Origin of the sequence: Klebsiella michiganensis, assembly GCF_002925905.1 — a bacterium.
Lineage (GTDB): Bacteria > Pseudomonadota > Gammaproteobacteria > Enterobacterales > Enterobacteriaceae > Klebsiella > Klebsiella michiganensis.
The window spans coordinates 1-55,284 of sequence record NZ_PRDB01000031.1; the positions used below are offsets into that span (position 1 = coordinate 1).

Here is a 55,284-nt window from a genome sequence, read left to right on the forward strand (position 1 = left end):
GGCCTGGTCCACAGATAACCTGACCGATGACGCAGGTGGGACCGTGGTCCCAGTCAGATAACCTGACCGACGACGCAGGTGGGACCGTGGTCCCAGACAGATAACCTGACCGATGACGCAGGTGAGACCGTGGTCCCAGGCAGATAACCTGACAGACGATGCAGGTGGGACCGTGGTCCCAGACAGATAAGCTGACCGATGACGCAGGTGGGACCGTGGTCCCAGACAGATAAGCTGACCGATGACGCAGGTGGGACCGTGGTCCCAGGCAGATAACCTGACCGACGACGCAGGTGGGACCGTGGTCCCAGTCAGATAACCTGACCGATGACGCAGGTGGGACCGTGGTCCCAGACAGATTACCTGACCGGCGATGCAGGTGGGACCGTGGTCCCAGGCAGATAAGCTGACCGACGATGCAGGTGGGACCGTGGTCCCAGGGAGATAACCTGACCGGCGATGCAGGTGGGACCGTGGTCCAAGGCAGATAAGCTGACAGATGACGCAGGTGGGACCGTGGTCCCAGAGAGAATATTCAGGCCAGTTATGTTTTCTGGCCTGTGAGAAAGGAAATGAAGTAAAGGGAGATCACCGTAGAATAATGCGTGTCCGCATCAGACTCCTGGTTTCTCAAGCTCCTTAAGAATGGCTTCTATTTTCTCTATACACTCCGCAGGAATGCGGGACTTATCCAGGTTAAGCACCATTTTATCGCCCTTATACAATGCTGTTGCCCCTGGAGCAAACTGATGACGTGAGCTCAGATTAACTCTTGATGCGGGAGATTGTTTCAGTACGGATGTTAAAAGACTAATGACCTCTTCAGCTTCAAAGATTAGTCCCGCTTTCTTCTGATCGTGGAGAGTCTCAGCCTGCTGCTTCAGTAATTCTTCTTTATCTGCAAAAGCCTTCTGAAGGGCTTCACCTGACCGGGCAGACAGTTCTCCAGGATGTGCAAACAGGGCAACAACGGATTTAGGCAGTTTGGCCGTATTAATACAGCGGGTAATGATCTTACGAGAAATGTTTTCCGCATCGGCAAGCGCAGAAATATTTCCTGCAAACTCATTCTGCAGCCGGCTTGTATAACGCAGGCCACGTTCATAAGCACTCGTCGGCCGATAATCGTTACCCAGTCGGGACAATGCAGCCATCTGCTCATCGTCCAGTTCACCAACCAGAACGCGATAATCACTTTCCGTCAGGATTGCGGCTTTACGGCGACGGCTGCCGTCTGCAATTTCTATGACATCAGAAACCCGGCGGCCGAAAGCTGGAGTCTGCTGACCGGTCAGTAAAAATGAAGGAATGAGATCATCCAGAGCATCTTCGGTAAGTAGTTCCTGATCGCGCTCATTGCCTGACCATACGCGTGAAGCGCTCTCAACAGAGTCTCCCCGGAGCACCTCAAGGGTAAATTTTACTTCCCGTCCACTTACCGGAAGAGAGATTGCATTACCGCGGGCCATAGCACCCACGCGCGCAATTAATGAATCCACCATCGGCGCGGCCGGCGCCGGTGATGAAGTATCTTCAGTCGATTGAGTATGTGTGGTATGTCTTGGAATGACAGGAGCACGCTTCATTATCTAATCTCCCAGCGTGGTTTAATCAGACGATCAAAAATCTCATTGCAAACAGGCTCCCAGATAGAGAGGGCATTACGCCAGGCACCGGTTGAAGAACGTTGATCAATAGCCTGTTCAAAAACGGTTCTCATACGGATCTGACCTTTGCCGACTTCATCCGTTTCGCGCACAACATTTTTAAGGACCATGCTTCCCCAGGCATCCCGAATTTGTTCTTCCATCCACGGGGACTGCGAGCCATTATTATTACTGTATTTGGTAAGCAGAATACGGACATCTGGCTCGAAGCCTTTAAGATCCACGTTCTTAAGCAGGTCACGAAGCATATCGAAAAACTGCAGTGCGGAGGTGTAGTCGAACAGCTCTGCCGGAGTAGGGACAATCAGAACATCAGCAGCGCATACAACATTTATCGTACCGATACCAAGGTTGGGTGCGCTGTCGATAACTATCACGTCATAATCATGAGCGACAGTTTCAATGGCCAGACGGAGCATCAGGTGCGGGTCAGCAGGTAATTTGCCTTCGTCAAATTTCCCCATCAGCTCGGTTTCAATGCGGTGCAGTGCCAGACAGGACGGGATGATATCAAGGCCAGGCCAGCAGGTGGGCTTTATAGCGTAGCTGGCGTCATCCTTTTCCCCAAGATAAAAGGGCAGGAGAGTGTCCTCAGCATGAATATGAAGATCGGGCACCCATCCGTGATACATAGAAGCAGTTCCCTGTGGGTCATTGCCTTCAACAAGCAGAACACGGAGTCCTTTCAGAGCAAGATCCTGAGCCAGGTGAACGGATACTGAGGTTTTGTAAACACCACCTTTGTGAGCTGCAACGCCAATCACCGGCGGAAACGCATCTTCAGCACGGCGCAGTCGTGTACCAAATACATCCCGCATGTGATTGATTTGTTCGATGGTATAACCAACGCGTTGCTCAACTCTCCCACGGGTTTCCATATCAGGGTGCGGCAGCCGGCCAGCTTTCTCGGCATCCCTGATAGCCTGAGATGACACGCCAACTAAATCTGCCGCTTCACCAATCCTCCAGCGCCGGGTTATTTTCCGGGCTTCCGGACTGTCATCATTAAACTGTGCAATGGCGATTGCTTTCGTCATTTCATGACCAGCACTTATGCACTGGTTGAGTGTATCCATGAGTCCCATACTGAACATCCTTTAATCATCACTTTGCATTATTTTATTAAATCTTGGAATTTATTGCAAAGCAACAATAAAATCGCAAAGTGCACGAAAAAGTGCAAAGTGAACCACATTGGGTAATGAAAGAACGCAGGGGATTACAAAAGAGTACATACCGCAGTCAATATTAATCACTGCCGCTCGCCGCAGTAAGCGATCTCACACAGTGAGAAAGCGGCGAGGAAGCGGAAAATCACAGAATTCACAGATTGCACGTACGTCGGGTTGCTAAAGATGGCTCGGGATCAGCCAGTTATAATGAAATTGACTGCGGTATGTAATATATTGACTATGGTATGATGCTTACCGCATCTGTGTCGAGGAAGAGGAAAGACGACTCAGCATACCGCAGTCAATGTTTCATTGTTGTACCTGTAGATCTCAATCTTCCAGAGCGTATTCAGGAAAATAAGGCCAGGGTTCTGGATATCTGGCGTGGCGCTTCCGGGCTTGTATCTGGGTTATTCATGGTCTCGATCCAATAATTGATCCCAAGGAGATCATAATGAGATCCAAAAGAGATCCCCGGATCGCTCCAGCATGCGCTGTAACTGGCTTTAACGTCTGTCTGGATCGACTGTGGAATGTAAAATGTTGACTGTTATATGCATAATCTAATACTGTGATATGCAACGGTATTTACTGAGGTATGTATATCCGTTGACTGCGATACGTATTACTACATCCTTTTGTGGATAACCGTTGAGGATCAAGATGACGAGCGAAAATAACAGCTTACTTCTGAACCTTCAGGAGGTTGATAAGACAACCGGTGAAGTTGTTAAGCTGGATGTCAACAGCACCAGTACCGTGCAGCCAGTAGCGCTCATGAGACTCGGTCTCTTCGTCCCAACTCTGAAATCAACAGGGAAGAGCAAGGCGAACCGGAAAAACGTTACAGACGCGACTGAGGAGCTTGTACAGCTGTCCATTGCCAAAAGCGAAGGATACACTGACGTTAAGATCACCGGTTCGCGTCTTGATATGGACACGGATTTTAAAGTCTGGCTGGGGATAATTCGCTCCATGTCGGAGTATGGGGTAAAAAGTGACACCCTGGAACTGTCGTTCGTCGAATTCGTTAAGATGTGCGGATTTGACTCCCGTCGTTCAAACAAAAAAATGCGCGATCGCATCAGTAATTCCCTGTTTAAACTCGCCTCGGTTACGCTGAAGTTCCAGAGCGAGACCAAAGGATGGACCACACATCTGGTGCAGTCAGCCTATTATGACATCAACGAGGATATCGTTGAGATCAAGGCTGAACCTAAGCTGTTTGAGCTTTACCACATGGACAGAAGGGTACTGCTGCGGCTGAAAGCCATTGACGCCCTGCAGCGCAAGGAATCAGCCCAGGCGCTTTATACCTACATCGAAAGTCTTCCCCAGAATCCTGCACCTATTTCCATGAAACGGATGCGTGACCGGCTGAATCTCACCTCAAATGTCTATACGCAGAACCACACGGTACGTAAGGCGATGGAGCAGCTGCGGGATATTGGTTATCTGGATTACACTGAGTTTAAACGTGGCCGAGCCACCTATTTCAGCGTGCATTATCGCAACCCCAAACTCATCAGTGGTCCTGTGAAGGTTCCGCGCAAAGAGGAAGAAGAGAAGGCGCCAGAGCAAAATTATGACGAAGTCATTAAGGCGCTGAAGGCTGCTGGCATCGATCCCCTTAAACTGGCCGAAGCTCTCTCAGCGATGAAGCCAGAAAATTGACTGCGATATGCATAACATGACTGCCGGATGCCGCTAAGGACATTCCATTGACTGTGATATGCATCACGCATACCGCAGTCAATATGTGTTCTCCATCATGTCTGCCATGATCGAACAATATTGACTGTCATATGTGATTTCAGGCCGTGATACGCAGATATTGACTACGGTATGCGGGTTTAACGGCGATATTCCCAGGTCTGTGCACTGCTCCACACGTGTTAACATGCCACAGTCAATTTTTCAGTAAAGCTCTATACCCCTTACGAAAATCTCAATCGGATGCTGAGACGGTCATGTTACCTGACGGTATCCGTTCCCCTGTGTATTGCAGGTTTAGCCCGGCAGGATGAGACTGCAGCTGTCTGTATAACCCGGCGCCAGCTTCACACTGCTAAATGCGAACAGGAGACCGATGGCAGAAGGGAGTGAGCCACAGGGGTGAATGACTTTCGCAATTAACGGGATGATTCACTGAGCTTTCAGGAAACAATACACTGTGGGATGTACGGCCTGTGTCCTGTCTTGTCTGCGGTATGTCGATGCCTGCAGGCTTGCAGGTCACCGTGCAAGACCACGGCTGTTCAGTCATCCGAATGATGTCCTGGTGTGCTGGAGCAGGGAGGGGCACTGAATGCGCTCTGCTCCTGTATTTCGTATTAGCGGAATACAGGACGTCATGCCAGGGCCGTCAATCTCAGCCGGCCGGGGGCAGGGAGCGAAGGATCTCCGCGGCATCTCGCCCATCACCGGTAAAGGGAACGGCCAGGGTGGCAGCCATGTCCAGCGCAAATACCCGGGTATAGACTTCCATCGAGCGCGGATCCTTATGCCCGGCCAGTGCCTGGATGACCTTCCTGGGCTGCCGGTGATAAAGCATGTGCATAATATAGCTGTGACGGAAAGTATGCGGCGTCACGGGGATCGAAAAATGCACGCCGTCAGCTTCAGCCCGCTTCACCGCCTGTTTCAGCCAGTTGCGCATTGTCTCATCCGTGACCGGCCATAACGGCTCACGCCGGCGGGGGCGGGTGGTGACCATCCAGCTTTCCATCTGACGCACAAAACTGGCATCCGTCAGCGGCACCAGTCGCACTTCATCTTTTGGTGGCCGCCCGCGCCGCGCGCGCACTTTCTCCGACAGCACCCTAACAAACGGGCGCAGACCATCCAGGTCGAACGATTCCGGGGTGAGCGTCCGGGCTTCACCGATACGGATCCCGGTATTCCACATGGTGGCGAACAACATGTGGTGACGCTGGTCAGGCATATACCAGAGGAGGGCGCTCACTTCCGGCGCCAGGAGGTAAGCCGGCGTGGCACCTGTTGAGGTGGCCATCCGCCGGAGTGCCACCGCGGTCGCAAAATCAACGCCCGGGGCGATCGGCAGCAGGGAGACGCGTTCTGGTGAATTCTGCAAGGAAATGATGCTGTTCATGAGTTATTTTTCACGTAGCGCACGCACTGTTTATGGATACAGGTATTTTGCACCTGACGGGCCGATCCTGCCATGACAATAAATCGCAGCGCGCGGATCCTTTTGTTGTCTTATCCCGCATTATTGCGGGTAAAACCAAATACGTAAAGGATCGTTTTTCTGCTCAGATCCTCCATGAAGCCAGTAATGACGCGGGTTCATGGCTGTTTTACGGTTTTTGGGAGAATTGGGGTAATGCCAGGACAAACAGGATCGAACAAAAAAAGGAAGGGAGCAGGGAAGGGGAGGATGCGCTACGTGAATTCTGACCTGGTACACCCCTGTAACCCTGTCAGTTTTCACGCAGCGCAATGTGGTTGCCGACTACTGCCCAGTTGAGATGACGGCCGGCATCCTGATGCTGACTTAATATACGGATAATAATAATTTCAGTATCAGTCTGCAGAAAATAAAGCATATGTCATTCAACGGGTAGTGCCAATATGTATTCCCCCAGTTCAGGACGGGGAGTACCGATATTATGAGCACTCCAAAACAAAAAAAAAGCGGAGAGCTGATTAATATATCTGTCGGCCCTCTCCTCACCGAAAATGGTGGTAGCCGTAATACCAGATATCCTCAAGATCCTGACTGGCTTTAGGTGTGAGTTTAACGTTTTTCACCGGCAGGCTTTGTGCCTGCTTTAACTTTTTTCAGGAACGTGTCCTTTTCCCACACCACAGGCTCGCCGCTGCTCAGGCCTTCTGCCAGTAAATTCCGCAGGGTCTGGAGACGTGATTCTGCCTGTTTCTCGCGAAGGAGACGAAGTGACTCGCGGATCACCTCACTCTGCGTACGATAATCACCTGATTCAATGAGATATTCTATGAAGTCACGGAGTTCGTGTCCGAGATCCACTGTTATTGTTCTGGCGATATACAAGCCTCACGATTGTAAGTTTAAATCTTACAATCAGTTTGAATGATACTCAAAGGTGCGTCCAGTACTGAATATTTGGGATAAATGGAGGAATGTCAGGATGTAAGTAACAGAAAAGAGGACGGCTCCTGCTGTCATCCGTCCATCTTCAAAGTAAAGTTTCTTAGTGTGTGTGGGAATAATCCTTGTTTCTGGCAAAAAATGTTATAAACCAAAAGATAATATAATTAAGAACACTCAATATCTTCCTCATCATCGCGTTCATAGCGATTTCCAGTAATTATTCTTATATCTAGAGCTGAATGGAGCATCTTATGAATTTTCATCAGACTGGCACGTTTGATTTCATTTTTTGTTGTTGGTGTACTGTCTCTGAATGCCCATTTGTAAGGTGTCAGGCTACTAATCTTGAAACCTACAATTCCAACTGTATAAAGACAAAGCATTATTTCATTAATGACATCCTGTTCTCTTGATTCTCCTTCTAAAAATTTGTTTGCTGTAATAGCACATGGATCAGTAGTATTTTGAATGGATAATTCACTTAATACCGCGTCTATAGTGTTTTTTGACATAGATGTTCTACTAAATTTATCAGGAAGATTTCTCAGTATTTCAATTGTTTCCTCAAAGGAAGGGTATATATCCCCCCATTCTTCTTTTAGAGATCTCAGGCGCTTTAAGGAATAGACTGCCTCCGCTTTATGAATTGAATCCCATGATATTCTTTCTCTGTTAAGTGCCACATTAAAACACTCATTCACGTATTGTAAAACGTCTCTTGGTCGAAATAATGTTCTTTCAATTATATATTCAATAGGGGTGATGCCTAAATGCCCCCCCTTTGCTTTTGGAAATATATCTTTAATAGTAACATCTTCTCGAGTATATTGTCTTTTGTATACCTCTCGCACTCGTTTTTGGACTAATTCGGTTAGTTGTTGAGAGGTCCATTTTATATCAAGTATATATGACTCATATTTTTCCTCCTGAAAACCAGAGCCTCTTGTAATATTAAATACTGATCGTAAAAGGTCCAGGCGTAAAGCAGCTATTATTTTGATATTTTTAATTTTACGAAACACCTTAATCTCTTCAATTAGCGCTCTTATAAATTTATATCTTGTATCATTTTCCGCCCAGTTATCATCCAGTTGATCAATAATGATGTAATAGTTTTTTTGTGGGTCATCAAAAGAATATTCAGCAAGCAATGAAAGTATTTCATTAAGTTTTTGAATCTGTAACCTACTGACAACCTCATTTGCTCGTTTCTTAACATCATGTATTTGTTCTTCGGTTAGTTTTTTTGCATATTCAGCACTAAGATTTACAGCACTGTATTCTGTGCCAATCGAAGCCTTAGTATCACGTTCCAGTTTGTATGTTATTTCCCTAAGATGGGTGTCAGTATCTATCCAAAATTTATCTCCCCACTCCCTAAAATACTCAAGGGCTTTTCGTTTTATCTCATCTTTTTTAGCCTGCTAAGCAAGTTTGAGAAAAAGCTATTCGTATCAGATTCACTCTTAATGTCATGGCGTATTTTTAATAATTCCATAATTAAAATATGTCGCCATAATACTTTATAAAACATATCAAGATTAACATTTAACTCTTCAAAAAATGAAATTATATCTGAATGCTCTAGAAAACCTATTGAAATATCATTAGGGTCAAGTTTTTTATATTTATGTGCTTTGTTTGCCACCATGTGCAACAAAGCACTTTTTCCTGCGCCTGTTCTTCCTATAACTATAGATGATGTATCAGATGGGTTTAATAGTTTAGAAAGATAACCACTATCAATAAAACAGTTTTCCAAGAGAAGTGTGTCTGATTCAGCGTCCAATTCGCCGATTTTAAAATTTTGCCTTATTATTATAGGGTTTATGCTCATAATTTCCTCAACGCTATTAATTGGTTTTATTATTACATTATAATTGATTTTTGATAATTGTATTTAAATTGATAGAAATTGCGATGGAGATCATAGAATAAAAGTATTGAGTGTTTCAATTTTTATTAATAGTTGCAACTATTAGGATAACTGCTTCTCGCTTGTTCTTTGTCGTCAATATTTTCAGCTCAATATCATCTCGAACGTTCATGCTTCAGTATGGCTTCTGCTATTCGTATTCAGAAACGTGCGTCTCTTCTTCAAGCGGCTCAAACCATTTTTCTTTAGCGACTTCATTGAACTTCTTACAAATGGTGTAAAGAGTTACGTTAGAAAGAGCATAGTTACGGGAAAACTGACGGGCAAAATTGGCACTCTTGGCCTATCGCTCAGCGCCTGGTTAATGCGCGCACCAGTGTTCCAGAGCTTCGACAGCAGCATTTTGTGCTAAAGATCCGGGCCGTAGTAAGCTCACTTCCACCGCCAGCACGGCAGGGTAATCGATGACCACCGGCTACTGAGCAACCGAGACTGTCTGCAGTACGAGTATAATGATTCCAGTTATCAGGATACATCTCTGTCTGTTGATATGTTCAGCGCTGAAGCAATGATTTCCCGGTTTTCCTCACTACGCCAGTTTCCGAAATAGTCCACCTCCTGGCACAGGGAACGGTGTGCTGCCTCTATAAGGTCAGACACTCTCTGAAGAGCATTCTGTAGCTGCTGCGCTGATATACCTCTTGGCACATCATGCTCATCCACCCCGTTACGGTGCACAAGGTCGTTTCGCCAGTCTGCAATAATGTCCAGCGGCTTAACCGGCCAGACGGGCGGAGTATGCAGCACGGCGCTGAAATAGCGCTCAATGGTTTTAACGTTATGAAACGTCATTCGGGAAACATAATTGCGTGCGGCGGGCCTGAACATATCAAGTTCCATCTCACGCAAAGACTGCTTTTTGTTTTTTTTGACGCGTTCTGAATTCAGGTAATATTCATCCCTGAAGCGTTTAAGAGGCCAGTCATGTTCCAGCAGAGCCCTGGCGCAGTACATCAGGTATGCTTCCATGACAGTCACTGCATGGACGAAAGACATCCTGTACACCAGTTCTGGCTGCTCTCTGTCGAGCAGGGCATGTAGCTTCTGCAGCTCCTGTCTTGCGTGCCGGTGACGCTGATGAACATCGTTCAGGGAAACCACGAACAGTCCATGTTCATGATCCCACTGAGCCTGATCAGCAAGCGCCTCCTGCTCCCAGTAATACAGGTTCGCGGCCTCCTCCCATGCTTCAGACTCAGGGACAATATCCGGGTAATTTTCCTCAAGCCATTCATTAAATCGTTCCGCTTCAATATCAATCATCATGTCTTTCATATGAGAAATCCCGCCTTCTATTTCTGTTGATCAGCTGCAGCTGCTTTTACGATGGCGTCTATTGCCTTTTCAACCGAAAACGGTCTCAGCTCACCGTTGCTCAGCTGGACCTTATAGCAGGGATGTGACACCCAGCGGCCATTCGTAAAACGAGGTTCATTCTGAACCGTAAAATGTTTAATCAGACGACCGTTCAGTTCCCAGCCCGGACAACTGTCACAATAGAGGGTGAACAGTTCCTTCAGCTCTTCAAAATAGTCACCTTCTGAAATGATCCCGACAGCTTTCACGTCAGGTCGTTGATCCATGTAATAGCCGCGGGCTTTCTGTTTTGATGCAAATTCCTTCTGACCAATCTTCACCGGTATTGAACGTCCCATTCTGAACTCCTTTGTGTTTAGCTGACAAATAGTCACTCGCCACAACCAGTTTCACGACATTAACTCTTCTCATCATCATGAAGGATTATTTTCCAAGCCGTGATTATTTCTCACCTGATAACAAGCAGCCATATAACCACGTAGTTAAATTACCGGGTCCCCGTTTTCACCTGATCCGACTTTCTATAATTTAACGGATTTCCGGAAGTGTACCACGCACACGAAATAACCATATCGCCCTTTTATGGTGGTGAGCGGCCGGTCACGGGGCAGGGGAAGGACACAACATATAGCGTCACAGCCAGCTGAGAACACCGCTACATCTTGTGTTGCCGGGCCGCAGCGCGCCGGAGGCCGGAAAGCAGATCCGGGACTACCGCTAAACCGCAACGGCGAAAAAATGTGGTCCCGTGCGCAAAAGTGCGGTACAAATGGCTGTACATTATGTAAAGCCAGATGACTGTACAAAAAGGAAGGAGCATGACCGGTTTTTTTGAACGTAAAAAGCGGGCCAAAAACGCCCAGCTGACCGTGCGTCTCGATGAGCAGCTGAAGAAACGCGCCGAACTGCGTCTGGAGGCAATGGGGATGACCGCCACGGAAGCGGTGGAGCAGCTTTACCGCTTCATCGCCGATCACGGCCGGATGCCCGTCACGGAGCGTATCGTCACATTTGACATCCAGTCACAGCGCGGCCGCGCCATCGCCCTCAATCCCGCCGACGCTGTGACCGAAAACACCCGGCGGTTTCTGCAGTCGCTGGGAGCTGTGGAAGTGGTCTGCTGCGATCCCGCTGCATTTGAACAGGCGGTACTGGAGTACTTCAGCCTGTATGTGGCCGACCAGGCTGCCTGTTTACTGGCCGGTGTACTGAACGTCACGTTCATGGTTAATGCCGCCAGTCGCGTGAAAGATGACTGGCATGACAGGCTGCTGTCCCTGTTACAGCGCGACTTTGATTTCAGCGAAGAACAGTCAGTGACGTTCATTAACAGCATCGTGGACAGCGAACATGTCGATCCTGCCATCGTCAGTCGAAATAATACGGCCTGGCGGAGCGGAAAAAGCACCGGGTCCGGCGCCGGCGCTGAACAGGCCTTACTGGATAACACCAACGTCAGGGTCTTCTATCCCTCCGGGGAAGCGCCCGTCTCCGGCAAGATCGGTGCCGCCGTCCTGCAGCGTTTCCTGACGTTCCTGGCGGAGCGGGGCGTCAGCTGCAGCGATCCGCAGAGACTGACCGAAAGCGCCGGCCGTGCATGGGGCGTGCGTGAAAATATGATCGGGAATATGCCCCCGGACATGCAGCAGGCCATAAACGATGGTGTCATTTTTGAGGCCAGCGCTGACACGCCGGACTTTTCCCCTGAGCTGGCGGCGGCGTTTGGCTTCACACAGGTCCAGGCAGAAGCGGTGCTGAAACCCGCCCTGACCGCCAGGGATCTCCCCGGTTTCCTGCAGCGCTTTCTGGCGTTCCTGGCCGACCGGGGTATCAGCTGCAGCAATCCCCGGCGGTTTACTGAAAAGGTCACGGAATACGCCAGCCATGAGGGACCGCACCGGCTTATTGCAATGTTGATGTCGCGCATCAGGGATGAGGGGGTCAGTTTTGTCTTTCACAATGAATCCCCGGACGAACTGCCGCGCCTGGCCGCGTCACTGCCCGGCGAACTGGCCGATACCTTCGGGTTTACGGGATGGCAGGCAACAACAATACTGCGTCAAATCCAGCCGGCACGGCCGGGGCAGGATTAGGGCCGGGAGCATACGCGATGAAAACGACCTGTCATGCGGCCGGCATCACGGCGGCGCCGCTTTCCCCGCAGGAGTGGCGAGCGCTGCTCAGGGCGAAAGGCTGGAAGCAGAAGGAGCTGGCCCGCCGCTGGAATGTGTCAGAAACCTGGATCAGTAAGCTGGCCAATAACCCCGATCGGGGCACGCACTGGAACGATGCCTGCCGGGGTCTGCCCGATATTCGTGCCCGGCGGCCCGGCGAACCGCGCGCGGCAGGCACAGACGCACCAGAGCCGGGAGGCCCTGAATGAACAGACGTCTTCACCTCATCACCACCTGTACCCGGCGCAAGGCGGGCAGCGTGGAGGATACCGTTTTTCCGGGCGACACTTCCCTTGATGACGCCTTTGACGGCTGGTACAGGCTGATCGCCCAGGCTGCCCGCCGTCCTGGCAGGGTGCTGGAAACGGGAGAGCTTTACCGGGGCGCACACTGGCGGCGTGCCCGCGGTATCGCGGCGCGGTGGCCGGGCATCGAGCTGTGGGCCATGTCGGCCGGTCTGGGGCTGCGCCACCATACCGATCCGGCGGTCGCGTATGAGGCAACGTTTCACGCCATGCCCTTCGCGCCGGCGACCGTCTGGGGCTCACTGACGGCACGGCCCCCGCTGGCGGGCCGCTGCGCCTCCCTGGCTGAGCTGATGCAACGCTGCCCGGACGAGCGCTTTGTGATCGCCGGTTCACCCGTGTATATCAGCGCGGCTGAGCAGGATATTCTGGCCGGCGTGCCGGCACTGCATGATGCGGCCACTCAGCTGATTATCGTGACCTCACAGGGCTATCGTGGTCCGCTGCAGCCGTTTCTGAAAAGAAGCCGCGCGGACATGATGGCGCCCCTGAAATCGAACATGACGTGCCTGAATATTGCCTGCGCCGGCGCCCTGATTGACGCCATGATGCAGGCAGACGCCCGGCAGGCGGCGACCATTTAATACAGACAGAGACTGGCGCTACCGTCGCCAGAAGGGGGTTTTACATGTTCAGCATCATTTATCACGCCGGCGCAGCCGTCCTTTTCCTGGTCATGAGCCTGGCGGCCGGCGCCGGCCTCCTGCTTCATGGCCATGAATATACGACAGGTCATTTCTGGAACATGACGGGGCTGTGCATTGTGTCAACTCTCGTCTGGATCTGGGCTGTAGCTCAGGCAAAAGAAGCCTGGTACATTTCACGAAACATCAAAAAAGGACTCTGACCATGAAAGATGAAATTCGCCACGAAAAACCCGTTGAAGTGAATATACAGCTGACACACAGAGAAGCGCAGGCTCTGGCGCAACTGGTTAAGCGTCTGGGATTCAGTGACTGCCGCGGCCTGGCGACGTCAGATATTGAGGCATATCTGATGATGGATGGAATCAACCAGATCATGAAAGCACTGGCTGAAGAGGGCTATGCACCACGATAAGGGCCGGGACTATCTGGAATTAGCCGGAAATACGACCCTAGCACGCGGGCAGTAAGGAGTGGTTTTAATGTTATACATGGCTTTATGCAGTTTTATGATGATCCTGGCGCTAAGTGAGATGTTCCGCACGATGACGGCGATCGGCAATGGCAGTTTCGCCGGCAACCGCTTCATACCGCTCGCCTTAGTTCTGTTAACGCTGGCGCTGGCATCACCTTTCTTTGCCACATTTTATACGATGAGCCGTTCTGATTTCATGGCGACGACGGCCTGCTACATGGCTGCGTGTGGCAGGTCTTAAACAACTGAACTGGGCTAGCGAAGGAGTGGGGGCAACAGCAGCTGCGCTGGTAGACTTATCCACAGTTGCTGGTAACAAAATCAGCAATCCGCCCTGGGTCAAATTTCAATCGGCAGGGTGGGTCAATTTTCCATCAGCGCCAACAAATGGTGGTTTCGTCGGGGATGCGCTCCAGGTTCAGCCCGGCAAACTGGCGCAGGATCGTGGTTTCGTACAGCGCTTCCTCCATCGCTGGATCGCTGTAGCCGAACCAGTTCTGCAGCAGATGCACACGCAGCATCGCCATCAACGGGTAGGCCGGACGGCCACCTTCACCCTTCGGATAATGTGGCTCGATCAAAGCAATCAAGCCCTTCCACGGCACCACCCGATCCATCTCGATCAGGAACAACTCCTTGCGGGTTTGCTTGCGCTTGCCAGCGTACTCGGCGTCGGCGAAGGTCATCTGCTTCATCGGGAAACTCGGTGGGTGGGGTCGCGGTATTTTGCCAAATCAGAAAGTCTTTTTCAGAGTTTCCCTAGGCTGACAAGCCAAGCGCTGGATCGCAACCATCCATCACCTTATCCAGCTAGATCTGCCTCCTCCAATAAGTGCCGCACAAATCCCGGCGGGTGCAGATTTCCGGGAGGTTTGCGCCAGATCAGTTGGAGACGCTTTTCAAGCCCCGGGATGGGAAGAGCTACCAGCGCGCCACTGCGAACTTCGTCTTGTACTGCGGAAGCCATCACCAACGACACGCCGAGTCCCGCCCTCACTGCTTGTTTGACTGCCTCGGTGCTGCCTAGCTGCATACCGCTGCGAGGCACGCCCAGTTCGCCAAAGTATTCGGTCAGAAGCCGTCCGGTACCGCTACCCGGTTCACCTCCCAGCATCGGCAGGTCCACCAGACGATCACGTTCTATGCACCCTGCTTCAGCCAGCGCATGGTCGGGGCTGACGATAAGCACCAGCGGCTCGACCCGCCAGAGGCGGTGTTCGAAGTCGGGGTGAGGTAGCCACCATTCCATGATCGCGGCGTCGAGCTGGCCCGCCAGTAGCTGGTCGGCCACATCCGGGTTGGCGGCGATGCGCAGATCCACCTCGCCCCTCTCATTTGCGGTCGTCAGATAGTTGCGCACGAATGGCTGGAGAAGGTAGGTGCCGATGTTGGAGCTGGCCCCGACGCGCTCACGATTGCCATGCAGGGCTTCTAGCGCCCGGGCGTGCATGTCGAGCAAGGCGGTCGCATGCGGCATGAAGGCCAGCGCCCGTGTGGTAGGCTGGCAGCCGCTACGACTGCGCTGCACCAGCGTTACGCCGACCTGCTCTTCAAGCTTCTGCAAGTGCTGCGACACCGTCGGCTGGGCCAGCCCCAACGCCCTCGCCGCGCTCTGAAAACTGCCTGTTTGAACGATCGCTACCAGGCTCTTCAGCCAGACCGGATTCAACATGCGGCAGGCTCGGCCTTGGGCAGACGGTTCGCAGCGTTGATTGGGCGCGCACCTGCCAATACCTGGATGATGTTCTGCGCTGCACAACGTTCAATCTCCAGGCGCACCGCGCGCACTGCCGACCCTATGTGCGGAGTGAACAGCGTATTCGGATGCGCGAGCAGCGCAGGATCGATCAGCCGCGGCCGGTCCGCGCGAGCCCAGTCTTCCATTTCGAATACATCCGCCGCATACCCGCCGAGCTGGCCTCGCTCAAGCGCCGCGAGCACGGCGGCTTCATCCACTACCGAACCACGACAGGGGTTTACAAGCAGAGCGCCCGGCCGTACGAGGGCAAGCAGCTCGGCGTTGACCAGATGCTGGGTATCGGCATTCAAGGGAAGCGCCAGCAGGATGAAGTCCGAGCTGGCGAAGAGTTCGCTGCACGCCACCTGGCGCAGGCCGAGCCGTTGCTCGGTTTGTGTATCCAGAGCCTTCGCCTCGTGGTACTGCAGGGTCGCGCCCCATCCCTGCAAGCGATCAGCCATGGCCAGTCCGATGGCGCCCATGCCAAGGATGCCGACCGTAGCGTTATCCAGCCCCGTGCCGTAGAACTGTGGTTGCCAGCCCTGGAACTCGCCAGAGCGGACGAACGCATCTGCTGCCCGCAGATGCCGCCCCAGCCCCACCGCCAGTCCGATCGCCAGCTCGGCAGTCGGGACCGTCAACAGATCAGGCACGAAGGTCAGCCAGACCCCGCGGGCAGTACAGGCGTCCACATCGAAATTGTCGAAGCCCTTGAGCGCGCAGCCGACTACACGCAGCTCAGGGCAGGCTTGAAGAAAGTCTGCATCGACCCGATCGGGCATGAACGCCATCATCGCCTGAGCATCGCGACAGCGGCGCAGAATTTCCTCGCGCGTCAGCGTGCTGTCGGTCTGGTTGGTCATCAGCTCGCAATGTGGCGCCAGCAGTTGCAGGATCTCATCGTGTACTCGGTGAGTTATAACGAGTTTCGGCAGCATGGTTTGTCCTATTTGAAACGTTTGCGCAGCACGCCACTGAAGGCGTCTACTAGCGTGACCATGGCCAGGATGACCAGCAGGATTGCTGCAACCTCCTGGTACTGCATGATGCGCAGCGAGCCCATGAGTTCGAAGCCGATACCGCCGGCGCCAACCATGCCCATCACGGTGGAGGCGCGAAAGTTGTATTCCCAGCGGTAGATCGCCACGTCGGCGAACTGCGGCGTCACCTGTGGCAAAACCGCGTGCAGCAGCACTTGCATCGGCGTAGCCCCCGCCGCCCGAGCGGCTTCCACCGGCGCTTCGTCGACGTGCTCGATGGCCTCGGCGAAGAACTTGCCGACCATGCCGACCGAATGCAGACCCAGGGCAAGCACGCCCGGCAAGGCGCCGAACCCTACGGCTGCAACGAAGATGATGCCCATGATCAGCTCCGGCACCGACCGCAGGGCATTGAGCAGCACCCGGGCAACACCGAACACAAGGGGGTGCGGCGCCGTATTGCGCGCTGCAACGAAGGCCACCACCAGCGAGAACACCACTGCGATGGCCGTACCGGCGATGCTCATCGCCAAGGTGTCGATCAAGGGGCGAATCCAGCTTCGATAGCCCGAAAAGTCTGGCGGCATGGCCTCGCCTGCCAGGGTCGCGATGGAGGGCAGCCCGTTCAGCAGCGTGGTGGCATCGAGCAGCCCCACGTACCAGCAGGCCAACAGCACCACTCCGAATACAATCGCCACCTGCCCCAGCTGGCGCCACCAACCGAGGCCGAAGCCTCGAAGGATGTGCTCGCGTTGCTCTGCAGGCAGCGCCTGCACGTCGTAATGAGTAGACATATCGGTGCTCACATCGTGGCGAAGTCGAGGCCGAGCAGCGATCCCATTTTGCGGATCACATCGTAGTCGGCGTCGGTGATTGGCGCGAAGGCCTCGGCCTTGAAGTTGCGCAGCACTTCGGGATCGTCGATACCGACGAATACATCCCGCACCTTGGTTTTCAGCTCGGGGCTCAGGTTCGAGCGCATCGCCCAGGGGTACTGGGGGTATTCGCCGCTGTAACCAAGTACTTTCACCTTGCTCGGATCGATTAGGCCACGTTCGGCTACGTGATTGAAAATTACCTCCGACAGCCCACCCGCATCGGCGTTGCCGTTCGCCACGTTGACGGCAACGGCGTCATGCGTGCCCACAAAATATTGTTCGTAGTCCTGCCCACCCGTCAAACCGGCCGTCTCAAGAAGCACGGTTTTGGGAATCAAATGGCTGGACGTCGATGCCCGGTCACCATAGGCCATCTTCTTGCCCTTAAGGTCGGCATACTCATTCACGCCTGACGCCACATTGGCGATAATCACCGAGCGATAGGTCGGCTTGCCGTCGATGACCATGGCAGCGAAGGGCTCGATGTCGCTTTTGCTTTTGGCCATGACGTAGGACAGCGGACCGAAATACGCCAGGTCGATACGGCCAAAGCGCATCGCCTCAATCATCGAGGAATAGTCGGTGGTTACGATCAGCTGCACCTTCTTGTCCAGATGCTCTTCCAGATAATCCTTCAGCGGCTGGTTACGCTTGATCAGCTCGGAGGCGTTTTCGTCCGGCAGCAGGGCAACCTTTAGCACATCCGGATCGGCATCGGCCGCTAGGGCGGACAAACTTGAAACAGCGGACAGCAAGCAAGTCAATAAGAGCGCGGATAAGCGTTTCATCGGGACTTCTCCAGTGAAGGTTCGAGCATGACAGGTGGTTCAGCCGGAGCATTCGCTGGCTGAGTCGTAGAGCGGCCTGCATAGATGCGCTCAAGCTGCGCATCGGTGAGTTCCGAGGGCGCGGCATCGAAAACGATCTGAGAATCGGCCAGCCCGACGACGCGATCGGCGAAGCGGCGGGCATATTCGAGTTGATGCAGCGAAACGATGGCGGTGATGCCGTCTTCCTTGCAGATGTCGCGCAGCAATCCGAGAACACGGACCGAAGTGGCCGGGTCGAGACTGGCTACCGGCTCATCGGCCAGAATGATCGCCGGCTGTTGCGCTAGCGCACGCGCGATGCCTACCCGCTGCTGCTGGCCACCGGACAGTTTGTCCACCCGGCTTAGCGCCTTGTCTGCCAGACCGACCCGAGCGAGGCAACTGAGCGCAATCTCCTGATCGGCACGCGGCAGAGGAAACAGCGAGCGGAGCGTGTTGTGAAAGGCCAGCCGACCGGTAAGCACATTAGCCAGTGCGCTTTGACGTTCGATTAGCTGGTGGTGCTGAAAGATCATGGCGGTACGCCGACGATGCTGACGCAAGGCCGAGCCGCTGCCGAGCTCACCGAGTTCGCTGGTGACACTGCCGCCAGTGGGCGTGACGAGTCGATTGAGACTACGGAGCAAGGTCGACTTGCCTGCGCCCGAGAGACCAAGCAGCACGGTGAACTCACCACGCCGAAATGCAATCGAGGTATCGCGTAGGGCTGTCACGCCGCCTGGATAGACGACGCTCAACCGGTCGACCCGCAGCACGGCGTCCTGTATCGGATGGGGCATCATTTGATCACCTTTCGCAATATTGCTGGCCGCACAATTGCGGTTCGCGATGCAAAGGATAGAAATTCCTTGTTACCGCACTGCTTCTAAAGGATGACATTTCGATGAATACTTCGAATCTGCCGTAGCGGGGCGGCAAGCGAAGCCGTGGAAGAACGGGCGCAACGTAGCGTCTTTCTTCACGCGGGATACAGGAGGCTTTGATTGATACTGCTGCGGATTCGCTACAGTAACGTTGGGCCAGAACGTAATGCCATCCAAGCAAGAGAGCGCACACTAGGGAAACTCTGAAGAAGACTTCCAGATTTTGGCAAAATACCCGGATTCCACCCACCGAGTTTCCCGATGAAGCAGATGACCTTCGCCGACGCCGAGTACGCTGGCAAGCGCAAGCAAACCCGCAAGGAGTTGTTCCTGATCGAGATGGATCGGGTGGTGCCGTGGAAGGGCTTGATTGCTTTGATCGAGCCACATTATCCGAAGGGTGAAGGTGGCCGTCCGGCCTACCCGTTGATGGCGATGCTGCGTGTGCATCTGCTGCAGAACTGGTTCGGCTACAGCGATCCAGCGATGGAGGAAGCGCTGTACGAAACCACGATCCTGCGCCAGTTTGCCGGGCTGAACCTGGAGCGCATCCCCGACGAAACCACCATTCTCAACTTCCGCCGCTTGCTGGAGAAACACGAGCTGGCGGCCGGCATCCTCGCTGTCATCAATGGCTCTGGGCGACCGCGGCCTGTCGCTGCGCCAGGGCACCATCGTCGATGCAACGCTGATCAATGCGCCCAGTTCGACCAAGAACAAGGACGGCAAGCGCGACCCGGAAATGCACCAGACCAAGAAGGGAAACCAGTATTATTTCGGCAGTGCGACCTGAAAGTCGCATGGGTTTCTGTTCCGCAGGTTAACGCCCGACGGAACCGACTGTTCCACCACTCGTTCCCTACCCAGACAGGCGTGGCCGGTAACAGCCGGGTCTGAAGCTCTGGGGACAATGTAACCGCCGATATTTCGGTAGGTCGAACCGCGAGGCCAGACTGAATCTGCCAGCATCAAGGCGGAGAGGCGCTAGGGATGAACAGGTACCCGCCAACTGCACGGGGGTGATGGTGCTCGCTTGGCGACTGGCTTCTTGCTGGAGGTTAGAGATTGCTTCGGCAATTGCCTTGGTCTGAGCCACATAGCTGCCGGATAGGTTGGCAATCACAATGCAGCAACGCGGTAACTCCAGAGCGGCGCTCATCAGGCAGCTGAGTGTGTAGGTGCTCACGGTAGCCAGCGTACCGCCGCCGATGACAGTAGTGCTCGCGTTTTCAAGGTAGGGCGGCAACTCATCGAGCATGATCAGGGTCGGTTTGTCCCCGATAATTTTCTTCCAGCCAGCCTGATCGACCGCGCGAGGGCCATTGACCCAGTAGGGGGAACCGCAGAATTCGGAAAAAATCGTACGCTAAGCTAACGGTGTTCTCGTGACAGCTCTTTGACTAGGCTTTCTAAGGCCATTCTGATAGCCCTGACTTCCTGAAAAGCCATGGCTAAAATTTGTGCGGCTAAAAGGGATACCGATGGTAAAGTAAGTTATCCCTGTCGAGATACTGAAAAGCGTTATCCTCGTTTTTCCCAAAACTGTTTTGCCAGTTCGCTCAGAGCGCTAGGGAAGGTGCGAATAAGCAGGTCATTTCTTCCCAAGCTGACTCGCTGATTAAAATTTCGCGGATCTGGGCCGATTTTTTTCCCGCAAACACATCGAATCAGCCTATTTAGGCTATTTTTTCCACCATTTCTGGCGTTATTTCCGGTTTTTACTGAGATCTCTCCCACTGACGTATCATTTGGTCCACCCGAAACAGGTTGGCCAGGGTGAATAACATCGCCAGTTGGTTATCGTTTTTCAGCAGCCCCTTGTATCTGGCTTTCACGAAGCCGAACTGCCGCTTGATGATGCGAAACGGGTGCTCCACCTTGGCACGGATGCTGGCTTTCATGTATTCGATGTTGATGGCCGTTTTGTTCTTGCGCGGATGCTGCTTCAAGGTTTTTACCTTGCCGGGACGCTCGGCGATCAGCCAGTCCACATCCACCTCGGCCAGCTCCTCGCGCTGTGGCGCTCCTTGGTAGCCGGCATCGGCTGAGACAAATTGCTCCTCTCCATGAAGCAGATTACCCAGCTGATTGAGGTCATGCTCGTTGGCCGCGGTGGTGACTAGGCTGTGGGTCAGGCCACTCTTGGCATCGACACCAATGTGGGCCTTCATGCCAAAGTGCCACTGATTGCCTTTCTTGGTCTGATGCATCTCCGGATCGCGTTGCTGCTCTTTGTTCTTGGTAGAGCTGGGTGCCTCAATGATGGTGGCATCCACCAAAGTGCCTTGGGTCATCATGACGCCTGCTTCGGCCAGCCAGCGATTGATGGTCTTGAACAATTGACGGGCCAGTTGATGCTGCTCGAGCAGGTGGCGGAAATTCATGATGGTGGTGCGATCCGGCAGGGCGCTATCCAGGGATAATCGGGCAAACAGGCGCATGGAGGCGATTTCGTACAGGGCATCTTCCATGGCACCGTCGCTCAGGTTGTACCAATGCTGCATGCAGTGAATACGCAGCATGGTCTCCAGCGGATAGGGCCGTCGGCCATTGCCCGCCTTGGGATAAAACGGCTCGATGACAGCGGTCATATTCTGCCATGGCAGAATCTGCTCCATGCGGGAGAGGAAAATCTCTTTTCGGGTCTGACGGCGCTTAGTGCTGAATTCACTATCGGCGAAGGTGAGTTGATGGCTCATGATGTCCCTCTGGGATGCGCTCCGGATGAATATGATGATCTCATATCAGGAACTTGTTCGCACCTTCCTTAGCAGGAGCAATAAAATGGCAGTTTCTCTCGTAAAAGGCGGTAATGTTTCTCTGACCAAAGAAGCCCCTTCCATGAATGTGGCGCTTGTAGGCCTTGGCTGGGATGCACGAGTCACCGATGGTCAGGCGTTTGACCTTGACGCCTCCGTTTTTCTGGTCGGTGACGATGGTAAAGTATTGTCTGACTCTCATTTCGTTTTCTATAACAACACCACCAGCCCGGACGGCGCGGTCCAGCATCAGGGTGACAACCGTACCGGCGAAGGCGACGGCGATGATGAACAGGTCAAAATCGAACTGGCTAAAGTCGGTGCTGAAGTCAAAAAACTGGTGTTTGCTGTCACTATTCATGAAGCTGAAGCCCGTAAACAGAACTTCGGTATGGTCAGCAACAGCTACATGCGTGTTGTGAACAACGATAACGGCGCTGAGATTGCACGTTTTGACCTGTCTGAAGACGCATCAACAGAGACCGCGATGATCTTCGGCGAACTCTATCGCCACGGTACTGAATGGAAATTCAAAGCCGTTGGTCAGGGGTTTGCTGGCGGTCTGGGTGCGCTGGCTAAACAGCACGGCATCAACATCTGACAAATAGCGCATATGAAACCCCGGCCTGCCCGGGGTTTCTTGTATCTGCTTACACACTTGTATTGCTCATCATCACAGAGAGAAAAGATGCAATTACAATCAGGACAGAATATCCCGCTTCATACATCGACTCTGGACCTCAGGCTTGACTATCCGGCATCATCCGGTTTTCGTAGTGAACCTGAAATATGCATATTTATGCTGAATGCAGAGGGTAAGGTTACCGGCGATGCTGACTTTATCTTCTATAACAATCTGAGTGCAGCTGGTGGTGGTGTAAGACTATCTCCCGGCCACCAGCATGCGAACGTGCATATTGAACTTGACCGTATTCCTGTCACCATACAGAAAATCGCGATAACCCTTGTGATTGACGGAAATGACACGATCAGCGCACTGTCACAACTCAGGCTAACGGCAACCGGAACAGCTGAATTTAATGTCGATCTTAATGGCCGCAGTGAGAAAGCGGTGATTATGGGCGAGATTTATCGACACAAGGACAGCTGGAAACTCCGAGCACAGGGGCAGGGGTTTAACGGCGGACTGGAGCCGCTCGCTGTCAGCTATGGTGTTGATGTTGCACAGCCAGTTGATACCCCGCCACAGGCTTCCCGTATCAGTCTGGAGAAGAAGCTGGAAGGGAAAGCCCCCGCGCTTATCAGCCTGGCAAAAAAAGCCAGTGTTTCTCTTGCCAAGCATAAGCTGGATACCGTTGCAGCCCGAGTGGCTTTTGTTCTCGATGCCTCAGGCTCTATGACCGGCCAGTTTAAAAAGGGACATGTGCAGTCCGTTCTCGACCGTATAGCTGTCCTGTCAGTCCAGTTCGACGATGACGGCACGATGGATGTATGGGGCTTTGCTGAGCGTCACAAGAAATACCCTGACGTCACCCTGGACAATCTTGACGGATATATTGCTGCTATCCAGAACACGGGTAAACGCTCTGCCTGGGAAATTCTTCCGGGCCTGGGCGGGACGAACAACGAGCCGCCGGTTATGAATGAGGTGATCGACTTCTTCAAGGACAGCACACTGCCGGTCTATGTTGTCTGCATTACGGATGGTGGGATTAGTAAAACCCGTGAAATCAAAGAAGCCATACGCCGCTCGGCCAACTACCCCATTTTCTGGAAATTTGTGGGCCTCGGAGGCTCGAATTACGGTATTCTCGAAAAACTGGATACCTTTAGCGATCGGCGAATCGATAACAGCAACTTCTTTGCCATCGATAACTTCGCAACGGTGAAGGATGAGGTACTGTACGAGCAACTGCTGGAAGAGTTTAAAGACTGGCTGGAGCAGGCAAAAATAGCGGGTATTCTGTGAGCCTTCGCCCCGGAAAGGGGCGATAATTTACCGGATAGTCAGTTCGAAAGGTACTTTTCCCCGACGCCAGGTTGAATGGAAGTGCCGCCAGTGTGGATCAGTTGCAGCTGACAGGAGTTCGTAATCCCCTCGTGTGTCTCCCCATGCCCGCAGATGATAATCTTTCAGAGGACCATACTCTTTTTCCAGCCGGATAATTTTCTGGCTACACCGGCAGTTATGCCCACTGATACGCCCGGTAAGTATCCCTTCTTTGACCTCAAGCTGCGTGCCTATCACTTTGATGCCCAGCCTGTCGGCAAATGGCCTGAGTACCATTTCTGGTGAAGCAGAACATAATGTCACTTCCGCGCCGGAAGTCACTTCATTCGCCACGGCCATCAGGCCTGCAGGACGCATAAGCCGACTCCAGTAGACCTGGCAAAATTTCTCAGCATTTTTGGATAGCCATTTCTCGTCAACCCCAGTAAGGAAGGTTGTGATGAGAATTTCTTTCAGTTCATCACGTGTCATCTTCTTCCCCATACAGCGTAACGTGGGAAGAGCCATGGTGACGATACGACGGGAAAAAGCTCGATTGCCAAAGGCAAACCGCAGAAAAGGGATAAAGCTGTCATGCCGCGTTAACGTACCGTCAAAATCAAATACAGAGAGCATGCGGGGCTGAATGACATTCATCGTAATGTTCTTCCTGGAAAAATGGGGGAACTGCTCCCAACAGGTAACACTATACCATTCAGGCAATAATATCGGTATTGGTTCACCAGAAGGCGAAGAAAGTTACTTTTTATGATGTTCGATTCCCTCATCAAAGCAAAAGTTAGTCACTTACCTGAATCGCCACGGATAATCTAGACACTTCCGAGCCGTTGATAATACTGGTTTTCATATTCTGTCGGTGACATCTGATCGCTAGAACCATGCCGACGCTTACTGTTATAAAACATTTCGATGTAATCAAAAATATCACTGCGGGCTTCTTCCCGCGTTCCGTAGATCTTTTTCTTTATCCGTTCACGTTTCAACAACTGGAAAAAACTTTCTGCAACCGCATTATCATGGCAGTTACCGCGACGGCTCATGCTACCCTCCAGGCCGTGTGATTTCAGGAACGACTGCCACTCATGGCTTGTGTACTGACTGCCCTGATCCGAATGAACCAGCACCTGTTTTTCGGGATTACGCCGCCATACAGCCATCAGCAGTGCGTTCAGGATAATGTCCTTTGTCATCCGGGATTGCATGGACCAGCCGATAATTTTGCGTGAGAACAGATCAACAACAACGGCAAGATACAGCCAGCCTTCGTGGGTCCTGATGTAGGTTATGTCCGTTACCCAACGCTCATCAGGAGCATCCGGATTGAACTGTCGCTGGAGCCTGTTGGGTGACACGATACTGGCCTCGCCTTTACGTGCCCGCGGGCTTCGGTATCCGACCTGAGCCTTTATTCCGACACGTTTCATCAGTCTCCAGACTCTGTTTACTCCGCACTGTTGCCCGCTGTCACGCAGATCCAGATGGATTTTGCGATAACCATAGACGCATCCCGATTCCAGCCAGAACTGTTTAATCTGTCCTGTCAGTCTCAGGTCTGCCTGATGGCGTTGTGAATGCGGCTGCTGAAGCCAGGCGTAAAAACCACTGGGATGAACATCCAGCACCCGACAGAGCAGGCGAACAGGCCAGCAACAGGAGTTGTCACGGATAAAGGCGTACCTCAGTCGGACAGCTTTGCGAAGTACGCCGCAGCTTTTTTTAATATGTCCCGTTCGTCGGTAACCCGTTTCAGCTCTTTCTGGAGACGGCGGATCTCGGCCTGAGCATCTGACTGTTCTTTATTAGTGGAAGAATCCGGACCGTACTTCTTTATCCAGGCATAAAGGCTGTGGGTGGTGATATCGAGACGTGTTGCAACGCTGGCAACAGAATAACCGCGATCAACAACCTGTTTAACTGCTTCAGTTTTAAACTCTTCGGGATAACGCTTACCGCTCATGGGCACCTCTCTTTAAGCCATCTTAAATGACTCTGAGGTGTCTGTTAAACCCGTGGCGATTCAGTCAAGCCATTTATTCATCTGCTCAATTTCACCTTTTTGAGCTTTAATAATGTCCTGTGCGAGTTTTCTCATTTCGGGATCTTTTCCATACTTCAGCTCGGTTTCAGCCATTGCTATTGCCCCTTCATGGTGTGCAACCATGCCTTTTGCAAAGGCCTTGTCGGGATCTGGCTCATTAACGGCGGCCATCATTTTGTCATGCATATCTTTCATCCCCGCCATGTATTCCTGTGACGATGCTGATGAGGTCATATCTGACATGTTCATTTCAGAATGTTCAGCAGAAATGGCTGGCAGGGATAACATTAATATTACAAAAAGGGTGTTTTTGATTTTCATATAATAATTCCTTTCAGACAGGTACCGGTTAAGTGTAGCTGAGTCAGACAAAAAAGCCCCCTGACGGGGGGCAAAAATGTAGCAACGTTGTTTCAGGAAAATCTATCAGGGAAAAGGTAACAGCACGGATACTACCGTCGCATTCAGCCTGCATTGATCATGCGGCGGTGCGCTTCGGCCATGGCCTGATGTGGGCCGGATTGCCCGTTATTCATGAATTCATGGGCAACCGCTGCTCTTTCATGCTCATTCATCGCCGCGTAAGACGTTGACGGGACGGTCGTGGATACCGTGTTATTTCCCATCATCTTCTGATGACTTTCCACCATTTTCTGGTGCGCATCCGCCGAGCCGTTCGTCATGGTTTCATGAGCAATAATGGCCTGTTCATGCTGGTCCATACCGGTCATACGAGGAGCAGTCCCCTGGATCCCGACAGGAGCCGCAGCAGACTGCATCTGGTGAGCAGGAGCCTGTGCATTGTTGACGCGATCATGGATATTCACGGTTTCAGTGGCCCAGGCCGATGAAATTAAACCAAAGCCCAGCAAAGATGCTAATACGATATTTTTCATGATAACTCTCCATTTCTGAATTAGTGATGTCCGGGGAAGTACAACCGGTGTTTTCAGTTCCATAACTGAAACAAGTTCGGCAGCATTTATTTCTCCGGAAGAGGGCTGGATATTCATTTCCTGGCGTACTCTGACGCCGGGTATTGATGAAGCAATCCAGCCTTCCTGATAAGTTGCACTAATTATATCGAATGGCTTCTGTTTGCTGCATGACAGGCTAATGACATCTTTGTCATTTACATCTTTATTTTCAGCATTGGGTTTCCGGGATCATTTTCTCCAGTCTGGGCACGGATAAGATAAAACGCGTGGAGCGTACGTCTGATTCCACATTTACTCTTCCGTGATGTGCTTCCACAATGGACTTCACGATAGCAAGACCGATGCCGCTGCCTTCTCCTTTTCGTTGCCTGGACGGATCCACCCGATAAAAACGGTCAAACAGCCTTGATAAATGCTCCTCAGGGATAGGTTTTCCCGGATTTTCAATCACCAGGTCAAAAACATTTTCCTGTTCTTTGATGGCGACGGTGATGGCCTGTCCCTCCGGGGTATAACGCAGGGCATTGGACAGCAGGTTATTGATTGCTCTTCTGAACATTTGTGGATCGCCCTCAACCAGACAGGGCATCCCGTTAAACCTGAGCGTGATATTGCGTTCTTCGGCCCAGGCTTCGAAAAACTCGAAGACTTTCATGACTTCCGCTCTGAGGTCAAACATGACCCTGTCAGGTATCAGCTGATTATTATCTGCCTGTGCCAGGAACAGCATATCGCTGACCATTTTGGTCATCCGGTTATACTCTTCAAGACTGGAATAGAGGACATCCTCAAGTTCCCTCTGTGTTCGATCCTGACTCAGTGCGATTTCAGTCTGCGTCACCAGATTGGTGATGGGCGTTCTGATCTCATGCGCGATATCGGCAGAGAAATTGGCCTGGCGGGTAAAGACATCCTCAATCTTTCCAATCATATGATTGAACGAGATAACCAGTTGCTCCAGCTCAATGGGAACGCGTGTCGGTTCCAGTCGCGCATCAAGATTCTCGGAGGTGATGTTTTTAATGGCATTGCTGACATTACGAAGGGGCAGGTGCCCCTGACGGACAGCGATTCGAATGATCAGAACAATCAACAGGCTTATCACGACGGCAATCGCAATCAGGTTCTTTTTCAGCGCATCGAGGTAATGGAGATGGAAATTAATGGATAGGCCAGTCAGCATGACATAGTTCTGCTGTTTGCCCTGAAATATCGCCTGACCAGAGGAGGCGATAATCCTGTATGTTTCCATCTTCATTTCGGACCCGGTATCCATCGGTCCCGCAGGATCCTCCACCGTCCAGAGAAAGACATCCCGTGCGCGGCTGTGCTCGCTAAAATCTGCTGAATTCACTGCCGGGCGTAGTGCCGCCCCCTGAGTTGAGCTAAAGAGCACTTCACCCCTGGGATTGAGGAGCAAAAGGGCAACGTTGCGGTAGCTGGCAATTGATTCCTTTATTTTGCTTATTTTTTTATCATCCGGATCCACCGGGGACTGCAGTATACGGTTCAGTGTGGTGCTGATTTGTTGAAGATCGCTGACATCCTGCTCGGCAAAATGATTTTCAACAGAATGCAGCATAAACCAGGTGAAGGCGATAAAAGCCAGTATCGTGGACAGGCTGATAAAAAAGGTCAGCCGCAGAGCGAGTGAGAAAGGGCGTCTGGAAGGTTTGCTATGCATCCGGGACCTCCAGCATGTAGCCCACGCCCCGGACTGTCTGGATCAGCTTTGTCTCGTAATCGTTGTCTATTTTAGCGCGGAGTCGCTTTACTGCGACATCGATCGCATTAGTGTCGCTGTCAAAATTCATGTCCCAGACCTGAGAGGCAATCAGGGAGCGGGGAAGAACCTCTCCCTGATGGCGAATGAAGAATTCCAGCAGGCTGAACTCTTTACTGGTGAGCACAATGCGGTTTCCGGCGCGACTGACTTTTCTGGATACGAGATCAATCGAGAGGTCAGCCACCTTAAACTGGCTTTCCGTGATCATCGTGTTTCCCCGCCTCAGAAGGGTTCTCACCCGGGCGAGCAGTTCGGCAAACGCAAAGGGTTTAACCAGATAATCGTCCGCACCCAGTTCCAGTCCTTTGACCCTATGTTCGATCGTGCCGAGGGCTGTCAGCAGTAAGACCGGCATACCCTTTCCGGCAGTGCGCAGCATGCGGATGATATCCCAGCCGTTCACATCAGGTAGCATGATATCCAGAATGACTAAATCATACTCGGCTGTCATGGCGAGATGATATCCGGTAAGACCATTATCAGCGTGATCCACTACGAACCCTGCCTCTGTAAGCCCTTTGCTGAGATATTCACCTGTTTTAATTTCGTCTTCGACGATCAATATTTTCATCTTGCTCCCCGGCTGGCTGCTAATGTCATTCTATTGCGCCCACGATCGTTATCAACGGATTACAGCAAAAATGACAACATTGTCATTATCCTGTCACTCGGCAAACAGAGAGCGTTAGGTAAAGTACCCCTATCAATACTCTGGACTTCATTTGAACCATTTACCAGGTCTGCCTGGACGAGAAGCGTTATGTTCAAATTAAAATTACTCAGCATTAGCACGATATTCATCCTGGCAGGCTGCGTGTCGCTTGCGCCTGAATATCAGCGGCCCGCAGCACCGGTACCCCAGCAGTTTTCACTGTCCCATAACAGCCTGACGCCAGCGGTAAATGGCTATCAGGATACGGGCTGGCGTAACTTTTTTGTCGATCCCCAGGTTACCCGGTTGATCGGTGAAGCTCTGACTAATAACCGTGATTTGAGAATGGCTGCCCTGAAGGTTGAAGAGGCCCGAGCCCAGTTCAACGTCACGGATGCAGATCGTTATCCCCAGCTGAATGCCTCATCCGGGATAACATACAGCGGTGGTCTGAAAGGTGACAAGCCGACCACACAGGAGTACGACGCGAGACTGGAGCTCAGCTATGAGCTCGATTTTTTCGGCAAACTTAAGAACATGAGTGATGCTGACCGCCAGAACTACTTTGCCAGCGAAGAAGCCCGTCGGGCCGTACACATCCTGCTGGTCTCCAACGTTTCACAGAGCTATTTCAGCCAGCAACTGGCGTACGAACAACTCCGTATTGCGCGGGAAACGCTGAAAAATTATGAACAGTCCTATGCTTTCGTTGAGCAACAGCTCGTGACCGGGAGTACGAACGTTCTGGCACTTGAACAGGCGAGAGGACAAATCGAAAGTACCCGCGCCGAAATAGCCAAACGAGAAGGCGATCTGGCTCAGGCAAACAATGCCCTGCAACTGGTGCTGGGAACGTACCGCGCACTTCCGTCAGAAAAAGGGATGAAAGGCGGGGAGATCGCACCAGTAAAATTGCCACCAAATCTATCTTCACAAATTTTGCTGCAGCGACCGGATATTATGGAAGCGGAATATCAGCTGAAAGCGGCTGATGCCAATATTGGCGCAGCGCGAGCGGCCTTTTTCCCCTCCATTACCCTGACCAGTGGTCTTTCCGCAAGCAGTACGGAGCTGTCAAGCCTGTTTACGTCAGGAAGTGGAATGTGGAATTTTATCCCTAAAATTGAAATTCCTATTTTTAATGCTGGCAGGAATAAAGCCAATCTGAAGCTGGCTGAAATTCGCCAGCAACAATCGGTGGTTAATTACGAACAAAAAATTCAGTCAGCCTTTAAGGATGTTTCCGACACGCTTGCGCTGCGCGACAGCCTTAGCCAGCAACTTGAGTCACAGCAGCGTTATCTTGATTCACTTCAGATAACTCTCCAGCGTGCCAGAGGATTATATGCAAGTGGTGCTGTCAGTTACATCGAAGTGCTGGATGCAGAACGTTCCCTCTTCGCTACGCAGCAAACCATTCTCGATCTTACCTATTCCCGACAGGTTAACGAAATTAATCTGTTTACCGCGCTGGGTGGCGGTTGGGTAGAGTAAATTTATTTAATTAATCAGGAAATTAAAAATGCGTAATTCACTTAAAGCCGTTTTATTTGGTGCCTTCTCTGTCATGTTTTCTGCCGGTCTTCATGCTGAAACACATCAGCATGGCGATATGAATGCTGCCAGTGATGCTTCGGTACAGCAGGTTATCAAGGGCACCGGTGTCGTTAAAGACATTGATATGAATAGTAAAAAGATTACCATTTCGCACGAAGCAATCCCTGCTGTGGGCTGGCCTGCAATGACCATGCGCTTCACTTTTGTTAATGCAGACGACGCTATCAATGCCCTGAAAACCGGCAACCATGTCGATTTCTCGTTTATTCAGCAGGGCAATATCTCCTTACTCAAAAGCATTAACGTTACGCAATCCTGATTATCAGTCCGGAGCGAATACATCCAGTGCGCCTGAACATTCATTAAGGGATTACTGTGAATGAATGATCGGGCGCATATGCCAGGTGTTTTGATTTTTCAGCGAGAAATTGTATGGCTTCTTTAAAGATAAAATATGCTGCAATAATTATCAGCAGCCTCATAGCAGGAGGGCTGATATCGGTTACTGCCTGGCAGTATGTAAACTCATCACAAAAAACAGTACAAACCGAACAAAAGGCACCGGAGCGAAAGGTACTTTTCTGGTATGACCCGATGAAACCGGATACCAAATTTGATAAACCCGGAAAATCTCCCTTTATGGATATGGACCTGGTGCCAAAATATGCTGATGAAAGCGGCGATAAAAGCAGTGGCGGGATCCGTATCGATCCAACGCAGGTTCAGAATCTGGGATTAAAAACGCAAAAAGTCACGCGAGGAATGCTGAATTATTCTCAGACAATCCCGGCTAATGTCAGTTACAACGAGTATCAGTTTGTCATTGTGCAGGCGCGCTCTGACGGTTTCGTCGAAAAAGTGTATCCCCTGACGATTGGCGATCATGTGAAGAAAGGCACTCCGCTTATCGATATCACCATTCCTGAATGGGTTGAGGCACAAAGTGAGTTCCTGCTGTTATCCGGTACAGGCGGTACGTCAACCCAGATAAAAGGGGTTCTGGAGCGACTTCGTCTAGCTGGTATGCCGGAAGAGGATATTCAAAGGCTGCGTTCAACCCGCACAATCCAGACCCGTTTTACCATTAAAGCACCTATTGATGGTGTCATTACTGCGTTTGACCTGCGCACCGGAATGAATATTTCGAAAGATAAAGTAGTGGCTCAGATTCAGGGGATGGACCCGGTCTGGATCAGCGCTGCAGTGCCAGAATCTATCGCATATCTGCTGAAAGATACGTCGCAGTTTGAAATTTCGGTACCGGCTTATCCGGATAAAACATTCCATGTCGAAAAATGGAACATTCTTCCCAGCGTGGATCAGACAACCCGTACGCTTCAGGTCCGTCTCCAGGTTTCTAATAAGGATGAGTTTCTCAAGCCGGGCATGAATGCCTATCTGAAACTGAATACCAAGAGCCAGGAGATGCTGCTGATACCAAGCCAGGCCGTTATCGATACCGGCAAAGAACAGCGCGTGATTACTGTTGATGATGAAGGCAAGTTTGTGCCGAAACAGATCCACGTTCTGCATGAATCACAGCAACAGTCCGGCATTGGCTCCGGCCTGAATGAAGGCGATACCGTGGTGGTCAGTGGCCTGTTCCTCATTGACTCCGAAGCCAATATTACGGGCGCGCTGGAACGTATGCGCCACCCTGAAAAAACAGAAAACAGTATGCCAGCAATGTCTGAGCAGCCTGTAAATATGCATTCAGGGCACTGAGGAGACGACGATGATTGAATGGATTATCCGGCGCTCTGTCGCCAACCGTTTCCTGGTCATGATGGGCGCACTGTTTCTCAGCATCTGGGGCACATGGACGATAATTAACACGCCGGTCGATGCGCTGCCTGACCTGTCAGATGTGCAGGTCATTATTAAAACCAGCTATCCCGGACAGGCCCCGCAGATTGTAGAAAACCAGGTCACCTATCCGCTTACCACCACCATGCTGTCCGTACCTGGCGCAAAAACCGTGCGTGGCTTTTCACAGTTCGGTGATTCGTATGTGTATGTCATTTTTGAAGACGGCACCGATCTGTACTGGGCCCGTTCGCGCGTGCTGGAATACCTGAATCAGGTTCAGGGCAAACTGCCTGCGGGTGTGAGCTCTGAAATCGGCCCGGACGCCACGGGAGTGGGCTGGATATTTGAATATGCCCTTGTCGATCGCAACGGAAAACACGACCTTTCAGAACTGCGCTCTCTGCAGGACTGGTTCCTGAAATTTGAGCTGAAAACCATCCCGAACGTGGCTGAGGTCGCTTCGGTTGGCGGCGTGGTGAAACAGTACCAGATTCAGGTCAATCCGGTAAAACTGTCCCAGTACGGTATCAGCCTGCCCGAAGTGAAACAGGCACTTGAATCGTCTAACCAGGAGGCCGGTGGCTCATCCGTTGAAATGGCCGAAGCGGAGTATATGGTCCGTGCCAGCGGTTATCTTCAGAGCATTGATGATTTTAATAACATCGTCCTGAAAACAGGTGAGAACGGCGTGCCGGTTTATCTGCGGGATGTTGCCCGCGTGCAGACCGGGCCCGAAATGAGGCGTGGTATTGCCGAGCTGAACGGCCAGGGAGAAGTCGCTGGCGGCGTGGTGATCCTGCGGTCGGGTAAAAATGCGCGCGACGTTATCACGGCAGTGAGGGATAAACTGGAGACGCTGAAGGCCAGCCTGCCGGAAGGCGTTGAAATCGTGACCACCTACGATCGCAGCCAGTTAATCGACCGGGCGATTGATAACCTCAGTTCCAAACTTCTGGAAGAGTTTATCGTGGTGGCCATCGTCTGTGCTCTGTTCCTGTGGCACGTACGTTCTGCCCTGGTGGCGATTATCTCTCTGCCGCTTGGCCTGTGTATCGCCTTTATCGTCATGCACTTCCAGGGACTGAACGCCAATATCATGTCGCTGGGAGGGATAGCGATTGCCGTCGGTGCGATGGTGGATGCCGCCATTGTGATGATTGAAAATGCGCACAAACGGCTTGAGGAGTGGGATCATCAGCATCCGGGTGAGCAGATTGACAACGCCACCCGCTGGAAGGTGATTACCGATGCCTCCGTTGAAGTGGGACCCGCACTGTTTATCAGCCTGCTGATCATCACCCTGTCCTTTATTCCTATCTTTACCCTGGAAGGTCAGGAAGGACGTCTGTTTGGCCCGCTGGCATTCACGAAAACGTACTCCATGGCGGGAGCGGCCGCACTGGCCATCATCGTCATTCCTATTCTGATGGGATTCTGGATCCGGGGGAAAATTCCTGCCGAGACAAGTAACCCCCTGAACCGGGTGCTGATCAAAGCGTATCATCCTTTGCTGCTGCGGGTCCTCCACTGGCCAAAAACAACCCTGCTGGTTGCGGCCTTGTCCATTTTCACGGTTATCTGGCCACTGAGTCAGGTGGGCGGTGAATTTCTGCCGAAGATTAACGAGGGCGATCTGCTGTATATGCCGTCGACCTTGCCTGGCGTCTCTCCGGCAGAAGCTGCAGCGCTCCTGCAGACAACAGACAAGTTAATCAAAAGCGTTCCTGAAGTGGCTTCTGTATTTGGCAAGACCGGTAAAGCAGAGACCGCAACGGATTCCGCGCCGCTCGAAATGGTGGAAACCACGATCCAGCTCAAACCTGAGGATCAGTGGCGTCCCGGCATGACAATTGACAAGATTATTGATGAACTCGACAGGACAGTCCGTTTACCGGGTCTGGCAAACCTCTGGGTGCCGCCTATCCGTAACCGTATTGATATGCTCTCAACCGGGATCAAAAGCCCGATAGGTATCAAAGTGTCCGGGACTGTTCTGTCCGATATCGACGCGACGGCGCAGAGTATCGAGGCGGTAGCCAAAACCGTGCCTGGCGTGGTGTCTGTCCTGGCTGAGCGACTTGAGGGCGGGCGCTACATCGATATCGATATCAACCGGGAGAAAGCCTCCCGCTACGGGATGACGGTAGGTGATGTCCAGCTGTTCGTCTCTTCAGCAATCGGAGGTGCTATGGTGGGTGAGACGGTTGAAGGGGTGGCCCGGTACCCTATTAACATTCGCTACCCGCAGGATTACCGGAACAGTCCGCAGGCGCTGAAACAGATGCCGATCCTGACCCCGATGAAGCAGCAGATCACGCTGGGCGATGTCGCGGATATTAACGTCGTTTCTGGACCAACCATGCTGAAAACCGAAAATGCCCGGCCAGCCAGCTGGATTTATGTTGATGCCCGCGGCAGGGACATGGTGTCGGTGGTTAACGACATTAAGACGGCCATCAGCGAGAAAGTGAAACTGAGACCGGGAACCAGTGTGGCATTCTCCGGACAGTTTGAACTGCTTGAGCATGCCAACAAGAAACTGAAGCTGATGGTGCCGATGACGGTGATGATCATTTTCATCCTGTTGTATCTGGCATTCCGCCGGGTTGACGAAGCCCTGCTGATCCTGATGAGCCTGCCGTTCGCCCTGGTTGGCGGAATATGGTTCCTGTACTGGCAGGGCTTCCATATGTCAGTGGCGACCGGAACCGGGTTTATCGCCCTGGCCGGGGTGGCAGCAGAGTTTGGCGTGGTCATGCTGATGTATCTGCGTCATGCCATTGAAGCGCACCCGGAATTGTCCCGTAAAGAGACGTTCACACCGGAAGGTCTTGATGAAGCCCTCTATCATGGTGCCGTACTGCGTGTCCGGCCGAAAGCCATGACCGTGGCGGTGATCATTGCGGGTCTGCTGCCAATACTCTGGGGAACCGGCGCAGGTTCAGAAGTCATGAGCCGTATTGCTGCGCCAATGATTGGTGGGATGATCACGGCTCCGCTGCTGTCCCTGTTCATTATTCCTGCCGCCTACAAATTAATCTGGCTGCGCAGACATAAAAAAAGCGTGTCATAACCCTGAAAGGGCGCCCCCAGTGGGCGTCCTTCTGCACTGATTCACCCTGACGTCAGGGTTTATATCGATAATATACAGAGGTGAGTATGAAAAAAGTGGTTCTAATGGCCCTGGCTCTCGGCCTGTCACTGCCTGCAATGGCGAGTGAAAAAGTCATTGATATGTACAAATCTGAAAACTGTGGCTGTTGTTCCCTGTGGGGCAAAGCGATGGAAAAAGACGGGTTCGAAGTGCGAACTCACGTCATGAATGATCAGGCGCTGTCAGCCCTGAAAGAAAAGCATGCTGTTCCTGCTGGACTACGAAGTTGTCATACCGCGGTTGTAGGTAATTTGATCATTGAAGGCCATGTGCCTGCGGCAACGATACATAAGGCCATGCAGTCTGGTTCGGGTATATACGGTCTCGCCACCCCCGGTATGCCAGCAGGAAGTCCGGGAATGGAGATGGGGGCCCGAAAAGAGGCTTACGATGTTATCGCATTCTCACCGGAGGGCAGTAAAAAAGTCTTCCAGCGAATCGAATAGTCAGCGGAACGGCTGATAACGGGACGCCGGCAGCAGGCACTCTTATGCCGGCGGCATTCGTGGTAATCGCATCCATGACATATCCTGAAGACAGAAAATGCTTCAGATATGCATAAGGAGAGTTACTGTGAAAAATGACAATGCAGTGGAACATAACAACCAGACTGCTTCTGAGCAGACATCATCCCCGGACGAGAGTCACGCATTGCATAAGGTGAGAGATCCCGTGTGCGGGATGGTCATCCTGCCTGACAAGGCGCACAGCAGCATTCGATACCAGGACCATCAGCTTTATTTCTGCTCCGCCAGCTGTGAGAGCAAATTTAAAGCCCATCCCGATCATTATTTTACCGAAGATGCCAGTGAACATCACCATCACCACGACCACCATGAAGTCAGCCCTGATAAGATAAAACAGTCTCACCGCCAGGCGGAGAAAGAGATTTCTGAAGGTGTGTGGACATGTCCGATGCATCCGGAGATACGCCGTAGTGGTCCCGGAAGCTGTCCTGTCTGTGGAATGGCACTGGAGCCGCTCGTAGCTACGGCATCCACGGGGACGAGTGATGAACTTCGCGACATGACAAGACGCTTCTGGCTGGGGTTGTTGCTGGCGTTTCCGGTTCTGATACTCGAAATGGGTTCTCATCTGTTTCCCGCTTTGAGGAATACAGTACCGCCACAGTACAACACATGGCTGCAGTTACTTCTGGCCTCTCCTGTCGTTTTGTGGTGTGGCTGGCCATTCTTCGCCCGGGCCGGAATGTCGTTACGTAACCGCTCCCTGAATATGTTTACCCTTGTTGCAATGGGGACCGGCGTAGCCTGGGTTTACAGCGTCATTGCAACCGTCTTCCCCTCCTGGTTTCCTGCATCGTTCAGAAACATGGATGGCCTGGTGGCCATTTATTTTGAAGCCGCAGCTGTTATTACGGTGCTTGTTCTGCTGGGACAGGTCCTTGAATTGCGGGCAAGGGAACAAACCTCAGGTGCCATTACTGCACTTCTGAACCTTGCCCCCAAAACCGCCAGGCGGCTGGATCATGACGGTCATGAAACGGATATTAATGCGGAAGATGTCCTGCCTGGCGATAAGCTCCGCATCAGACCTGGAGAGAGTATTCCGGTCGACGGTATCGTGGTCGAAGGCAAAACAACCGTGGATGAATCGATGGTGACCGGGGAGTCTATGCCGGTTACCAAAACGGAGGGTGAACCCGTCATTGGGGGGACGATTAATCAGACAGGTAGTCTTATCATCCGTGCAGAGAAAGTCGGTGATGAAACGATGCTCTCACGAATTGTTCAGATGGTCGCTGATGCACAGCGTTCGCGGGCCCCCATCCAGAGAATGGCTGACAGCGTTTCAGGCTGGTTTGTTCCTCTGGTGATACTTATCGCGGTTGTTGCTTTCATGATCTGGTCTGTCTGGGGGCCCGAGCCCAGGATGGCGCACGGTCTCATTGCGGCTGTGTCGGTCCTGATTATTGCCTGTCCCTGCGCGCTGGGGCTGGCCACGCCGATGTCGATAATGGTGGGGGTGGGCAAAGGAGCCCAGGCCGGGGTGTTAATTAAGAATGCCGAAGCCCTTGAGCGTCTTGAAAAAGTGGACACGCTGGTTGTCGACAAAACAGGCACGCTCACGGAAGGTTCGCCGACGGTGACAGGGATTATCAGTCTCAATCCGGGTGGGGAAACATCTCTTTTGCGTGTAACGGCCGCAGTGGAAAAAGGCTCGCAGCATCCGCTGGGTATGGCAGTAGTTAAAGCAGCACAGGAAAAGGGGATCGCAATACCCGCAGTCACTCATTTCAATGCGCCGTCGGGTAAAGGTGTCTCAGGCGATGTCGAAGGTCAACGGGTTGTTATTGGTAATGAACTGGCTATGCAGGAAAACAGTATCGTTATTGATAATCAAAAGGCCGTTGCGGATACGTTGCGGATGGAAGGTGCTACCGTTATCTATGTGGCCACAGGCGGGCACCTTGCAGGCCTGATAGCTATCTCGGATCCCGTGAAAGCAACCACGCCGGATGCGCTTAAAGCTTTGCGTCAGGCGGGGATCCGCATCGTTATGCTCACCGGGGATAACCAGCTTACCGCTGAAGCAGTCGCACGGAAACTGGGAATAGATGAGGTTGAAGCCGGGATTCTGCCGGATGGCAAAAAAGCAGTGATAACCCGACTGAAAGCGTCTGGCCATGTGGTTGCGATGGCCGGAGACGGTGTGAATGATGCCCCGGCGCTGGCAGCGGCTGACGTGGGAATAGCCATGGGAACGGGTACAGATGTGGCAATTGAAAGTGCCGGAGTCACCCTTCTCAAAGGCGACTTGATGATACTGAACAGGGCCCGTCATCTGTCAGAAATCACCATGAAAAATATCCGACAGAATCTGTTTTTTGCATTTATCTACAACGCACTTGGCGTGCCTGTGGCTGCAGGCCTGCTTTATCCTGTGTATGGAATACTGCTGTCGCCAGTTATTGCGGCGGCGGCCATGGCTCTTTCCTCCGTCAGCGTCATTGTGAATGCGTTGCGTCTGAAAAGTGTCAGGCTCGGGAAATAACACTGAGTGAAGGGGCTGTTACGAACAGAAGGAGTCCAGTATGAAAAGTACCACCTATGCGCTTATTGCTGTCGCCGCGATCGCGGCATTTGCCCTCCTGCGCGAACACTGGTCACATGTGGCAGGTTACTGGCCATATCTGTTATTGCTGGTCTGCCCGCTAATGCATCTTTTCCACGGCCACGGAGGGCATGGAGATCATCAACATCAAGGAAGTGAAAACGATAAAAAAAATTAATCCGGCAGACGGGGCCGCGTCGCGGCCCCGTTATCAGTCCAGGTATCGTTCGTAGTCTCTGGCATGCGCAAAGGCATGCTGTTCAAGTTTGTTATCAGCGGGTGCCGCTGCCCGGAACGCCAGTGAGTTAACAGGATTGTTATTGATGACCAGCTCGTAATGCAGATGAGGACCGGATGAACGTCCGCTGTTACCGGATAACGCAATAGCGCCTCCCCGGGTAACCCTGGCCCCTTTAGTAACGAGTATTTTATTGAGGTGGAGATAGCGAGTTTTAACACCGGCTTTTCCTGTTACTTCAACAAAATATCCCATGGTGCTGTTGTATTCGGCCCGGGTGATTTTTCCGTCGATGACGCTGACTATTTTCGTGTTCATGGGCATGGAATAATCAATGCCATTATGGGGACTCACTTTTCCCGATACCGGGTTAAGTCTTGCAGGATTGAAAGGCGAACTGAGTCTTGCTGTGGCCGGTAACGGATAATCGAGACTGCCTTTCCCGGAAGTATCGGAAAGGTTATAGAACTTTTTATCTGATATACGATACGCCGTGTAATTAAATGAACCGGACGTAAATTTATAGGCCACGACACGTGATTTTCCCGCTTTCTTTTGCAGTACGAGTTTTAATGATTCATTTTTTTTCAAATGCCGCAGATTAAACCGGGAAGGCAAGGAGCGCTGAAGAGTAGCGATCTCGTTCGATTCCAGCCCCGAGCGGGTGGCTGAAAGGTAGGCATTTTCTTTTACGACATCGGTAGAATACATTTACTGGAATTCGCCGTTAGCATGAACACTGCGGCGTATGCTAGGGGTTTTCAGGAGGCGTGTCATCTGTCAGTTAATCGGGAGCACCGTTGATGGTCGTCATTTTTGTAACATATCTTGTTTCCCGTTTGCTCCTGAAGCTCTGGGAACTGTATGACCAGCCCGACGGTGATGATTAACGGGACTGAAACAGGTTACGGCAGAGCAATATGGGGCTCATGTCCTGCTACGTAACCCGTCAGTAAAGCCCTGCTGCGCACCTGACGCTAAGCACTAACCCGCCTGCAGTTACCTGGTCGAATACAGCCCGCGAAGCTTTCTTGCCTGCGTCTGATGTGCTTCCGCACCGGCATTATTGACCTGCTCATGCACGAGAGCGGCTTTTTCTCCGGCATTCAGTTCGTTAAAAGAAGAAGACGAGGTCTTTGAATTTGCATCACTGCCGGACAGCATTTTTTTATGTTCCTCAATCATTTTCTGATGCGCATAGGACGCGCTGTTGTTCATAAATGAATGAGCAACAATGGCCCTTTCATGTTCATTCATTTCAGAGAATGAGGGCGTGTTGTTTTTATTAACCCTGTCCGGTAAGTTTTCATGCGTCGAGTAATTCACATGACTGACGGCTGAGGCATTATTAACAAATCGATGTGTTTCATGGGCAATATCACTGGACTGAGCAAAAGCTGCCCCACAAAATAAAGCTGTAAACGCAGTGGTCGTGATTAATATATTCATGTGTAATTACCTTCTGAGGTACATAAAAGATGTCCTTATGATCATATATAAAAATAATCAACCTGTGGGGAAGATGACGTAAATGTAATACAGCTATGTACATTACACGATTGTAATGAATTTGTTTCTTAAGGTGTGCTAGATTCATTTCATTGTAAGTGGATGAACCAGTAATTTAATTTAAATCGGTTCTCGAATTCTGTCAGTAACCATACTTTAAATAAGGGAATGCGCATGCTGTTGAAAACGTCTCGACGAACTTTCCTGAAGGGGTTAACCCTCTCTGGCGTAGCCGGAAGTCTTGGCGTATGGAGTTTCAATGCGCGTTCCAGTCTGAGCCTGCCAGTTGCCGCATCCCTGCAGGGTACTCAGTTTGACCTGACCATTGGTGAAACGGCCGTCAATATCACGGGCAGTGAGCGTCAGGCCAAAACAATCAATGGAGGCCTGCCGGGGCCCGTTCTTCGCTGGAAAGAAGGTGACACCATTACCCTGAAGGTCAAAAACCGTCTTAATGAACAGACGTCCATTCACTGGCACGGCATTATTCTTCCGGCCAATATGGATGGTGTTCCGGGGCTGAGTTTTATGGGCATAGAGCCTGATGATACCTACGTTTACACCTTTAAGGTTAAGCAGAACGGGACTTACTGGTACCACAGCCATTCCGGTCTGCAGGAACAGGAGGGGGTATACGGTGCCATTATCATCGATGCCAGGGAGCCAGAACCGTTTACTTACGATCGTGAGCATGTGGTCATGTTGTCTGACTGGACCGATGAAAATCCTCACAGCCTGCTGAAAAAATTAAAAAAACAGTCGGATTACTACAATTTCAATAAACCAACCGTTGGCTCTTTTTTCCGCGACGTGAATACCAGGGGGCTGTCAGCCACCATTGCCGATCGGAAAATGTGGGCTGAAATGAAAATGAATCCGACTGACCTCGCGGATGTCAGTGGCTACACCTACACCTATCTCATGAACGGGCAGGCCCCGCTGAAAAACTGGACCGGACTGTTCCGTCCCGGTGAAAAGATACGCTTACGGTTTATCAACGGCTCGGCAATGACCTATTTCGATATCCGTATCCCCGGGCTGAAAATGACGGTCGTGGCTGCAGATGGCCAGTATGTAAACCCGGTTACCGTTGACGAATTCAGGATTGCCGTTGCCGAAACCTATGATGTCATTGTGGAGCCTCAGGGTGAGGCCTATACCATCTTCGCACAATCCATGGACAGGACCGGTTACGCTCGAGGGACACTGGCCACGAGAGAGGGGTTAAGTGCTGCCGTTCCCCCCTCGATCCCCGTCCTCTGTTGACCATGGAAGATATGGGTATGGGGGGAATGGGACATGATATGGCAGGAATGGACCACAGCCAGATGGGAGGCATGGATAACAGCGGAGAGATGATGTCTATGGACGGTGCTGACCTTCCGGATAGCGGGACATCCTCCGCGCCCATGGATCACAGCAGCATGGCCGGTATGGATCATTCCCGGATGGCCGGAATGCCGGGTATGCAAAGTCATCCTGCGTCAGAAACGGATAACCCACTGGTTGATATGCAGGCGATGAGCGTCTCTCCGAAATTAAATGATCCGGGTATTGGTCTTCGAAATAACGGAAGAAAGGTTCTCACGTACGCGGATTTGAAAAGCCGCTTTGAGGATCCTGACGGACGTGAACCTGGCCGTACCATAGAACTGCATTTAACCGGCCACATGGAAAAGTTTGCCTGGTCATTTAACGGAATCAAGTTTTCAGATGCCGCACCGGTGCTGCTGAAATACGGTGAGCGGCTCAGGATCACGCTGATCAACGATACCATGATGACTCACCCCATTCACCTGCATGGTATGTGGAGCGATCTGGAAGATGAAAACGGTAATTTCATGGTTCGTAAACACACAATAGATGTTCCCCCTGGTACAAAACGCAGTTACAGAGTGACAGCAGATGCGCTTGGCCGCTGGGCGTATCACTGCCATTTGCTCTATCACATGGAAATGGGAATGTTTCGTGAAGTCCGGGTGGAGGAATGATGCGAATGAAGAGAAATTTGAAGGCCATACCTGTTCTGGTCGCCGGTTTGTTTACCTCACAGCTTTCTATTGCGGCGGGCTCCGTCTCTGCAGATCCCCACGCCGGGCACGACATGTCTGCCATGCAGATGCCAGCAGATGAGAATTTCACTGAGATGACGTCAATGGAGCCCATTGTAACTGAGAGCAGAACGCCAATTCCGCCTGTTACCGATGCCGACCGGAAGGCTGCATTCGGCAATTTACAGGGGCATGCGATTCACGACAGTGCGATTAATTATCTGGTTCTGCTGGATCAACTGGAATGGCAACGGTCGGATAACACCAACAATTTCAGCTGGAGTGTTAACAGCTGGATTGGAGGCGACACAGATCGGATTTGGCTAAAGAGTGAAGGTGAACGAAGCAATGGGGAAACGGAGGCGGCTGAAGCGCAGTTACTCTGGGGACATGCGGTTGGCCCATGGTGGGATTTGGTTGCGGGTGTCAGGCAGGATTTCAGACCTGCTTCTGCCCGGACATGGGCTGCTGTCGGTTTTCAGGGGCTGGCACTCTATAATTTTGAGTCTGAAATTACGGGTTTTGTCAGTAATGGCGGAAAAGCAGCCCTTCGTCTGGGAGGAGAATACGACGTTTTACTGACTAACCGGCTCATACTCCAGCCATCCTATGAGGTGAATTTCTACAGTCAGGATGATGAATCGCGGGGTCGCGGCAGGGGACTGACTGACACAGAGCTGGGGCTCCGGCTGCGCTATGAAATACGCCGTGAGTTTGCACCCTATATAGGCGTTTCCTGGAATCAACTTTACGGGAAAACATCCGATATGGCGAAAAGAGAAGGTGAGAAAGACCATCAGGTAGTATTCCTGGCGGGAGCCAGAATCTGGTTTTAACGCACTGATATAAAACACTCAACTAAACAGGTAAATAAAATGTCGATTTTAAATAAAGCCATTCTTACAGGTGGCCTCGTTATGGGCGTTGCTTTCTCTGCTACGGCCCATCCGGAATTAAAAAGCTCTGTGCCACAGGCTGATTCAGCCGTAGCGGCCCCGGAAAAGATTCAGCTTAATTTCTCGGAAAATCTGACCGTGAAATTCTCAGGTGCAAAATTAACGATGACGGGTATGAAAGGCATGTCATCACATTCTCCGATGCCGGTCGCGGCAAAAGTGGCGCCAGGCGCTGACCCTAAATCGATGGTCATTATTCCGCGAGAGCCTTTACCCGCTGGCACTTATCGTGTTGACTGGCGCGCGGTTTCTTCAGATACGCACCCTATTACCGGTAATTACACCTTTACAGTGAAGTAATATTATGAACGACCTGATTATGATTGTTATTCGTTTTCTTCTTTATCTGGATTTGATGGTAATATTTGGATTGCCATTTTTTCAGATATATGGAATAAGCGGTGTCAGACATGAAACCTATAACCTGACTAATTTCAGGTCGTTTATAACCTTTGCTGTTGTTACAGGCATCATTCTTACTGGCATTAATATGCTCCTGGTATCTAATGCCATGAGTGGAGTAACTGACCTCAGAGAATTATCCATCCATGTTATCGAGATGGTGATAGAAGAAACTGATGTGGGTATTAGCTGGATTGTCAGGCTCTGTGCCCTGTTTACCACACTCGGTGCTTTGTTCCTTTACACTAATAAGAGAGTATTGTCCTGCCTGCTGATGACGATGAGTGGGGGCGTGGCGCTGGCTACACTTGCCTGGGGAGGACACGCCGTTATGCATGACGGTCTGCATTACTATCTCCATTTACTGAGCGATCTGACCCATCTCGGCGCTGCAGGTGCCTGGACAGGTGCTCTGGTTGCATTTGCTATCCTGCTGATGCGCAGAAACGAGCATAATGCACAGAGCGTCATTGTGATATCTGACTCCCTGGCAAAATTTGCCACGGCAGGAACGGTGATTGTTGTAGCCCTGATCCTGAGTGCGCTGGTCAACTATCTGTATATTGCTGAGGGTAACTTAACTCCCTTATTCAACAGTTCCTGGGGGAGGATATTGCTTGCCAAGACGGCTCTGTTTGTTCTGATGCTTCTTCTGGCTGCAGCAAACCGGTTTCACCTGGGTCCCCGGCTTGAAGTTATGGTCAGGGAAGGGAATTATGATCGCAGCGTTGCCCTGATGCGAAACAGCATCCTGACAGAATTCGTTGTTGCGATTATCATTCTGGGCGCCGTAGCGTGGCTTGGAATGCTTGCTCCGTCTCAGATCAGCTAGGGGACAGCCAAAGCTCATGCGTGAGATTTTTACTTTCATATCAGCGAGTTGACCATGCAGCGTATTTTAATCGTTGAAGACGAACAAAAAACAGGTCGTTACCTGCAGCAGGGACTGGTTGAGGAAGGCTATCAGGCCGATCTCTTTAATAATGGCCGCGATGGTCTCGGGGCCGCGTCGAAGGGACAGTATGATTTGATAATACTGGACGTGATGCTGCCTTTCCTCGACGGGTGGCAAATCATCAGCGCACTGAGGGAGTCCGGGCACGAAGAACCGGTCCTGTTTTTAACCGCAAAGGACAACGTGCGGGACAAAGTGAAAGGACTGGAGCTTGGCGCAGATGACTACCTGATTAAGCCCTTTGATTTTACGGAGCTGGTTGCACGTGTAAGAACCCTACTGCGCCGGGCACGCTCGCAGGCCGCAACAGTCTGCACCATCGCCGATATGACCGTTGATATGGTGCGCCGGACCGTGATCCGTTCGGGGAAGAAGATCCATCTCACCGGTAAAGAATACGTTCTGCTTGAGTTGCTGCTGCAACGCACCGGAGAAGTGTTACCCAGGAGTCTTATCTCGTCCCTGGTCTGGAACATGAATTTTGACAGTGATACGAATGTGATTGATGTCGCCGTGAGACGTCTGAGAAGTAAAATTGATGATGACTTTGAGCCAAAACTGATCCATACCGTTCGCGGTGCCGGATATGTCCTGGAGATCAGAGAAGAGTGAGGTTCAAAATTTCCCTGACCACACGCCTGAGCCTGATTTTTTCTGCGGTGATGCTTACGGTATGGTGGTTATCAAGTTTTATCCTGATTAGCACCCTGAATGGCTATTTCGATAATCAGGACCGCGATTTTCTGACAGGTAAACTTCAGCTCACCGAAGAGTTTCTTAAAACAGAGACGTTCAGGAACAAAACGGATATTAAGTCATTATCAGAAAAAATAAACGATGCGATGGTGGGGCACAATGGCTTATTCATTTCTATAAAAAACATGGAAAATGAAAAAATTGTTGAACTCTATGCCAAAAATTCTGTTGTTCCAGCGGTCCTGCTTAATAAGTCGGGTGATATTCTCGACTATATGATCCAGACGGAAGAAAATAACACCGTGTACCGCAGTATCTCGCGGCGGGTTGCCGTGACGCCGGAACAGGGTAAAAGCAAACATGTCATCATTACGGTTGCCACGGATACTGGGTATCACACCCTGTTTATGGACAAACTCAGTACCTGGCTGTTCTGGTTCAATATCGGTCTGGTCTTTATTTCTGTTATTCTGGGCTGGCTGACCACACGTATTGGTCTGAAACCGCTACGGGAAATGACCAGTCTGGCTTCCTCCATGACCGTACACAGCCTGGATCAGCGTCTAAATCCCGATCTGGCTCCGCCGGAAATCTCTGAGACCATGCAGGAGTTCAATAATATGTTTGATCGCCTGGAGGGGGCATTCCGGAAACTGTCAGATTTCTCGTCTGACATCGCGCATGAGCTGCGCACACCAGTCAGTAATCTGATGATGCAGACGCAGTTTGCACTGGCTAAGGAAAGGGATGTTTCGCATTACCGCGAAATTTTATTCGCTAACCTGGAAGAACTGAAAAGGTTGTCACGAATGACCAGTGACATGCTTTTTCTGGCACGTTCAGAGCATGGTCTGCTGCGGCTGGATAAACATGATGTGGATCTGGCAGCCGAACTGAATGAATTACGTGAGTTGTTCGAGCCCCTGGCAGACGAAACAGGAAAGACAATCACGGTTGAAGGAGAGGGCGTTGTTGCCGGAGACAGCGATATGCTCCGACGTGCTTTCAGTAACCTGCTTTCCAATGCAATCAAGTATTCTCCCGATAACACCTGTACAGCGATACACCTTGAGCGTGACAGTGACTGTGTGAACGTGATGATTACGAATACGATGTCCGGCCAGGTTCCCGCTAATCTGGAACGTTTGTTTGACCGGTTCTATCGCGCAGACTCATCAAGGTTCTACAACACGGAAGGCGCGGGGCTGGGATTATCAATTACAAGGTCGATCATTCATGCTCACGGCGGCGAGCTGTCAGCAGAACAGCAGGGGCGGGAAATTGTGTTCAGTGTGCGTCTGTTAATGGATTAATACCGTTATTCAGGAGAAACCCGGAAGGTGACAAAAATGTCATCGTTCAGTCACGCGATAAACAGAGGCGGTTTTTTATAATCAGCCATAAATCAGGACAGCGTGATAATTCAATCGCCCGGTTCCTGGCGTGATGATCAACCAGCCCTGAGATCAAATGCTTTCTCTGTTATAAGCATTGATTGTTCGGGTATGAAAACACCGGAGACCCAACCATGAAAAAGATCCTTGTATCCTTTATTGCCATGATGGCTGTCGCTTCATCTGCCTGGGCTGCAGAGACAATGAACATGCATGACCAGGTAAATAATGCCCAGGCGCCTGCCCATCAGATGCAATCATCCGCTGAAAAAAGTGCAGTTCAGGGGGAGAGCATGAAAATGATGGATATGAGCGGTCACGATCAGGCCGCAATGTCCCATGAAATGATGCAAAACGGCAATTCTGCCGCCCATCAGGACATGGCTGAAATGCATAAAAAAATGATGAAAGCCAAACCTGAGAACACCCAAGAAACTGCTAAGCCATTTTCCGAAATGAGCGAGCATGAGAAAGCCGCTGTTGTGCATGAGAAGGCGAATAATGGCCAGTCTTCCGTTATTCATCAGCAACAGGCGGAAAAGCATCGCAGCCAGATCACCCAGAATTAACCCGCAGCTCCACTTGTCAGACCCTCATTTGACGCCGAAGTCACTGGCTTACGCTCCCGTCCGGGAGCGTTTTTTTTATAAGCGAAATGAATAATAATGAAAGAGTCCATACACAATGTTTTTTTTGGTCATGTCGACCTCACAATTAACTTATATTGTTTGAGAATCCTGTTCCCCGGTCATCTCCAGGGTGCATGTCGCGCCGTATCCTGAGACTGGCTGAGAATACGAATGACCGTAACCATAGAATGTGATGATACAAAATAGATCGTATGCCGGTTCTACCGGCAGTGTGCAGATATCGTCTCCCAGCTCTGCACAATGCGTGCCGATATCATGCATGGCCAGCACATCAAATACTGCAGCTATACGACCGATCTATGCATCCGCCTGAACAACCCCGATCTGTCTGAAGCTGAAGTCCCAGATGGCCTCCAGATCCTCTTCTGCTTTGGGTGTCAGCTCAATCTCTTTCATTTGCCACCCTGGCCCTGACATTCCTCAGGAATGCATTCTTGTTCCATGGTTTCGCCTCGCCGCTGCTGATTCCTTCGGCCAGCAGATCGCGGAGTTCCTGAAGGCGTGATTCAGCCTGCTTCTCGCGCAGTAGACGCAGCGCGTCACGCATGACCTCGCTCTGGGTACGGTAATCACCGGCCTTAACCAGGGAATCGATAAATTCACGCAGCTCATCACCCACGTCCACCGTCATCGTACGGGCCATAACCCCTCCGCTTCTTATGTAAGATTAGTTCTTACATCATTATATCAGCTTACTCCCCCGCTTCCATCTCCCGAATTTTAGCCAAAACAACACTGCAGTAGTATGGAGATCCGACTTAGCATCTTTTCGGATCTGCACGGCGGGAAACCTGCCATTGATATGATAATCGTCCTAAACACATAAAGTCATTCTTAATGTGATATTTATCATAAATCACAATATAATATCTGATATGATGTTTGCTCAATGCGATATAAATCATTCGAGGTATGATTTTTTACCTAACCGGACATTATCAGACGGAGCGTGCAGGATGGATGAGAAAGAAGTGAATTTTTCACTCAGCTATGAGCAGCTGACCCGGATAGCGGAAGAGCGTATCCGTGAGTGCAATCTGGACAGCCAGGGCGCGATTTACATCAGCGAGTCAGCCAAGGCCGGTGCCGTGCTGAGCTATTGGTATGAACTGGCCATAAATGGCTATGCCTCAGTGAATGCCATAAAGAGGCAAGAGCTCATAGACGCCGATCACCTGCGCCTCAGAAAACTCATCTGGCCGGAGGCGGACAAGCAATGACTCAGGCGCGCCGACCATCGCCGCTGCAGCGGCGGGTGCTGATTGTGCTGGCCGCCCTCGATGCGAAACGGCCGGGCCCGGTGGCGACGCGGGATATCGAGCGGGTGCTGGAGCAGGGCGGGGACGCCCCGGTGTACGGGCCGAACCTGCGCGCCTCCTGCCGGCGCATGGAAGCCGCGGGCTGGCTGCGCACCCTGCGCGCCCCGAACCTGCAGCTGGCCGTCGAGCTGACGCAGGACGGTCGCTGCATTGCAGAACCGCTCTTCCAGGCAGAACGCGAGGCTGAAACGGCACGAAAACGACTGACAGACGTCCGGCGTCTGCCGTTACGCCAGACGGCTGCCGGTGACGCGGTGGAGCTGCAGCTGGATGACGGCCATTACACCATCAGGGAAGCGGCCTACGTGATCCGTCTGGACGGTACCACCTGCCTGCAGCTGACGGATGCCGGCGGCATACGCCGGATAAAAGAGGGCGATCCCCTGCAGGTGGCCAGCTGGTATCAGGCCTGTTTTGATGCAGGCCTGCCGGTCACCGTCCAGGTGAATGAGAGCCGGGACTGATCGCCACCACACAAGGAACAGGAGCATAAAATGAAAGTCACTGAACCCGGGCTGAATAAGCTGATCGATAACCTGAACACCCTGATTTGCGAGGACAGCCTGCTCACGCGCCAGGAGCGTGAAACGCTGGTACTGGCCGTCGCCGCTATCGGCGCCATGAAAGCGCGCGTCGGCTTGAAAAAAGGCGATGCGCCGACCGTTGCCAGACGGGAAAAAAGGGAGAAAAAAGACCGCCAGTCTGATCCGCGGTTCCCGCGAGCCGGTCATCCCTGGCAGGAAGACGAAAAAACCTTTCTGAGTGATGCGCTCGATTCGGTACCGGACGAAGAGATTGGCAGGCATCTTTTCTGGCTGTCCGAGAAACTGGGCAGAACGCCTTTCAGTGTTGCTTTCCAGATCGCGGCAATCAGGGAGTTGCAGGACGGCTGGGAGGAGCAGTTCAGGGAGATTTCGGATAACATTCGCTTGTCCGGCCTGAGCATCAGTGATTATCTGAAGCAGAACGGCACGGACCTGAACGCCTGAATGCCATTTTCGTTACAGACAAATTATATAACTGAGGGCAGTGATGAAAACAGCGGTATGGGTGGTGGTGTATTTCGCGATGTGTTTTCTGCTTTTCACAGGATGGATGTTCGCCTTTGCGCAGTATGCGCCCTATAACGGGCAGGAACACGCGTTTTCTCTGACGTATCTGCTTAATTTATTTTTTCTTCATGTTGTGATGGTACCTTACTACGAGTTTATTCAGACTGAAACATACAGCAATGCATTAATGAGTATGGCAGATGAATCCGGTCAGATGATACGTTTTCATCACGTAGTGCCTGTTCTCTGGATATATAGTCTGTCCGCACTCTTAACTTTTGTGGTTTACATTACATATGCAAAATGGTTCACTCATAACCGACTGAAAGAAAAGCATCTTCCAGAATGATATTACCGGGACACCTCAGGATATATAAAACTAATGACGAAACAGGAATGGATTTTACGACTACGCCGCTGTACATCACAGGAAACTCTGGAAAGGATAATAGAAAAAAATAAATATTCCCTGACGGATGACGAACTTGAGCACTTTAATGCCGCAGTGGATCACCGGCTGGCGGAAATGGCAATGGGGAAGTTTTATGATAAAATACCTGCAGGCGTCTGGAAATATGTTAAATAATACAGCCAGCATCAGTCTGTTCGCAGTTATCTCACCTGGAGCGCAATCATGAATATGATATTTGAACTGATTGGATTGTTACTGGTAGTCGGATGCGCATTCTTCACCACTTTTTTCTTAGCCGCAGTAGCAGGCACTATGGTAGTTATTCTTGGATGGGGAATTTCTATTGTCACCCCGAAGGTGGTTACCTGTACTAATGATTGCATCACTACTGTTTTTGATGCCAAACCCTTTGGCTGGCTTCTGATTGTGTTTTCATTAACCATGATGTTCTTTATTATCAGGGGTATGATTAAACGTTAGATTGCCTTTAGTGTGTAGTTAAATCATCATCACAACAGCGTTAATCTGAAACTGATATTGCCGGAGGGGATCATCATGACGGGAAGAGGCATTAACACAGTACGTATCGGTGATGAAGTGAAGCACATCACCGAGCTCGATGCACTAACACTCATGCATGAATGGTCAAAGCTTAAAAAAGAAAATGCAGACCTGTATGACTATAACCGTCAGGTTAACCGGGGGTGGCGCGGCTTTATTCTTCGCCTGATGGGTATCCATTTGCCTGAAAAAAAACGTGTTTGTCTTTATGGCATTAATGCCAGAAAAGAATCCATCTATCCCGACTGAAGCCGTGCTGGCAGTGATAGTGAGCAGGCCATTGCAGAAGAACAGCTGTAATTTGACGCTAAGTTGTTGATATTTAACATAAAACGCATTATCGACACTTTGGGATGTGTAGCATTTGCTATACGTTCGTGTTGTGTTATTCTTGTATACCAATTGCTATACAGGAGAGGTGTGTATGAAATCAGATGTTCAACTCAACCTAAGAGCTAAAGAGTCTCAGAGAGCACTCATCGATGCCGCTGCAGAGATCCTTCATAAATCGCGAACCGACTTTATCCTAGAGATTGCCTGCAAGGCTGCGGAGAATGTGATCCTTGATCGCCGTGTTTTCAATTTTAACGACGAACAGTATGCAGAGTTCATCGATATGCTCGATGCACCAGTCGAGGATGATTCCGCCATTAATAAACTACTGGCAAGGAAACCTCAGTGGGACGTATAACCGCGCCCGAGCCGTTATCCAGCGCTCATCAGCTGGCTGAGTTCGTCAGTGGAGAGACAGTCCTCGATGAATGGCTAAAACAGAGAGGTTTAAAAAATCAAGCTCTTGGCGCTGCCCGAACGTTCGTTGTTTGCAAGAAGGGTACGAAGAAAGTAGCTGGTTTTTACTCTTTGGCCACCGGTAGCGTTAACCATACGGAAGCTACAGGCAGTCTTCGGCGTAACATGCCAGATCCTATACCGGTGATTATACTCGCTCGCCTGGCGGTAGATGTCTCATTGCACGGAAAAGGGGTTGGTGCCGATTTACTCCACGATGCAGTTCTACGGTGTTATCGCGTAGCTGAGAACATTGGCGTTCGTGCGATAATGGTTCATGCGCTTACTGAAGAAGCCAAAGGTTTCTATGCTCACCATGGATTTAAGGCATCACAAACTCATGAGAGGACTCTGTTTCTAAAGCTTCCATGACTGGTTGCTGGAGTGGGAAAGTAGCAGGCCACTGCCTCAACATATTGATTTTTATTTCGTTTATTATTGAATTTAACATAATCTTTGTTATGCGAACCGGCTTTGTAGGGGCTCAATAGTAATGTCCGCCTGTGGCTCAATTCAGATGTCCGCGTTATGGTAAGCTTCACTGGTCCGTTTAAACTACCGGGAGGCATATCATGAGCGCAGAAAGCTCAGGAGTGTTTACTTTGAAAGAGATCAACCGGGTTAAGATTATACAGGACGTCATCGAACGTCGCATCACAACGCGTCGTGCGGCCGAGCACCTTGGTATCAGCGACAGACAATGCCGCCGTCTTCTTGCTCGTTACCGTGAAGGCGGTCCGCTTGGTATGGCCAGCAGACGATGTGGCATGCGTGGTAACCGTCAGTTGCCTCCCGGGCTCGCAGACGAGGCTCTGGAACTGATCAAGACGCGTTATGCTGATTTCGGTCCAACTCTCGCGCGTGAAAAGCTCGAAGAGCTCCACGGACTGTTTCTTGGCAAAGAAACAGTCCGGCGCATCATGGTCCGGGCTGGTTTATGGATCCCCCGTAAACAACGCGCCGCAAGGATCCCTCAACCACGGTACCGGCGTCCTTGCACTGGTGAACTGATACAGATTGACGGCTGTGATCATGACTGGTTTGAAGGCCGTGGCCCGGCCTGCACAGCGCTGGTCTACGTTGATGATGCAACCAGCAAACTGATGGAACTGTTGTTTGTTAAATCGGAGTCCACGTTTTCTTACTTTGAAGCCACGCGGCGCTATATTGATAAGCATGGTAAACCGCTGGCACTGTACAGCGATAAAGCTGGTGTTTTTCGTGTTAACAATAAACACGCCACAGGCGGAGACGGACATACTCAGTTTGGGCGAGCCATGCATGAACTGAACATCCAGACTATCTGTGCAGAAACCAGCCCCGCCAAAGGGCGTGTAGAACGTGCTCACCTGACTTTACAGGATCGTCTGGTAAAAGAACTGCGGTTACAGGGCATTTGCTCAATGGAGGCTGCAAATGACTTCGCTGAGGCCTATATGGCTGACTATAACCGCCGTTTTGGCAAAGTACCGCGACATGATTTTGACGTACACCGTGCTGTAGAACATGATGAAGACTTGGAGCTTATTTTCACTGTTCGTGAAAAACGTAAAGTCTCAAAATCGTTGACGATACAATATGATAAAATGTTGTACCTGATTGAAGACAGCGAGCTGAGTCGCCGTGCAATAGGTAAATATATCGATGTGTATCACTATCCTGATGGCAGAAAAGAGCTGCGCCTGAACGGTACGTTACTTCCCTACTCTACTTACGACCGACTGTCAGAAATCGACCAGGGCGCGATTGTCGATAACAAGCGTCTTGGCCGAACCCTGGAGTTTATCAGTCTGGTGCAGAGCAAGCGGGATAACACGCGCTCTCAGTCAATTCCCGCTGGTGATGGCCCTTCCCGACGACGGCCAAAGCAGGAAGGGAAGAAATCCCAGCGCTCACTGGATAATGATGACATGCTCGAAGCACTCAAACAGCTTCAGTCACGTTCAGAGGATATTTTTGGTAAAAGAGCCCGCTGATGGTACTCACTGACCGGACGGTTGTTGCTCACCAGTTGATATTGTCCGGCCAGACCCATGATGTATTATTCATTTCGTTCAGCATCTTTATGTCCTGCTTTTCACGGGCATACTTACCCCATAATGAATCAAAAGAGCGAACAATACTGATTAACTGCTTTTTTCTTTGCTCCGGAGATAAGCTGATAAAATAGCAGCACCTGCTGTCAATATTATCCTCAATGAAATTAAAATCAGAGTCTGATGCATATTTTGCTGTTTGCATAATATCATTCGACGTTGTTCGGTCAGACTCTGTTAATGCTGATTCTATCAGGTATTCAAAGGCATACATGACAGACAGCTGGTTTTTGTCTGTCTGAATATAACCCATTGAGTTTCTGAGTATTGAGGACTGAACCAGGACCAGAGGCCATAAAATCTCAACACCATAAAGCTTATATGTATCATGTTGATCATACTGATGTTGCTCAACACGACGATTACCTTCCCGCGCTTTACGAATATCATAGGCAAGGGATAACATAAATCCGTCTTTAACTTTAATCAGTGGGCTTTCATCCACGATGTAATGAACGAGTTCGTGCAATTCATTCAGGGCTTCTGAATCTCCCCACAGTATAAAACCTGCATTGTTCGGCGTTAACTCGTATCGAAGCATGAGATCAATCATCCTGTTGTTTCAGTCGAAGGAAAGTCTATCAGCAAAGAGAATCTGAGATCAAAGTGGACATTTTAATTGAGCCGGATAAAGGACATTTCAATTGAGCTTTGACAGGCTTTGTAGGGGCTCAATAGTAATGTCCGCCTGTGGCTCAATTCAGATGTCCGCGTTATGGTAAGCTTCACTGGTCCGTTTAAACTACCGGGAGGCATATCATGAGCGCAGAAAGCTCAGGAGTGTTTACTTTGAAAGAGATCAACCGGGTTAAGATTATACAGGACGTCATCGAACGTCGCATCACAACGCGTCGTGCGGCCGAGCACCTTGGTATCAGCGACAGACAATGCCGCCGTCTTCTTGCTCGTTACCGTGAAGGCGGTCCGCTTGGTATGGCCAGCAGACGATGTGGCATGCGTGGTAACCGTCAGTTGCCTCCCGGGCTCGCAGACGAGGCTCTGGAACTGATCAAGACGCGTTATGCTGATTTCGGTCCAACTCTCGCGCGTGAAAAGCTCGAAGAGCTCCACGGACTGTTTCTTGGCAAAGAAACAGTCCGGCGCATCATGGTCCGGGCTGGTTTATGGATCCCCCGTAAACAACGCGCCGCAAGGATCCCTCAACCACGGTACCGGCGTCCTTGCACTGGTGAACTGATACAGATTGACGGCTGTGATCATGACTGGTTTGAAGGCCGTGGCCCGGCCTGCACAGCGCTGGTCTACGTTGATGATGCAACCAGCAAACTGATGGAACTGTTGTTTGTTAAATCGGAGTCCACGTTTTCTTACTTTGAAGCCACGCGGCGCTATATTGATAAGCATGGTAAACCGCTGGCACTGTACAGCGAT

General features: G+C 51.1%; 60 protein-coding genes and 7 pseudogenes (1 of these 67 only partly in view). 36 read left to right on the forward strand and 31 right to left on the reverse strand.

The features are described from left to right. Window positions 1-614 precede the first annotated feature (614 nt). Together CDA56_RS29040 and sopA are read right to left on the reverse strand one after the other, a co-directional pair. Window positions 615-1,586 carry a ParB/RepB/Spo0J family plasmid partition protein gene (locus tag CDA56_RS29040; protein ID WP_004206785.1) on the reverse strand — a complete coding sequence of 324 codons (972 nt, stop codon included), beginning with the start codon at window positions 1,584-1,586 and terminating at the stop codon, window positions 615-617. Continuing rightward, the gene (gene sopA / locus CDA56_RS29045) at window positions 1,586-2,752 is read right to left on the reverse strand and encodes a plasmid-partitioning protein SopA (RefSeq protein ID WP_000523812.1); all 1,167 of its coding nucleotides are present in this window, start codon (window positions 2,750-2,752) and stop codon (window positions 1,586-1,588) included. The genes CDA56_RS29040 and sopA overlap by 1 nt, the downstream gene beginning before the upstream one ends. A gap of 750 nt (window positions 2,753-3,502) precedes the next feature. Here sopA and CDA56_RS29050 point away from each other — a divergent pair. Next, window positions 3,503-4,513 carry a RepB family plasmid replication initiator protein gene (locus tag CDA56_RS29050; RefSeq protein ID WP_000200070.1) on the forward strand — a complete coding sequence of 337 codons (1,011 nt, stop codon included), beginning with the start codon at window positions 3,503-3,505 and terminating at the stop codon, window positions 4,511-4,513. A gap of 697 nt (window positions 4,514-5,210) precedes the next feature. On the opposite strand, the gene CDA56_RS29055 is transcribed toward CDA56_RS29050, so the two are convergent. Further along, window positions 5,211-5,951 carry a tyrosine-type recombinase/integrase gene (locus CDA56_RS29055; protein WP_022064517.1) on the reverse strand — a complete coding sequence of 247 codons (741 nt, stop codon included), beginning with the start codon at window positions 5,949-5,951 and terminating at the stop codon, window positions 5,211-5,213. A 32-nt stretch (window positions 5,952-5,983) separates the two neighbouring features. On the opposite strand from CDA56_RS29055, the gene CDA56_RS31025 reads away from it, so the two are divergent. Further along, window positions 5,984-6,259: a hypothetical protein gene (locus CDA56_RS31025; protein WP_047727564.1), complete on the forward strand. Its 276-nt coding sequence runs from the start codon at window positions 5,984-5,986 to the stop codon at window positions 6,257-6,259. A 23-nt stretch (window positions 6,260-6,282) separates the two neighbouring features. Here CDA56_RS31025 and CDA56_RS31415 read toward each other — a convergent pair. The 7 genes and pseudogenes from CDA56_RS31415 to CDA56_RS31610 all read right to left on the reverse strand — a co-directional run. Beyond that, a pseudogene (locus CDA56_RS31415) lies at window positions 6,283-6,613 on the reverse strand (type II toxin-antitoxin system RelE/ParE family toxin). Continuing rightward, window positions 6,600-6,872, reverse strand: a complete 273-nt coding sequence (locus tag CDA56_RS29065; protein WP_155075505.1) for a type II toxin-antitoxin system ParD family antitoxin — start codon at window positions 6,870-6,872, stop codon at window positions 6,600-6,602. The pseudogene CDA56_RS31415 and the gene CDA56_RS29065 overlap by 14 nt, the downstream one beginning before the upstream one ends. 224 nt (window positions 6,873-7,096) lie before the next feature. After that, window positions 7,097-8,338, reverse strand: a complete 1,242-nt coding sequence (locus tag CDA56_RS31420) for a P-loop ATPase, Sll1717 family (RefSeq protein ID WP_371858647.1) — start codon at window positions 8,336-8,338, stop codon at window positions 7,097-7,099. Further along, on the reverse strand, window positions 8,335-8,769 hold the full coding sequence (locus tag CDA56_RS31425; RefSeq protein ID WP_016236299.1) for a hypothetical protein: 435 nt from the start codon (window positions 8,767-8,769) through the stop codon (window positions 8,335-8,337). The genes CDA56_RS31420 and CDA56_RS31425 overlap by 4 nt, the downstream gene beginning before the upstream one ends. A 564-nt stretch (window positions 8,770-9,333) precedes the next feature. Next, the gene (locus tag CDA56_RS29080; RefSeq protein ID WP_047727565.1) at window positions 9,334-10,143 is read right to left on the reverse strand and encodes a hypothetical protein; all 810 of its coding nucleotides are present in this window, start codon (window positions 10,141-10,143) and stop codon (window positions 9,334-9,336) included. A 17-nt stretch (window positions 10,144-10,160) separates the two neighbouring features. Beyond that, on the reverse strand, window positions 10,161-10,523 hold the full coding sequence (locus tag CDA56_RS29085) for a hypothetical protein (RefSeq protein ID WP_000533745.1): 363 nt from the start codon (window positions 10,521-10,523) through the stop codon (window positions 10,161-10,163). 183 nt (window positions 10,524-10,706) lie between these two features. After that, a pseudogene (locus CDA56_RS31610) lies at window positions 10,707-10,901 on the reverse strand (hypothetical protein); the annotation flags it as partial. Between the two features lie 102 nt (window positions 10,902-11,003). Between CDA56_RS31610 and CDA56_RS29095 the strand changes: the two are divergent. The 6 genes from CDA56_RS29095 (at window position 11,004) to CDA56_RS29120 (ending at window position 14,024) form a co-directional block, all read left to right on the forward strand. Next, window positions 11,004-12,278, forward strand: coding sequence for a type II toxin-antitoxin system RelB/DinJ family antitoxin (locus CDA56_RS29095; RefSeq protein WP_086817650.1), 1,275 nt, complete (start codon window positions 11,004-11,006; stop codon window positions 12,276-12,278). Window positions 12,279-12,295: 17 nt separating this feature from the next. Then, window positions 12,296-12,568 carry a helix-turn-helix domain-containing protein gene (locus CDA56_RS29100; protein ID WP_047727567.1) on the forward strand — a complete coding sequence of 91 codons (273 nt, stop codon included), beginning with the start codon at window positions 12,296-12,298 and terminating at the stop codon, window positions 12,566-12,568. Continuing rightward, the gene (locus CDA56_RS29105) at window positions 12,565-13,248 is read left to right on the forward strand and encodes a hypothetical protein (RefSeq protein WP_047727568.1); all 684 of its coding nucleotides are present in this window, start codon (window positions 12,565-12,567) and stop codon (window positions 13,246-13,248) included. The genes CDA56_RS29100 and CDA56_RS29105 overlap by 4 nt, the downstream gene beginning before the upstream one ends. Window positions 13,249-13,292: 44 nt before the next feature. Continuing rightward, the gene (locus CDA56_RS29110) at window positions 13,293-13,511 is read left to right on the forward strand and encodes a hypothetical protein (protein ID WP_011091034.1); all 219 of its coding nucleotides are present in this window, start codon (window positions 13,293-13,295) and stop codon (window positions 13,509-13,511) included. Between the two features lie 2 nt (window positions 13,512-13,513). Then, window positions 13,514-13,723 carry a DUF7706 family protein gene (locus CDA56_RS29115; protein WP_004187413.1) on the forward strand — a complete coding sequence of 70 codons (210 nt, stop codon included), beginning with the start codon at window positions 13,514-13,516 and terminating at the stop codon, window positions 13,721-13,723. A gap of 67 nt (window positions 13,724-13,790) precedes the next feature. After that, window positions 13,791-14,024 (forward strand): hypothetical protein, encoded by a 234-nt coding sequence (locus CDA56_RS29120; RefSeq protein WP_047727569.1) that lies wholly within the window; start codon window positions 13,791-13,793, stop codon window positions 14,022-14,024. Between the two features lie 145 nt (window positions 14,025-14,169). On the opposite strand, the pseudogene CDA56_RS29125 reads toward CDA56_RS29120, so the two are convergent. From CDA56_RS29125 to phnC, 6 genes and pseudogenes are all read right to left on the reverse strand, one after another. Next, window positions 14,170-14,478: pseudogene (locus CDA56_RS29125) on the reverse strand (IS5/IS1182 family transposase); the annotation flags it as partial. Window positions 14,479-14,585: 107 nt separating this feature from the next. Beyond that, a complete protein-coding gene (locus CDA56_RS29130) occupies window positions 14,586-15,455 on the reverse strand; it encodes a LysR family transcriptional regulator (RefSeq protein ID WP_010466239.1) in 870 nt (289 codons plus the stop codon). Next, on the reverse strand, window positions 15,449-16,459 hold the full coding sequence (ptxD, locus tag CDA56_RS29135) for a phosphonate dehydrogenase PtxD (protein WP_003118429.1): 1,011 nt from the start codon (window positions 16,457-16,459) through the stop codon (window positions 15,449-15,451). The genes CDA56_RS29130 and ptxD overlap by 7 nt, the downstream gene beginning before the upstream one ends. Before the next feature lie 8 nt (window positions 16,460-16,467). Then, a complete protein-coding gene (gene phnE, locus CDA56_RS29140) occupies window positions 16,468-17,295 on the reverse strand; it encodes a phosphonate ABC transporter, permease protein PhnE (protein WP_010466252.1) in 828 nt (275 codons plus the stop codon). An 8-nt stretch (window positions 17,296-17,303) separates the two neighbouring features. Further along, complete coding sequence (gene phnD / locus CDA56_RS29145) at window positions 17,304-18,167, reverse strand: phosphate/phosphite/phosphonate ABC transporter substrate-binding protein (RefSeq protein ID WP_047727570.1); 864 nt, start codon at window positions 18,165-18,167, stop codon at window positions 17,304-17,306. Further along, window positions 18,164-18,991 carry a phosphonate ABC transporter ATP-binding protein gene (gene phnC / locus CDA56_RS29150; protein ID WP_047727571.1) on the reverse strand — a complete coding sequence of 276 codons (828 nt, stop codon included), beginning with the start codon at window positions 18,989-18,991 and terminating at the stop codon, window positions 18,164-18,166. Before phnC ends, phnD begins: the two co-directional genes overlap by 4 nt. A gap of 342 nt (window positions 18,992-19,333) precedes the next feature. Here phnC and CDA56_RS29155 point away from each other — a divergent pair. Then, window positions 19,334-19,853: pseudogene (locus CDA56_RS29155) on the forward strand (IS5-like element ISPst7 family transposase); the annotation flags it as partial. A gap of 219 nt (window positions 19,854-20,072) precedes the next feature. Here CDA56_RS29155 and CDA56_RS31430 read toward each other — a convergent pair. From CDA56_RS31430 to CDA56_RS29165, 3 genes and pseudogenes are all read right to left on the reverse strand, one after another. Next, a pseudogene (locus CDA56_RS31430) lies at window positions 20,073-20,408 on the reverse strand (anti-phage-associated DUF499 domain-containing protein); the annotation flags it as partial. A gap of 185 nt (window positions 20,409-20,593) precedes the next feature. Then, complete coding sequence (locus CDA56_RS31615) at window positions 20,594-20,809, reverse strand: hypothetical protein (RefSeq protein ID WP_306767812.1); 216 nt, start codon at window positions 20,807-20,809, stop codon at window positions 20,594-20,596. Then, the gene (locus tag CDA56_RS29165) at window positions 20,791-21,771 is read right to left on the reverse strand and encodes an IS5-like element ISKpn26 family transposase (protein WP_000019441.1); all 981 of its coding nucleotides are present in this window, start codon (window positions 21,769-21,771) and stop codon (window positions 20,791-20,793) included. The genes CDA56_RS31615 and CDA56_RS29165 overlap by 19 nt, the downstream gene beginning before the upstream one ends. An 85-nt stretch (window positions 21,772-21,856) precedes the next feature. On the opposite strand from CDA56_RS29165, the gene CDA56_RS29170 reads away from it, so the two are divergent. Then, window positions 21,857-22,432: a TerD family protein gene (locus CDA56_RS29170; protein WP_044348232.1), complete on the forward strand. Its 576-nt coding sequence runs from the start codon at window positions 21,857-21,859 to the stop codon at window positions 22,430-22,432. An 87-nt stretch (window positions 22,433-22,519) separates the two neighbouring features. Continuing rightward, complete coding sequence (locus tag CDA56_RS29175) at window positions 22,520-23,761, forward strand: VWA domain-containing protein (RefSeq protein ID WP_047727579.1); 1,242 nt, start codon at window positions 22,520-22,522, stop codon at window positions 23,759-23,761. A gap of 27 nt (window positions 23,762-23,788) precedes the next feature. On the opposite strand, the gene CDA56_RS29180 is transcribed toward CDA56_RS29175, so the two are convergent. The 6 genes from CDA56_RS29180 to silR form a co-directional block, all read right to left on the reverse strand. Then, window positions 23,789-24,439, reverse strand: coding sequence for an HAD family hydrolase (locus CDA56_RS29180; RefSeq protein WP_044348228.1), 651 nt, complete (start codon window positions 24,437-24,439; stop codon window positions 23,789-23,791). Between the two features lie 173 nt (window positions 24,440-24,612). After that, a protein-coding gene (locus CDA56_RS29185) for an IS3 family transposase (protein WP_098141133.1) occupies window positions 24,613-25,760 on the reverse strand; the annotation gives its coding sequence in 2 pieces (ribosomal slippage) (window positions 24,613-25,511 and window positions 25,511-25,760; 1,149 coding nt in all). A 60-nt stretch (window positions 25,761-25,820) separates the two neighbouring features. Continuing rightward, the gene (gene copM / locus CDA56_RS29190) at window positions 25,821-26,162 is read right to left on the reverse strand and encodes a CopM family metallochaperone (RefSeq protein WP_047727581.1); all 342 of its coding nucleotides are present in this window, start codon (window positions 26,160-26,162) and stop codon (window positions 25,821-25,823) included. 143 nt (window positions 26,163-26,305) lie between these two features. After that, on the reverse strand, window positions 26,306-26,737 hold the full coding sequence (silE, locus tag CDA56_RS29195; protein WP_000790483.1) for a silver-binding protein SilE: 432 nt from the start codon (window positions 26,735-26,737) through the stop codon (window positions 26,306-26,308). Window positions 26,738-26,987: 250 nt separating this feature from the next. Beyond that, the gene (gene silS, locus CDA56_RS29200) at window positions 26,988-28,463 is read right to left on the reverse strand and encodes a copper/silver sensor histidine kinase SilS (RefSeq protein WP_104011502.1); all 1,476 of its coding nucleotides are present in this window, start codon (window positions 28,461-28,463) and stop codon (window positions 26,988-26,990) included. Continuing rightward, window positions 28,456-29,136, reverse strand: a complete 681-nt coding sequence (silR, locus tag CDA56_RS29205; RefSeq protein ID WP_000697968.1) for a copper/silver response regulator transcription factor SilR — start codon at window positions 29,134-29,136, stop codon at window positions 28,456-28,458. The genes silS and silR overlap by 8 nt, the downstream gene beginning before the upstream one ends. Before the next feature lie 189 nt (window positions 29,137-29,325). Here silR and silC point away from each other — a divergent pair, with 189 nt between their 5' ends. From silC to CDA56_RS29240, 7 genes are all read left to right on the forward strand, one after another. Continuing rightward, window positions 29,326-30,711 carry a Cu(+)/Ag(+) efflux RND transporter outer membrane channel SilC gene (gene silC, locus CDA56_RS29210; RefSeq protein WP_000475503.1) on the forward strand — a complete coding sequence of 462 codons (1,386 nt, stop codon included), beginning with the start codon at window positions 29,326-29,328 and terminating at the stop codon, window positions 30,709-30,711. Window positions 30,712-30,739: 28 nt separating this feature from the next. Then, complete coding sequence (gene cusF / locus CDA56_RS29215) at window positions 30,740-31,093, forward strand: cation efflux system protein CusF (protein ID WP_001246153.1); 354 nt, start codon at window positions 30,740-30,742, stop codon at window positions 31,091-31,093. Between the two features lie 113 nt (window positions 31,094-31,206). Next, on the forward strand, window positions 31,207-32,499 hold the full coding sequence (gene silB / locus CDA56_RS29220) for a Cu(+)/Ag(+) efflux RND transporter periplasmic adaptor subunit SilB (protein WP_001485328.1): 1,293 nt from the start codon (window positions 31,207-31,209) through the stop codon (window positions 32,497-32,499). Window positions 32,500-32,509: 10 nt separating this feature from the next. Continuing rightward, entirely contained in the window at window positions 32,510-35,656 is a 3,147-nt protein-coding gene (gene silA, locus CDA56_RS29225; RefSeq protein ID WP_000574021.1) for a Cu(+)/Ag(+) efflux RND transporter permease subunit SilA, read from the forward strand. Between the two features lie 86 nt (window positions 35,657-35,742). Continuing rightward, complete coding sequence (locus tag CDA56_RS29230; RefSeq protein WP_002436620.1) at window positions 35,743-36,183, forward strand: DUF411 domain-containing protein; 441 nt, start codon at window positions 35,743-35,745, stop codon at window positions 36,181-36,183. 97 nt (window positions 36,184-36,280) lie between these two features. Next, on the forward strand, window positions 36,281-38,752 hold the full coding sequence (gene silP / locus CDA56_RS29235) for an Ag(+)-translocating P-type ATPase SilP (RefSeq protein ID WP_129897305.1): 2,472 nt from the start codon (window positions 36,281-36,283) through the stop codon (window positions 38,750-38,752). Between the two features lie 40 nt (window positions 38,753-38,792). After that, entirely contained in the window at window positions 38,793-38,990 is a 198-nt protein-coding gene (locus CDA56_RS29240) for a DUF2933 domain-containing protein (RefSeq protein ID WP_000843497.1), read from the forward strand. A gap of 33 nt (window positions 38,991-39,023) precedes the next feature. Here CDA56_RS29240 and CDA56_RS29245 read toward each other — a convergent pair whose 3' ends face one another. Then, complete coding sequence (locus CDA56_RS29245) at window positions 39,024-39,761, reverse strand: peptidoglycan DD-metalloendopeptidase family protein (protein ID WP_000287501.1); 738 nt, start codon at window positions 39,759-39,761, stop codon at window positions 39,024-39,026. A gap of 288 nt (window positions 39,762-40,049) precedes the next feature. Continuing rightward, window positions 40,050-40,499: a hypothetical protein gene (locus CDA56_RS29250; protein WP_064360952.1), complete on the reverse strand. Its 450-nt coding sequence runs from the start codon at window positions 40,497-40,499 to the stop codon at window positions 40,050-40,052. 234 nt (window positions 40,500-40,733) lie between these two features. Here CDA56_RS29250 and pcoA point away from each other — a divergent pair. The 7 genes and pseudogenes from pcoA (at window position 40,734) to CDA56_RS29285 (ending at window position 47,582) form a co-directional block, all read left to right on the forward strand. Then, a pseudogene (pcoA, locus tag CDA56_RS29255) lies at window positions 40,734-42,550 on the forward strand (multicopper oxidase PcoA). A 5-nt stretch (window positions 42,551-42,555) separates the two neighbouring features. Continuing rightward, window positions 42,556-43,446, forward strand: coding sequence for a copper resistance outer membrane transporter PcoB (gene pcoB / locus CDA56_RS29260; RefSeq protein WP_001378118.1), 891 nt, complete (start codon window positions 42,556-42,558; stop codon window positions 43,444-43,446). A 39-nt stretch (window positions 43,447-43,485) separates the two neighbouring features. Continuing rightward, entirely contained in the window at window positions 43,486-43,866 is a 381-nt protein-coding gene (gene pcoC, locus CDA56_RS29265) for a copper resistance system metallochaperone PcoC (protein WP_085397508.1), read from the forward strand. 55 nt (window positions 43,867-43,921) lie between these two features. Then, window positions 43,922-44,800, forward strand: coding sequence for a copper resistance inner membrane protein PcoD (pcoD, locus tag CDA56_RS29270; protein WP_080821469.1), 879 nt, complete (start codon window positions 43,922-43,924; stop codon window positions 44,798-44,800). A 54-nt stretch (window positions 44,801-44,854) separates the two neighbouring features. Beyond that, window positions 44,855-45,535: a copper response regulator transcription factor PcoR gene (gene pcoR, locus CDA56_RS29275; RefSeq protein ID WP_001188930.1), complete on the forward strand. Its 681-nt coding sequence runs from the start codon at window positions 44,855-44,857 to the stop codon at window positions 45,533-45,535. Continuing rightward, window positions 45,532-46,932 (forward strand): copper resistance membrane spanning protein PcoS, encoded by a 1,401-nt coding sequence (gene pcoS / locus CDA56_RS29280; protein ID WP_064360950.1) that lies wholly within the window; start codon window positions 45,532-45,534, stop codon window positions 46,930-46,932. The genes pcoR and pcoS overlap by 4 nt, the downstream gene beginning before the upstream one ends. A gap of 215 nt (window positions 46,933-47,147) precedes the next feature. Next, window positions 47,148-47,582: a hypothetical protein gene (locus CDA56_RS29285; RefSeq protein ID WP_004118347.1), complete on the forward strand. Its 435-nt coding sequence runs from the start codon at window positions 47,148-47,150 to the stop codon at window positions 47,580-47,582. 179 nt (window positions 47,583-47,761) lie between these two features. Here CDA56_RS29285 and CDA56_RS31435 read toward each other — a convergent pair. From CDA56_RS31435 to CDA56_RS29300, 3 genes and pseudogenes are all read right to left on the reverse strand, one after another. Then, window positions 47,762-47,924, reverse strand: a pseudogene (locus CDA56_RS31435) (type II toxin-antitoxin system RelE/ParE family toxin). Window positions 47,925-47,960: 36 nt separating this feature from the next. Then, window positions 47,961-48,080, reverse strand: a complete 120-nt coding sequence (locus CDA56_RS29295) for a type II toxin-antitoxin system RelE/ParE family toxin (RefSeq protein ID WP_009654306.1) — start codon at window positions 48,078-48,080, stop codon at window positions 47,961-47,963. Beyond that, window positions 48,046-48,306: a type II toxin-antitoxin system ParD family antitoxin gene (locus CDA56_RS29300; protein ID WP_104011503.1), complete on the reverse strand. Its 261-nt coding sequence runs from the start codon at window positions 48,304-48,306 to the stop codon at window positions 48,046-48,048. Before CDA56_RS29300 ends, CDA56_RS29295 begins: the two co-directional genes overlap by 35 nt. Window positions 48,307-48,619: 313 nt before the next feature. Between CDA56_RS29300 and CDA56_RS29305 the strand changes: the two genes are divergently transcribed. From CDA56_RS29305 to CDA56_RS29350, 10 genes are all read left to right on the forward strand, one after another. Beyond that, window positions 48,620-48,883, forward strand: coding sequence for a hypothetical protein (locus CDA56_RS29305; RefSeq protein ID WP_004118691.1), 264 nt, complete (start codon window positions 48,620-48,622; stop codon window positions 48,881-48,883). Beyond that, a complete protein-coding gene (locus CDA56_RS29310; protein ID WP_029497543.1) occupies window positions 48,880-49,446 on the forward strand; it encodes a hypothetical protein in 567 nt (188 codons plus the stop codon). Before CDA56_RS29305 ends, CDA56_RS29310 begins: the two co-directional genes overlap by 4 nt. Window positions 49,447-49,476: 30 nt before the next feature. Then, a complete protein-coding gene (locus CDA56_RS29315) occupies window positions 49,477-49,971 on the forward strand; it encodes a hypothetical protein (RefSeq protein ID WP_004118696.1) in 495 nt (164 codons plus the stop codon). Window positions 49,972-50,014: 43 nt separating this feature from the next. Next, the gene (locus CDA56_RS29320) at window positions 50,015-50,383 is read left to right on the forward strand and encodes a hypothetical protein (RefSeq protein WP_009653915.1); all 369 of its coding nucleotides are present in this window, start codon (window positions 50,015-50,017) and stop codon (window positions 50,381-50,383) included. A 33-nt stretch (window positions 50,384-50,416) separates the two neighbouring features. Continuing rightward, the gene (locus CDA56_RS29325) at window positions 50,417-50,620 is read left to right on the forward strand and encodes an HHA domain-containing protein (protein WP_004098931.1); all 204 of its coding nucleotides are present in this window, start codon (window positions 50,417-50,419) and stop codon (window positions 50,618-50,620) included. A gap of 48 nt (window positions 50,621-50,668) precedes the next feature. Beyond that, window positions 50,669-50,926 (forward strand): hypothetical protein, encoded by a 258-nt coding sequence (locus CDA56_RS29330; RefSeq protein ID WP_004098928.1) that lies wholly within the window; start codon window positions 50,669-50,671, stop codon window positions 50,924-50,926. 75 nt (window positions 50,927-51,001) lie between these two features. Then, window positions 51,002-51,256 (forward strand): hypothetical protein, encoded by a 255-nt coding sequence (locus tag CDA56_RS29335; protein ID WP_049078423.1) that lies wholly within the window; start codon window positions 51,002-51,004, stop codon window positions 51,254-51,256. A gap of 175 nt (window positions 51,257-51,431) precedes the next feature. Further along, window positions 51,432-51,698, forward strand: a complete 267-nt coding sequence (locus CDA56_RS29340) for a type II toxin-antitoxin system TacA family antitoxin (protein ID WP_004098921.1) — start codon at window positions 51,432-51,434, stop codon at window positions 51,696-51,698. Beyond that, complete coding sequence (locus tag CDA56_RS29345) at window positions 51,686-52,168, forward strand: GNAT family N-acetyltransferase (protein WP_004098919.1); 483 nt, start codon at window positions 51,686-51,688, stop codon at window positions 52,166-52,168. Before CDA56_RS29340 ends, CDA56_RS29345 begins: the two co-directional genes overlap by 13 nt. A gap of 200 nt (window positions 52,169-52,368) precedes the next feature. Further along, a complete protein-coding gene (locus tag CDA56_RS29350; RefSeq protein WP_004883460.1) occupies window positions 52,369-53,772 on the forward strand; it encodes an ISNCY-like element ISKpn21 family transposase in 1,404 nt (467 codons plus the stop codon). Between the two features lie 28 nt (window positions 53,773-53,800). On the opposite strand, the gene CDA56_RS29355 is transcribed toward CDA56_RS29350, so the two are convergent. Beyond that, entirely contained in the window at window positions 53,801-54,433 is a 633-nt protein-coding gene (locus tag CDA56_RS29355) for a DUF6904 family protein (protein WP_004883463.1), read from the reverse strand. A gap of 218 nt (window positions 54,434-54,651) precedes the next feature. Between CDA56_RS29355 and CDA56_RS29360 the strand changes: the two genes are divergently transcribed. Continuing rightward, window positions 54,652-55,284: the beginning of an ISNCY-like element ISKpn21 family transposase gene (locus CDA56_RS29360; protein ID WP_004883460.1), read on the forward strand. The gene runs 771 nt beyond the window's last position; the window shows 633 of its 1,404 coding nt (coding positions 1-633); its start codon is at window positions 54,652-54,654; the stop codon falls past the right edge of the window.

Bases quoted from the DNA above. Each gene is read 5' to 3' on its own strand.
- CDA56_RS29040 (WP_004206785.1), bottom strand. From the start codon at position 1,586: ATGAAGCGTGCTCCTGTCATTCCAAGACATACCACACATACTCAATCG.
- sopA (WP_000523812.1), bottom strand. From the start codon at position 2,752: ATGGGACTCATGGATACACTCAACCAGTGCATAAGTGCTGGTCATGAA.
- CDA56_RS29050 (WP_000200070.1), top strand. From the start codon at position 3,503: ATGACGAGCGAAAATAACAGCTTACTTCTGAACCTTCAGGAGGTTGAT.
- CDA56_RS29055 (WP_022064517.1), bottom strand. From the start codon at position 5,951: ATGAACAGCATCATTTCCTTGCAGAATTCACCAGAACGCGTCTCCCTG.
- CDA56_RS31025 (WP_047727564.1), top strand. From the start codon at position 5,984: ATGGATACAGGTATTTTGCACCTGACGGGCCGATCCTGCCATGACAAT.
- CDA56_RS31425 (WP_016236299.1), bottom strand. From the start codon at position 8,769: ATGAGCATAAACCCTATAATAATAAGGCAAAATTTTAAAATCGGCGAA.
- CDA56_RS29080 (WP_047727565.1), bottom strand. From the start codon at position 10,143: ATGAAAGACATGATGATTGATATTGAAGCGGAACGATTTAATGAATGG.
- CDA56_RS29085 (WP_000533745.1), bottom strand. From the start codon at position 10,523: ATGGGACGTTCAATACCGGTGAAGATTGGTCAGAAGGAATTTGCATCA.
- CDA56_RS29095 (WP_086817650.1), top strand. From the start codon at position 11,004: ATGACCGGTTTTTTTGAACGTAAAAAGCGGGCCAAAAACGCCCAGCTG.
- CDA56_RS29100 (WP_047727567.1), top strand. From the start codon at position 12,296: ATGAAAACGACCTGTCATGCGGCCGGCATCACGGCGGCGCCGCTTTCC.
- CDA56_RS29105 (WP_047727568.1), top strand. From the start codon at position 12,565: ATGAACAGACGTCTTCACCTCATCACCACCTGTACCCGGCGCAAGGCG.
- CDA56_RS29110 (WP_011091034.1), top strand. From the start codon at position 13,293: ATGTTCAGCATCATTTATCACGCCGGCGCAGCCGTCCTTTTCCTGGTC.
- CDA56_RS29115 (WP_004187413.1), top strand. From the start codon at position 13,514: ATGAAAGATGAAATTCGCCACGAAAAACCCGTTGAAGTGAATATACAG.
- CDA56_RS29120 (WP_047727569.1), top strand. From the start codon at position 13,791: ATGTTATACATGGCTTTATGCAGTTTTATGATGATCCTGGCGCTAAGT.
- CDA56_RS29130 (WP_010466239.1), bottom strand. From the start codon at position 15,455: ATGTTGAATCCGGTCTGGCTGAAGAGCCTGGTAGCGATCGTTCAAACA.
- ptxD (WP_003118429.1), bottom strand. From the start codon at position 16,459: ATGCTGCCGAAACTCGTTATAACTCACCGAGTACACGATGAGATCCTG.
- phnE (WP_010466252.1), bottom strand. From the start codon at position 17,295: ATGTCTACTCATTACGACGTGCAGGCGCTGCCTGCAGAGCAACGCGAG.
- phnD (WP_047727570.1), bottom strand. From the start codon at position 18,167: ATGAAACGCTTATCCGCGCTCTTATTGACTTGCTTGCTGTCCGCTGTT.
- phnC (WP_047727571.1), bottom strand. From the start codon at position 18,991: ATGATGCCCCATCCGATACAGGACGCCGTGCTGCGGGTCGACCGGTTG.
- CDA56_RS29165 (WP_000019441.1), bottom strand. From the start codon at position 21,771: ATGAGCCATCAACTCACCTTCGCCGATAGTGAATTCAGCACTAAGCGC.
- CDA56_RS29170 (WP_044348232.1), top strand. From the start codon at position 21,857: ATGGCAGTTTCTCTCGTAAAAGGCGGTAATGTTTCTCTGACCAAAGAA.
- CDA56_RS29175 (WP_047727579.1), top strand. From the start codon at position 22,520: ATGCAATTACAATCAGGACAGAATATCCCGCTTCATACATCGACTCTG.
- CDA56_RS29180 (WP_044348228.1), bottom strand. From the start codon at position 24,439: ATGAATGTCATTCAGCCCCGCATGCTCTCTGTATTTGATTTTGACGGT.
- copM (WP_047727581.1), bottom strand. From the start codon at position 26,162: ATGAAAATCAAAAACACCCTTTTTGTAATATTAATGTTATCCCTGCCA.
- silE (WP_000790483.1), bottom strand. From the start codon at position 26,737: ATGAAAAATATCGTATTAGCATCTTTGCTGGGCTTTGGTTTAATTTCA.
- silS (WP_104011502.1), bottom strand. From the start codon at position 28,463: ATGCATAGCAAACCTTCCAGACGCCCTTTCTCACTCGCTCTGCGGCTG.
- silR (WP_000697968.1), bottom strand. From the start codon at position 29,136: ATGAAAATATTGATCGTCGAAGACGAAATTAAAACAGGTGAATATCTC.
- silC (WP_000475503.1), top strand. From the start codon at position 29,326: ATGTTCAAATTAAAATTACTCAGCATTAGCACGATATTCATCCTGGCA.
- cusF (WP_001246153.1), top strand. From the start codon at position 30,740: ATGCGTAATTCACTTAAAGCCGTTTTATTTGGTGCCTTCTCTGTCATG.
- silB (WP_001485328.1), top strand. From the start codon at position 31,207: ATGGCTTCTTTAAAGATAAAATATGCTGCAATAATTATCAGCAGCCTC.
- silA (WP_000574021.1), top strand. From the start codon at position 32,510: ATGATTGAATGGATTATCCGGCGCTCTGTCGCCAACCGTTTCCTGGTC.
- CDA56_RS29230 (WP_002436620.1), top strand. From the start codon at position 35,743: ATGAAAAAAGTGGTTCTAATGGCCCTGGCTCTCGGCCTGTCACTGCCT.
- silP (WP_129897305.1), top strand. From the start codon at position 36,281: ATGCTTCAGATATGCATAAGGAGAGTTACTGTGAAAAATGACAATGCA.
- CDA56_RS29240 (WP_000843497.1), top strand. From the start codon at position 38,793: ATGAAAAGTACCACCTATGCGCTTATTGCTGTCGCCGCGATCGCGGCA.
- CDA56_RS29245 (WP_000287501.1), bottom strand. From the start codon at position 39,761: ATGTATTCTACCGATGTCGTAAAAGAAAATGCCTACCTTTCAGCCACC.
- CDA56_RS29250 (WP_064360952.1), bottom strand. From the start codon at position 40,499: ATGAATATATTAATCACGACCACTGCGTTTACAGCTTTATTTTGTGGG.
- pcoB (WP_001378118.1), top strand. From the start codon at position 42,556: ATGAAGAGAAATTTGAAGGCCATACCTGTTCTGGTCGCCGGTTTGTTT.
- pcoC (WP_085397508.1), top strand. From the start codon at position 43,486: ATGTCGATTTTAAATAAAGCCATTCTTACAGGTGGCCTCGTTATGGGC.
- pcoD (WP_080821469.1), top strand. From the start codon at position 43,922: ATGGTAATATTTGGATTGCCATTTTTTCAGATATATGGAATAAGCGGT.
- pcoR (WP_001188930.1), top strand. From the start codon at position 44,855: ATGCAGCGTATTTTAATCGTTGAAGACGAACAAAAAACAGGTCGTTAC.
- CDA56_RS29285 (WP_004118347.1), top strand. From the start codon at position 47,148: ATGAAAAAGATCCTTGTATCCTTTATTGCCATGATGGCTGTCGCTTCA.
- CDA56_RS29295 (WP_009654306.1), bottom strand. From the start codon at position 48,080: ATGTCAGGGCCAGGGTGGCAAATGAAAGAGATTGAGCTGACACCCAAA.
- CDA56_RS29300 (WP_104011503.1), bottom strand. From the start codon at position 48,306: ATGGCCCGTACGATGACGGTGGACGTGGGTGATGAGCTGCGTGAATTT.
- CDA56_RS29305 (WP_004118691.1), top strand. From the start codon at position 48,620: ATGGATGAGAAAGAAGTGAATTTTTCACTCAGCTATGAGCAGCTGACC.
- CDA56_RS29310 (WP_029497543.1), top strand. From the start codon at position 48,880: ATGACTCAGGCGCGCCGACCATCGCCGCTGCAGCGGCGGGTGCTGATT.
- CDA56_RS29315 (WP_004118696.1), top strand. From the start codon at position 49,477: ATGAAAGTCACTGAACCCGGGCTGAATAAGCTGATCGATAACCTGAAC.
- CDA56_RS29320 (WP_009653915.1), top strand. From the start codon at position 50,015: ATGAAAACAGCGGTATGGGTGGTGGTGTATTTCGCGATGTGTTTTCTG.
- CDA56_RS29325 (WP_004098931.1), top strand. From the start codon at position 50,417: ATGACGAAACAGGAATGGATTTTACGACTACGCCGCTGTACATCACAG.
- CDA56_RS29330 (WP_004098928.1), top strand. From the start codon at position 50,669: ATGAATATGATATTTGAACTGATTGGATTGTTACTGGTAGTCGGATGC.
- CDA56_RS29335 (WP_049078423.1), top strand. From the start codon at position 51,002: ATGACGGGAAGAGGCATTAACACAGTACGTATCGGTGATGAAGTGAAG.
- CDA56_RS29340 (WP_004098921.1), top strand. From the start codon at position 51,432: ATGAAATCAGATGTTCAACTCAACCTAAGAGCTAAAGAGTCTCAGAGA.
- CDA56_RS29350 (WP_004883460.1), top strand. From the start codon at position 52,369: ATGAGCGCAGAAAGCTCAGGAGTGTTTACTTTGAAAGAGATCAACCGG.
- CDA56_RS29355 (WP_004883463.1), bottom strand. From the start codon at position 54,433: ATGCTTCGATACGAGTTAACGCCGAACAATGCAGGTTTTATACTGTGG.